The sequence below is a fragment of the Vibrio sp. 10N.261.51.F11 genome (genome assembly GCF_041471665.1).
Taxonomy (GTDB): Bacteria; Pseudomonadota; Gammaproteobacteria; order Enterobacterales; family Vibrionaceae; genus Vibrio; species Vibrio crassostreae_C.
Genome location: NZ_JBFROW010000019.1, coordinates 1 through 57671, shown reverse-complemented (window position 1 = coordinate 57671; position 57671 = coordinate 1). Strand labels below are relative to the sequence as shown.

54 protein-coding genes and 1 pseudogene (1 of these 55 running past the window's edge) are annotated in these 57671 nt (G+C 44.9%); 10 read left to right on the top strand and 45 right to left on the bottom strand.

Annotated features, from left to right (window positions below; all coding sequences use genetic code 11):
• From ureC to trmJ, 30 genes are all read right to left on the bottom strand, one after another.
• Nucleotides 1-1465, bottom strand: the 5' portion of a protein-coding gene (gene ureC, locus AB4351_RS07150) for an urease subunit alpha (RefSeq protein ID WP_017084416.1). It extends 239 nt beyond the left edge of the window; only the first 1465 of its 1704 coding nucleotides appear in the window; the start codon lies at nucleotides 1463-1465; the stop codon falls past the left edge of the window.
• A 39-nt stretch (nucleotides 1466-1504) separates the two neighbouring features.
• The gene (locus AB4351_RS07145; protein WP_372125475.1) at nucleotides 1505-1840 is read right to left on the bottom strand and encodes an urease subunit beta; all 336 of its coding nucleotides are present in this window, start codon (nucleotides 1838-1840) and stop codon (nucleotides 1505-1507) included.
• An 11-nt stretch (nucleotides 1841-1851) separates the two neighbouring features.
• The gene (gene ureA, locus AB4351_RS07140; RefSeq protein WP_004735119.1) at nucleotides 1852-2154 is read right to left on the bottom strand and encodes an urease subunit gamma; all 303 of its coding nucleotides are present in this window, start codon (nucleotides 2152-2154) and stop codon (nucleotides 1852-1854) included.
• A gap of 133 nt (nucleotides 2155-2287) precedes the next feature.
• Complete coding sequence (locus AB4351_RS07135; protein ID WP_372050940.1) at nucleotides 2288-3235, bottom strand: urease accessory protein UreD; 948 nt, start codon at nucleotides 3233-3235, stop codon at nucleotides 2288-2290.
• Entirely contained in the window at nucleotides 3232-3927 is a 696-nt protein-coding gene (gene urtE, locus AB4351_RS07130; RefSeq protein WP_008222775.1) for an urea ABC transporter ATP-binding subunit UrtE, read from the bottom strand. The genes AB4351_RS07135 and urtE overlap by 4 nt, the downstream gene beginning before the upstream one ends.
• A gap of 1 nt (nucleotide 3928) precedes the next feature.
• Nucleotides 3929-4771 carry an urea ABC transporter ATP-binding protein UrtD gene (gene urtD, locus AB4351_RS07125; protein WP_017062506.1) on the bottom strand — a complete coding sequence of 281 codons (843 nt, stop codon included), beginning with the start codon at nucleotides 4769-4771 and terminating at the stop codon, nucleotides 3929-3931.
• Nucleotides 4768-5940: an urea ABC transporter permease subunit UrtC gene (gene urtC / locus AB4351_RS07120; protein ID WP_017062507.1), complete on the bottom strand. Its 1173-nt coding sequence runs from the start codon at nucleotides 5938-5940 to the stop codon at nucleotides 4768-4770. The genes urtD and urtC overlap by 4 nt, the downstream gene beginning before the upstream one ends.
• 10 nt (nucleotides 5941-5950) lie before the next feature.
• Nucleotides 5951-7579, bottom strand: coding sequence for an urea ABC transporter permease subunit UrtB (urtB, locus tag AB4351_RS07115; protein ID WP_017065607.1), 1629 nt, complete (start codon nucleotides 7577-7579; stop codon nucleotides 5951-5953).
• A gap of 235 nt (nucleotides 7580-7814) precedes the next feature.
• Complete coding sequence (gene urtA, locus AB4351_RS07110; RefSeq protein WP_372125473.1) at nucleotides 7815-9101, bottom strand: urea ABC transporter substrate-binding protein; 1287 nt, start codon at nucleotides 9099-9101, stop codon at nucleotides 7815-7817.
• Between the two features lie 294 nt (nucleotides 9102-9395).
• On the bottom strand, nucleotides 9396-9623 hold the full coding sequence (locus AB4351_RS07105) for a zinc ribbon domain-containing protein (RefSeq protein WP_017056199.1): 228 nt from the start codon (nucleotides 9621-9623) through the stop codon (nucleotides 9396-9398).
• Nucleotides 9624-9659: 36 nt separating this feature from the next.
• Nucleotides 9660-10661, bottom strand: a complete 1002-nt coding sequence (locus AB4351_RS07100) for a sensor domain-containing diguanylate cyclase (RefSeq protein ID WP_372125471.1) — start codon at nucleotides 10659-10661, stop codon at nucleotides 9660-9662.
• Between the two features lie 289 nt (nucleotides 10662-10950).
• Nucleotides 10951-11853: a metal-dependent hydrolase gene (locus AB4351_RS07095; protein ID WP_017062510.1), complete on the bottom strand. Its 903-nt coding sequence runs from the start codon at nucleotides 11851-11853 to the stop codon at nucleotides 10951-10953.
• A gap of 131 nt (nucleotides 11854-11984) precedes the next feature.
• A complete protein-coding gene (der, locus tag AB4351_RS07090) occupies nucleotides 11985-13466 on the bottom strand; it encodes a ribosome biogenesis GTPase Der (protein ID WP_017062511.1) in 1482 nt (493 codons plus the stop codon).
• Nucleotides 13467-13624: 158 nt separating this feature from the next.
• Nucleotides 13625-14785: an outer membrane protein assembly factor BamB gene (gene bamB / locus AB4351_RS07085; RefSeq protein ID WP_017062512.1), complete on the bottom strand. Its 1161-nt coding sequence runs from the start codon at nucleotides 14783-14785 to the stop codon at nucleotides 13625-13627.
• A gap of 10 nt (nucleotides 14786-14795) precedes the next feature.
• Nucleotides 14796-15410 carry a YfgM family protein gene (locus AB4351_RS07080; RefSeq protein WP_017062513.1) on the bottom strand — a complete coding sequence of 205 codons (615 nt, stop codon included), beginning with the start codon at nucleotides 15408-15410 and terminating at the stop codon, nucleotides 14796-14798.
• A gap of 79 nt (nucleotides 15411-15489) precedes the next feature.
• A complete protein-coding gene (hisS, locus tag AB4351_RS07075; protein WP_017062514.1) occupies nucleotides 15490-16758 on the bottom strand; it encodes a histidine--tRNA ligase in 1269 nt (422 codons plus the stop codon).
• Nucleotides 16759-16828: 70 nt separating this feature from the next.
• Nucleotides 16829-17950, bottom strand: coding sequence for a flavodoxin-dependent (E)-4-hydroxy-3-methylbut-2-enyl-diphosphate synthase (gene ispG / locus AB4351_RS07070; RefSeq protein WP_009848294.1), 1122 nt, complete (start codon nucleotides 17948-17950; stop codon nucleotides 16829-16831).
• Between the two features lie 7 nt (nucleotides 17951-17957).
• Nucleotides 17958-18914, bottom strand: a complete 957-nt coding sequence (gene rodZ / locus AB4351_RS07065) for a cytoskeleton protein RodZ (protein WP_017062515.1) — start codon at nucleotides 18912-18914, stop codon at nucleotides 17958-17960.
• Between the two features lie 440 nt (nucleotides 18915-19354).
• On the bottom strand, nucleotides 19355-20497 hold the full coding sequence (locus AB4351_RS07060; RefSeq protein ID WP_017062516.1) for a bifunctional tRNA (adenosine(37)-C2)-methyltransferase TrmG/ribosomal RNA large subunit methyltransferase RlmN: 1143 nt from the start codon (nucleotides 20495-20497) through the stop codon (nucleotides 19355-19357).
• Nucleotides 20498-20938: 441 nt separating this feature from the next.
• Nucleotides 20939-21373, bottom strand: a complete 435-nt coding sequence (ndk, locus tag AB4351_RS07055; protein WP_016797173.1) for a nucleoside-diphosphate kinase — start codon at nucleotides 21371-21373, stop codon at nucleotides 20939-20941.
• Between the two features lie 106 nt (nucleotides 21374-21479).
• Nucleotides 21480-22775: an aminopeptidase PepB gene (pepB, locus tag AB4351_RS07050; protein ID WP_017062517.1), complete on the bottom strand. Its 1296-nt coding sequence runs from the start codon at nucleotides 22773-22775 to the stop codon at nucleotides 21480-21482.
• A gap of 206 nt (nucleotides 22776-22981) precedes the next feature.
• Complete coding sequence (gene iscX, locus AB4351_RS07045; protein WP_004740335.1) at nucleotides 22982-23182, bottom strand: Fe-S cluster assembly protein IscX; 201 nt, start codon at nucleotides 23180-23182, stop codon at nucleotides 22982-22984.
• 116 nt (nucleotides 23183-23298) lie between these two features.
• Nucleotides 23299-23637 carry an ISC system 2Fe-2S type ferredoxin gene (fdx, locus tag AB4351_RS07040; RefSeq protein WP_010440525.1) on the bottom strand — a complete coding sequence of 113 codons (339 nt, stop codon included), beginning with the start codon at nucleotides 23635-23637 and terminating at the stop codon, nucleotides 23299-23301.
• Between the two features lie 20 nt (nucleotides 23638-23657).
• Nucleotides 23658-25508, bottom strand: coding sequence for a Fe-S protein assembly chaperone HscA (gene hscA / locus AB4351_RS07035; RefSeq protein ID WP_017062518.1), 1851 nt, complete (start codon nucleotides 25506-25508; stop codon nucleotides 23658-23660).
• A gap of 22 nt (nucleotides 25509-25530) precedes the next feature.
• Entirely contained in the window at nucleotides 25531-26046 is a 516-nt protein-coding gene (gene hscB, locus AB4351_RS07030; RefSeq protein WP_010440522.1) for a co-chaperone HscB, read from the bottom strand.
• 84 nt (nucleotides 26047-26130) lie between these two features.
• Nucleotides 26131-26454: an iron-sulfur cluster assembly protein IscA gene (gene iscA, locus AB4351_RS07025; protein ID WP_010440519.1), complete on the bottom strand. Its 324-nt coding sequence runs from the start codon at nucleotides 26452-26454 to the stop codon at nucleotides 26131-26133.
• Nucleotides 26455-26552: 98 nt separating this feature from the next.
• Nucleotides 26553-26930 (bottom strand): Fe-S cluster assembly scaffold IscU, encoded by a 378-nt coding sequence (iscU, locus tag AB4351_RS07020; RefSeq protein ID WP_004735094.1) that lies wholly within the window; start codon nucleotides 26928-26930, stop codon nucleotides 26553-26555.
• Nucleotides 26931-26963: 33 nt separating this feature from the next.
• Entirely contained in the window at nucleotides 26964-28178 is a 1215-nt protein-coding gene (locus AB4351_RS07015; RefSeq protein WP_010440514.1) for an IscS subfamily cysteine desulfurase, read from the bottom strand.
• Nucleotides 28179-28205: 27 nt separating this feature from the next.
• A complete protein-coding gene (gene iscR / locus AB4351_RS07010) occupies nucleotides 28206-28727 on the bottom strand; it encodes a Fe-S cluster assembly transcriptional regulator IscR (RefSeq protein ID WP_010440512.1) in 522 nt (173 codons plus the stop codon).
• Between the two features lie 116 nt (nucleotides 28728-28843).
• The gene (trmJ, locus tag AB4351_RS07005) at nucleotides 28844-29572 is read right to left on the bottom strand and encodes a tRNA (cytosine(32)/uridine(32)-2'-O)-methyltransferase TrmJ (protein ID WP_017062835.1); all 729 of its coding nucleotides are present in this window, start codon (nucleotides 29570-29572) and stop codon (nucleotides 28844-28846) included.
• A 181-nt stretch (nucleotides 29573-29753) separates the two neighbouring features.
• Between trmJ and suhB the strand changes: the two genes are divergently transcribed.
• Nucleotides 29754-30557 (top strand): inositol-1-monophosphatase, encoded by an 804-nt coding sequence (gene suhB, locus AB4351_RS07000; protein WP_017062836.1) that lies wholly within the window; start codon nucleotides 29754-29756, stop codon nucleotides 30555-30557.
• A gap of 266 nt (nucleotides 30558-30823) precedes the next feature.
• Here the strand turns inward: suhB and secF are convergent, their stop codons facing one another.
• The 5 genes from secF to queA form a co-directional block, all read right to left on the bottom strand.
• Nucleotides 30824-31771, bottom strand: coding sequence for a protein translocase subunit SecF (gene secF / locus AB4351_RS06995; RefSeq protein ID WP_017062837.1), 948 nt, complete (start codon nucleotides 31769-31771; stop codon nucleotides 30824-30826).
• A 14-nt stretch (nucleotides 31772-31785) separates the two neighbouring features.
• Entirely contained in the window at nucleotides 31786-33642 is a 1857-nt protein-coding gene (gene secD / locus AB4351_RS06990) for a protein translocase subunit SecD (protein WP_102320714.1), read from the bottom strand.
• A 20-nt stretch (nucleotides 33643-33662) separates the two neighbouring features.
• Nucleotides 33663-33992 (bottom strand): preprotein translocase subunit YajC, encoded by a 330-nt coding sequence (gene yajC / locus AB4351_RS06985; RefSeq protein WP_010440492.1) that lies wholly within the window; start codon nucleotides 33990-33992, stop codon nucleotides 33663-33665.
• Between the two features lie 111 nt (nucleotides 33993-34103).
• Nucleotides 34104-35240: a tRNA guanosine(34) transglycosylase Tgt gene (gene tgt, locus AB4351_RS06980; RefSeq protein WP_017056177.1), complete on the bottom strand. Its 1137-nt coding sequence runs from the start codon at nucleotides 35238-35240 to the stop codon at nucleotides 34104-34106.
• A gap of 195 nt (nucleotides 35241-35435) precedes the next feature.
• Nucleotides 35436-36488 (bottom strand): tRNA preQ1(34) S-adenosylmethionine ribosyltransferase-isomerase QueA, encoded by a 1053-nt coding sequence (queA, locus tag AB4351_RS06975; protein ID WP_017062523.1) that lies wholly within the window; start codon nucleotides 36486-36488, stop codon nucleotides 35436-35438.
• Nucleotides 36489-36822: 334 nt separating this feature from the next.
• Between queA and AB4351_RS06970 the strand changes: the two genes are divergently transcribed.
• Nucleotides 36823-37269 carry a CBS domain-containing protein gene (locus AB4351_RS06970; protein WP_372125467.1) on the top strand — a complete coding sequence of 149 codons (447 nt, stop codon included), beginning with the start codon at nucleotides 36823-36825 and terminating at the stop codon, nucleotides 37267-37269.
• A 69-nt stretch (nucleotides 37270-37338) separates the two neighbouring features.
• On the opposite strand, the gene AB4351_RS06965 is transcribed toward AB4351_RS06970, so the two are convergent.
• Nucleotides 37339-38244 carry a hydrogen peroxide-inducible genes activator gene (locus AB4351_RS06965; protein ID WP_017062525.1) on the bottom strand — a complete coding sequence of 302 codons (906 nt, stop codon included), beginning with the start codon at nucleotides 38242-38244 and terminating at the stop codon, nucleotides 37339-37341.
• Between the two features lie 210 nt (nucleotides 38245-38454).
• Here AB4351_RS06965 and AB4351_RS06960 point away from each other — a divergent pair, with 210 nt between their 5' ends.
• From AB4351_RS06960 to AB4351_RS06950, 3 genes and pseudogenes are all read left to right on the top strand, one after another.
• Nucleotides 38455-39063: a peroxiredoxin C gene (locus AB4351_RS06960; RefSeq protein WP_017062526.1), complete on the top strand. Its 609-nt coding sequence runs from the start codon at nucleotides 38455-38457 to the stop codon at nucleotides 39061-39063.
• 311 nt (nucleotides 39064-39374) lie between these two features.
• Nucleotides 39375-40118: a copper homeostasis protein CutC gene (locus AB4351_RS06955; RefSeq protein WP_372125465.1), complete on the top strand. Its 744-nt coding sequence runs from the start codon at nucleotides 39375-39377 to the stop codon at nucleotides 40116-40118.
• 146 nt (nucleotides 40119-40264) lie between these two features.
• Nucleotides 40265-40528 (top strand): annotated as a pseudogene (locus AB4351_RS06950) (hypothetical protein); the annotation flags it as partial.
• Between the two features lie 9 nt (nucleotides 40529-40537).
• On the opposite strand, the gene phoU reads toward AB4351_RS06950, so the two are convergent.
• The 4 genes from phoU to AB4351_RS06930 form a co-directional block, all read right to left on the bottom strand.
• Entirely contained in the window at nucleotides 40538-41236 is a 699-nt protein-coding gene (gene phoU / locus AB4351_RS06945; protein WP_009848270.1) for a phosphate signaling complex protein PhoU, read from the bottom strand.
• A gap of 74 nt (nucleotides 41237-41310) precedes the next feature.
• A complete protein-coding gene (pstB, locus tag AB4351_RS06940) occupies nucleotides 41311-42129 on the bottom strand; it encodes a phosphate ABC transporter ATP-binding protein PstB (protein ID WP_009848269.1) in 819 nt (272 codons plus the stop codon).
• Nucleotides 42130-43839 carry a phosphate ABC transporter permease PstA gene (pstA, locus tag AB4351_RS06935; RefSeq protein WP_050619859.1) on the bottom strand — a complete coding sequence of 570 codons (1710 nt, stop codon included), beginning with the start codon at nucleotides 43837-43839 and terminating at the stop codon, nucleotides 42130-42132.
• 111 nt (nucleotides 43840-43950) lie between these two features.
• Nucleotides 43951-46167 (bottom strand): ABC transporter permease subunit, encoded by a 2217-nt coding sequence (locus AB4351_RS06930; protein ID WP_372125462.1) that lies wholly within the window; start codon nucleotides 46165-46167, stop codon nucleotides 43951-43953.
• Between the two features lie 200 nt (nucleotides 46168-46367).
• Between AB4351_RS06930 and ppk1 the strand changes: the two genes are divergently transcribed.
• Together ppk1 and ppx are read left to right on the top strand one after the other, a co-directional pair.
• Nucleotides 46368-48464: a polyphosphate kinase 1 gene (gene ppk1 / locus AB4351_RS06925; RefSeq protein ID WP_372125459.1), complete on the top strand. Its 2097-nt coding sequence runs from the start codon at nucleotides 46368-46370 to the stop codon at nucleotides 48462-48464.
• Nucleotides 48455-49966: an exopolyphosphatase gene (gene ppx / locus AB4351_RS06920; protein WP_372125456.1), complete on the top strand. Its 1512-nt coding sequence runs from the start codon at nucleotides 48455-48457 to the stop codon at nucleotides 49964-49966. The genes ppk1 and ppx overlap by 10 nt, the downstream gene beginning before the upstream one ends.
• A gap of 77 nt (nucleotides 49967-50043) precedes the next feature.
• Here ppx and AB4351_RS06915 read toward each other — a convergent pair whose 3' ends face one another.
• Genes AB4351_RS06915 through phoB form a run of 3 tightly spaced genes read right to left on the bottom strand, consistent with a single transcriptional unit; the run spans nucleotide 50044 to nucleotide 53039 of the window.
• Nucleotides 50044-51021 (bottom strand): PstS family phosphate ABC transporter substrate-binding protein, encoded by a 978-nt coding sequence (locus tag AB4351_RS06915; protein WP_102320722.1) that lies wholly within the window; start codon nucleotides 51019-51021, stop codon nucleotides 50044-50046.
• Complete coding sequence (phoR, locus tag AB4351_RS06910; protein ID WP_004740365.1) at nucleotides 51018-52316, bottom strand: phosphate regulon sensor histidine kinase PhoR; 1299 nt, start codon at nucleotides 52314-52316, stop codon at nucleotides 51018-51020. The genes AB4351_RS06915 and phoR overlap by 4 nt, the downstream gene beginning before the upstream one ends.
• 33 nt (nucleotides 52317-52349) lie before the next feature.
• Complete coding sequence (phoB, locus tag AB4351_RS06905) at nucleotides 52350-53039, bottom strand: phosphate regulon transcriptional regulator PhoB (RefSeq protein ID WP_004735064.1); 690 nt, start codon at nucleotides 53037-53039, stop codon at nucleotides 52350-52352.
• Between the two features lie 194 nt (nucleotides 53040-53233).
• On the opposite strand from phoB, the gene rdgC reads away from it, so the two are divergent.
• The 3 genes from rdgC to AB4351_RS06890 all read left to right on the top strand — a co-directional run bounded on the left by rdgC (nucleotide 53234) and on the right by AB4351_RS06890 (nucleotide 56062).
• Nucleotides 53234-54148: a recombination-associated protein RdgC gene (rdgC, locus tag AB4351_RS06900; RefSeq protein ID WP_017062534.1), complete on the top strand. Its 915-nt coding sequence runs from the start codon at nucleotides 53234-53236 to the stop codon at nucleotides 54146-54148.
• A 206-nt stretch (nucleotides 54149-54354) separates the two neighbouring features.
• Nucleotides 54355-55773 carry a tRNA 5-hydroxyuridine modification protein YegQ gene (gene yegQ / locus AB4351_RS06895; protein WP_017062848.1) on the top strand — a complete coding sequence of 473 codons (1419 nt, stop codon included), beginning with the start codon at nucleotides 54355-54357 and terminating at the stop codon, nucleotides 55771-55773.
• Nucleotides 55774-55807: 34 nt separating this feature from the next.
• On the top strand, nucleotides 55808-56062 hold the full coding sequence (locus tag AB4351_RS06890; protein WP_004735061.1) for a YfhL family 4Fe-4S dicluster ferredoxin: 255 nt from the start codon (nucleotides 55808-55810) through the stop codon (nucleotides 56060-56062).
• 42 nt (nucleotides 56063-56104) lie between these two features.
• Here AB4351_RS06890 and AB4351_RS06885 read toward each other — a convergent pair whose 3' ends face one another.
• On the bottom strand, nucleotides 56105-56413 hold the full coding sequence (locus AB4351_RS06885; protein WP_017062536.1) for a hypothetical protein: 309 nt from the start codon (nucleotides 56411-56413) through the stop codon (nucleotides 56105-56107).
• 273 nt (nucleotides 56414-56686) lie between these two features.
• The gene (gene mepA / locus AB4351_RS06880) at nucleotides 56687-57526 is read right to left on the bottom strand and encodes a penicillin-insensitive murein endopeptidase (protein WP_017062537.1); all 840 of its coding nucleotides are present in this window, start codon (nucleotides 57524-57526) and stop codon (nucleotides 56687-56689) included.
• Between the last annotated feature and the right edge of the window lie 145 nt (nucleotides 57527-57671).

Genomic DNA, 57671 nt, shown 5'->3' with positions numbered 1-57671 from the left:
TCGATGTGTTCTGACACGCCTTGCCATAGCTACCAAACATAGAGCGATAGTGAACAGGTTGAGGGGTTGGGATAGAAGCGTTTGGATCGCCCATTGGTGCCATGGCAATCATGCCACCTTTCAAAATCACGCTGGGCTTCACACCAAAAAAAGCGGGCTTCCACAACACTAGATCAGCTAACTTCCCTGCTTCGATAGAGCCGATTTCATGAGACATACCATGAGTGATCGCTGGGTTGATGGTGTACTTAGCGACATAGCGTCTTAATCGGAAGTTATCGCTGTAGTCTGAATCTTCTTTTAGGCTGCCGCGCTGAACTTTCATCTTGTGCGCAGTTTGCCAAGTTCGAGTGATCACCTCGCCTACACGTCCCATTGCTTGTGAGTCCGAAGCGATCATCGAAAAGGCACCTAAGTCATGAAGAATGTCTTCTGCGGCAATGGTTTCACGGCGGATACGTGACTCTGCGAACGCGACATCTTCAGCAATCGATGGTGACAAGTGATGACAGACCATCAACATGTCTAAGTGCTCATCGACGGTATTGATGGTGTAAGGGCGTGTTGGATTGGTTGAGGAAGGCAAAACGTTCGGCTCACCTGCAGCACGAATAATATCGGGAGCATGACCACCGCCCGCACCTTCGGTGTGATAGGTATGAATCACGCGGTCGCCGATTGCGCCAAGTGTCGATTCAACAAAACCAGATTCATTCAGAGTGTCGGTATGAATCGCAACTTGTACGTCCATCTCGTCAGCCACACTCAAACAGGTATCGATTGAAGCGGGAGTGGTTCCCCAGTCTTCGTGTAACTTCAAACCCACCGCGCCTGCCGCTACTTGCTCACGTAGTGCTTCTGGCTGACTGGCATTGCCTTTGCCTAACAAACCAAAGTTCATCGGGAATTGATCGAGTGACTCTAGCATGCGGTGCATGTTCCAAGGCCCCGGTGTGCATGTGGTCGCGTTAGTACCTGTGTTTGGTCCAGTGCCACCGCCGATCATGGTTGTCACACCTGACGCCAGTGCTTCTTCAATCTGTTGTGGGCAAATAAAATGAATGTGTGAATCAATACCACCAGCAGTCAAGATTGAACCTTCGCCTGCTAAAATTTCCGTGCCCGGGCCAATCACAATATCAACGCCCGGTTGAACATCTGGGTTGCCCGCTTTGCCCAATGCCTGAACTCGACCATCTTTGACTGCGACATCGGCTTTTACGATGCCCCAGTAATCCAACACAATCGCGTTAGTGATCACCAAATCTGGAGTTTCGGCACTTGGACGTTGGCTTTGCCCTTGTCCATCACGGATAACTTTGCCGCCGCCGAATTTCACTTCGTCGCCGTATACGGTGTAATCTTTTTCAACTTCTAGCCATAAATCAGTGTCAGCAAGACGCACTCGGTCACCGACTGTTGGCCCAAACATTTCGGCATAAGCCTGTCTGGATATCGTCGCCATGTTCAATCCTTTGTTATTTTCATTATTCCGTGGGAGCGCTTAGAGCTTGCCCATCACCTTTCCTTGGAAGCCATAGATCTCTAACTTACCGGCGTAACGCACTAACTCGACGCTGCGCGACTGACCCGGCTCAAAGCGGGTTGCAGTACCCGCAGGAATATTGAGTCGTAAGCCTTTAGTAGCTTCTCGGTCAAAGATCAGCGAAGGGTTTGCTTCATAGAAGTGGTAATGAGAGCCGATTTGCACGGGACGGTCGCCTATATTTTGAACCTTTACGGACGTCGTGTCTCGGCCTTCGTTTAGAGTGATATCACCGGGAGCGGTTTCGACTTTTCCGGGCACTAAGCCTGAATATTGTTTGGTGGATCCAGCCATATTTCTTCTCCCTACACGATAGGTTCATGAACGGTCACCAACTTGGTGCCATCGGGAAAAGTGGCTTCGACTTGTACATCTGGGATCATGGAAGGGATCCCCTCCATAACGTCATCGACGGTAAGCAGTGTGCGTCCAAAATCCATCAATTCCGAAACGGTTTTCCCCTCACGGGCACCTTCAAGAATGGCACTGCTGATCAGAGCAATAGATTCTGGGTAGTTGAGTTTTAAGCCTTTCTGTTTACGCTGCTGTGCCAGCATTCCTGCGCAGAAGATAAGTAGCTTATCTTTTTCTCTTGGTGTTAATTCCATTTAGCTGCCCGCTGTTAGTGTTGTTTTCTTAGTGCTCAGAAACGCATGAGCAGTAAGTGGGATTCAATCACAGCAAGCTTGAAAAAATGTACCGAGGGCCGGAAGTCGCCCTCGGTACAAATAGGGCTAATCGCTAAGTCGCCCAAATCCTTGGTAAATCAGGAGTCGTACCACATAAATGAGAGCGAGTTGCTTGCCATATCTGACCAAAGGCCTGGAGGATGTCTTCACTCCAATAACCCAAGGCTCGCACCACAATCAATCCTTCTATCTGTGTCGCACCCAATATTAATGTGGGTTCACTCGACGTTTTTGATGTAACTGATTGCTGTGAAGCTTGCTGTGTAATAGATAAGAGCAAGCTCTGTACCAACTCTAAATCTTGCTTCTCATTTGAGGTGAGATAAAAGGTACCCATCATTGAATAATCAAGTAACCCCATATTTATCATTAACTTATCGCCACCATGAAAATTAAAGCCTTCAGTCAGAAGCCTTTGATTATCAAGATAGATTTCTGTTTTCCCAACGAGATGACCATGCTCGAATCCCTCATTCTGTGCAGGGCGTCCAAAACAGTGCATCTCCCAACCCCAAAACTGTGCACCCTTTTCTAGGCGAATTTCAGTATCTAAACGAACGTGTGCATTGGGGAAAAAGATGTTCTCTTGCGGCATCCATTCCAAGCGTGCATCTTTCTTCACTCGTAGGGTCTGCTTCTGCTTGGCGTACTTGTTGTTTGAGCGATAAAACTTGGTCGCACCGGGTGTGGTAATCAACGCGTGAGCACCGTGCTCAAGATTCACGTTAATATTGAGAGTGTCACCACCTACCACTCCGCCGGGGGGATGGAGTAAGTAGGTGTGACACGTTTCCCCATCAGGATACAGGGGGCGTTGCACCGCAAGCGGACCAGACTGCTGACGATTCTTTAATACGGTTTTATCACCGCGGTCGACAAAAGTGAGATTTAGGCTTGCTTGCCAACCATCTCGAATATCTTGTTCGATGGTTTCATTCAGAGATAAAGCTTCTACTAAAGAAGCCTTGCTTACTTCATTCGGAGAAAAGAGAGAATTCATACGGTTAGATACTCCTTAATCAAGGACTCATCGAGCCCTGTCATTTCACCTTCAGCCACCTGACGCCCACGGTCGAGAATACAGAAGCGGTCACCGACCTTTCTCGCAAATGGCAACTTCTGCTCAACCAACAACACCGTGAGTCCCATTTTCTCGTTGAGCATGCGAATGATGTCGCCAATCTCTTGCACAATATTGGGTTGAATACCCTCCGTCGGCTCATCCAAGATCAATAGCTTTGGATTCACCACCAGCGCACGCCCAATCGCTAGCTGTTGCTGCTGGCCACCCGATAAATCACCACCGCGACGATGTAGCATCTCTTTTAACACTGGGAAAATATCGAAGATGAATTCAGGGATCTTGCGGTCACCCTTTTTACGAATCGGTAAACCGACCTCTAGATTTTCTTGAACAGTGAGCATTGGGAAGATCTGGCGACCTTGCGGTACATAGCCGATCCCTTGGCGTGGACGGTCCTCGGCATCGGTTTTCAAAAGTGACTCACCCGATAAGGAGATGTCACCGCTTTCAACCTTCACCAACCCCATAATGCATTGCAGTAAGGTGGTTTTACCGACACCATTTCGCCCCATTAGCACCGTGCATTTACCTTCTGGGATCTGCATATCCAAATCCCACAGCGTGTGGCTCTCACCGTAATATTGATTAACTGATTTAACCTCTAACATCCTATTCTCCGAGATAAACTTGTTTAACTTCAGGGTGAGCCTGCACTTGATCCATGGTGCCTTCTGCCAGCACGTGACCTTGATGAAGCACGGTGACGTGGCTAGCAATCGAACGAACGAAATCCATATCGTGTTCAACTACAACCACCGAGTGCTTACCTGCTAGCGAGTTAAGAAGTTCAGAGGTGCGGTCCATTTCTTGGTGAGTCATACCTGCCACGGGTTCATCCACCAGCAACAGCTTAGGGTTTTGCATCAATAGCATGCCGATCTCTAACCACTGCTTTTGTCCGTGAGACAGGTTACCTGCCAAATTCGCCGCTTCGTCTTTTAAATGAATCAGCTCAAGTACCGAGGTCAATTTGTCTTTCTGTTCACCAGACATCACAGCGGTGAACGTCGCCCACACTGAGCGGTCACCGGCCATGGCTAATTCAAGGTTCTGCCACACAGTTAAACACTCAATCACGGTCGGTTTTTGGAATTTACGCCCAACGCCTGCATTGGCGATTTCGGCTTCGTTCATCTTCAATAAGTTGATGTTCGAACCCAACCACACCTCGCCGGTGTCTGGCTTAGTTTTACCTGTGATAATGTCCATCATGGTGGTTTTACCTGCGCCATTAGGACCTATGATACAGCGTAGCTCTCCCTCTTTGATGTAGAGGTTGAGGTCGTTTATCGCTTGGAAACCATCGAAGCTTTTGTTGACGCCTTCGACATACAACAGCACGTTATGTCGAGTATCGATGGCAGGATGAATATCGGGTTTGAGGTAATCAAAGACTTCGTCTCGACGAGTGAACGCCTGAACCGATTCCTTTACGCTATTAAATGTGGTCATGCGATCACCTCCTTGGCCTTGTGCTGATCATCCTTATCTTTATCTTGGTTTTTCCCATTTGATGCCTTGCGCAGCTGCTGCCACTTTTCACTGACAAAGCCAATCACACCTTGTGGGAAGTACATGGTTGAGAGTACGAATAGTCCACCCAGAGCAAACAGCCACACCTCCGGGAACTCAACCGTAAACCAACTCTTGGCGTAGTTGATGATCAATGCACCGACAATGGCACCAAACAGAGTGGCACGACCGCCTAAGGCTACCCAAACCACAATCTCAATCGAGTTAAGAGGAGCAAATTCTCCCGGATTGATAATACCCACTTGAGGGACATATAAAGCCCCGGCAATACCGGCGATAACCGCAGAAAGAACGAAGACCCACAGCTTGATGCCATCGACGTCATAGCCCATAAAGCGAGTGCGTGATTCCGTATCACGAATCGCTAATGCCACACGACCTAATCGACTGGTCACCACCATGCGACAAGCTATGTAGCTGAGAATAAGCGCAATACCAGTCGCGACAAACAGACCTATCTTGACCGCATCACTCTGCAAACTCAGACCGATGATGTCTTTGAAATCCGTCAGTCCGTTGTTGCCACCAAAGCCCATTTCGTTGCGGAAAAATGCCAGCATCAATGCGTAAGTTAATGCCTGAGTCATGATAGAAAGATACACCCCGGACACACGAGAGCGGAAAGCTAAATAACCGAACAAGTAAGCCAATGCGCCCGGCACTAGCACCACCATCAGGCAAGCAAACCAGAACTGGTCAAAGCCCTGCCAGAACCACGGCAACGCAGACCAATCAAGGAACACCATGAAATCTGGTAAGACTGGATCACCATAAACCCCACGGTCACCAATCTGACGCATCAAGTACATGCCCATCGCATAACCACCAAGCGCAAAGAAAGCACCGTGGCCAAGGCTCAAGATTCCGAGATAGCCCCACACCAGATCGAGCGCCAACGCCAACATTGCGTAGCTCAGATATTTGCCCATCAGCGAGATAGTAAAAGTCTCTACATGGAGCGGGTGCCCACTTGGTAACATGGTGTTAGCCAGTGGGATAAGAATAACGGCCGCTAGAATGGCAAGGATGGTCAGTTGGCCACCTTTGTCACCACGCATTGCCGAAAGTACAAATGATTTTGACTGCATGATGTTGTCCTTAACCTTCAGCCGCACGACCACGTTGCGGGAAGAGTCCGCGTGGGCGTTTTTGAATAAATAGAATGATGAAAACCAGTACCAGAATCTTGGCGAGAACCGCACCAGCCCATGGTTCTAAAATTTTATTGAACAGACCAAGGCTTAAGCCTGCGACTAGCGTGCCCCATAGGTTGCCAACACCGCCGAATACCACCACCATGAATGAGTCGATGATGTACGCCTGTCCCATATTAGGGCCAACGTTGGTCAGTTGAGACAGTGCCACGCCTGCAACACCCGCAACGCCAGAGCCTAAACCGAAGGTCATCGCATCAACTCGCTCTGAACGAATACCCATCGCACGAGCCATGCCACGGTTTTGAGAAACGGCACGAACCTGAAGGCCTAACGGTGTCTTTTTCAGAACCATCAATAACCCCATAAACACCAAGCCACAGAACAAGATGATGTAAAGACGGTTATAAGTCAGCGATAGCATAGGATTCAATTGAAGCGCACCAGACATCCATTCAGGTGTACTCACTGATCGGTTCAGCGGAGAGAAAATAGAGCGAACGGCTTGCTGCAAGATTAAGCTGATACCAAAGGTGGCGAGCAAGGTCTCTAATGGACGCCCATAAAGGTGACGAATCACGCTTCGCTCAATCGCAATACCCACTAAGCCCGAAACGATGAATGCTGCAGGAATAGAAAGTATTAGCGCTAAACCAATATGATTCGGCATCAGAAGTTGCAATACATAGGTGGTGTAAGCGCCAATCATGATCAGCTCACCATGAGCCATGTTGATAACGCCCATCACACCAAAGGTGATCGCTAAGCCAATGCCCGCTAGTACCAATACCGAACCTAAACTCAAGCCAAAGAATACGGTTTCAACACCTGAGTACAGAGCTTGGCTTTGTTGATAATCGTCCATCGCACGCTCTGTTGCAGCCAAAATGCTTGGTTCTTGCTCACCGTTAAGTAGTTGGTTCAGTGTTTTTAGAACGACTGAATGCTTAAAGTCGCCCACTCGTTCAATCGATGTTACTCGAGCTTCAGTTGTTGCACTGTTATCAAGCGAGGTAAAAATAGCTAATGACAAATCCATTAGTTCAGCGACTTTACCATCGGTCTCATTTTCTCTAAGTTCGGATAAACGATCGATGATAGTGGCATCCTTAGTTCCCAGTAGATCGAGAACCGCTTGATAACGCACATCTGGGTTACTGCTATTTAATCCAATAGAGGCAATTTCACCCCGTAAGATCCCGCGAAGTTTGTTGTTTACGCGCACCTTTTTAAACAGCTTAGCATTGTCGATATTGAGAGTTGATTCATCCCATACAGACTGAGCTGAAGTGGCTGTTTTGGTGTTTTGAATGAGATAGAGCTGTTTATAATGTTCGTTTTTTTTATCATTGAAGTAATAGAGATTGCCGTTTAACCATCCATATAAAATAGCCTTCGACACGTCTTCCGTTTGTGTCTCAATGATCCAATCGATGGCTAGCTCTTTATCCGATGTTTTTTTACCAACTAGCGCCTTGGTAAAGCTAGCTTCATCCGTTATTCCAGCAAAAGCCAACTGAGCACTGATAGCCATGAGCAACAGCGCCTTAAATACGTTTAATACGTTCTTCATCCCTGCTTCCTTAACCAACAAGTTAGATATTGTTATTTTTTACTTGGTGGATGTTTGGATAGTTGTTGTGACTTGAAACTAATTTGAGCCTTCTCTTTCGTTGCGCCTCCATGCAGAAGCACTCTTCCCTAAAGAGAAGGCTCAATATTCATAGCTAGTAGTTACCGGTAATAGCTAACACCCAGTAACGAAAGCTGACAACCAGTAACTAGTTATCAGCTAAGAGCGAATAACTCTAGTTACCACCAGAACACTTTTTAGTTTCAACGTTGAACGCACCACATGAGAATGGCTTAGACCAACTAGAGAATAGTTTTGCTGATTCAGGTAAGTAGTTAGACCAAGCATCACCTGCAACAAGGCCTGTGGTTTCCCAAACGATGTCAAACTGGCCATCATCTTGAATCTCACCAATCAATACAGGTTTAGTTATGTGGTGGTTTGGTAGCATGGTTGAGTAGCCACCAGATAGGTTTGGAACAGACACACCAATCAATGCATCTTGCACCGCTTCAGCATCGGTTGTGCCCGCATTAGTCACAGCTTGAGCCCACATATTGAAACCAATATAGTGTGCTTCCATTGGGTCATTGGTGACACGCTTTTCACTCTTGATGAACGACTGCCACGTTTCAACGAACTCTTCATTAGCTTCAGTATCAACACTCATGAAGTAGTTCCATGCCGCTAGATGACCAACCAATGGTTCTGTGTCCATGCCTGACAGTTCTTCTTCACCAACAGAGAATGCAATAACTGGGATGTCTTCAGATGAAATGCCTTGAGCGCCTAGCTCTTTATAGAAAGGTACGTTCGCATCGCCGTTTACAGTAGAAACCACAGCGGTTTTCTTGCCAGCTTCACCGAACTTTTTGATGTCTGAAACGATAGATTGCCAATCAGAGTGACCAAATGGCGTGTAGTTGATCATGATGTCTTCTTCTGCGACACCTTTATCTTTTAGGTAGGCTTCTAAGATCTTATTGGTTGTACGTGGATAAACGTAATCGGTACCTGCAAGTACCCAGCGCTCGACTTCAAGCTCTTCCATCAAGTAATCCACTGCTGGGATCGCTTGTTGGTTTGGCGCGGCACCGGTGTAGAAAACGTTTTTAGAAGACTCTTCACCTTCATACTGTACTGGGTAGAAAAGGATGCTGTTTAGCTCTTCAAAAACTGGCAGCATGGATTTACGTGATACCGATGTCCAACCACCGAACACCACATCCACTTTCTCTTTTTCGATAAGCTCACGCGCTTTCTCAGCAAATAGCGGCCAGTTTGACGCAGGGTCAACCACGACAGGCTCTAGCTTCTTACCAAGCAAACCGCCCTTTTTGTTCTGCTCTTCGATGAGCATTAGCACGGTATCTTTTAGCGTTGTCTCACTGATCGCCATGGTGCCAGAGAGTGAGTGTAGAACACCGACCTTGATGGTCTCATCAGCAGCAAACACTGTTGAAGAAGAAAATGAAAGTGTTGTACACAGTGCAGCTAGCGATAAATTGAACACCTTGTTCATGATATTACTCCATAATTGTATTTTTGTTATTCAATTACAGAGTTACAAGAAGAGTGCCAAACTTATAAACCAACGAAATTATTTATAAGTAATTGTATTAATAGAATTTAAAAGAAACTCACACCAATAGAGTGCATAGCAATCATGTAACTATGTTTCATACTGGTGCAGTGACGGTGGGAATGAACCAAGATGACACATTCCTGTTCTTCAGATACAAAAAAGACCCAACACTTTAGTATTGAGTCTCTGGTATAACATCACCGATGGTCGTTCAAACCATGTAGTTTAAGGCTATTCCGCAGGTTGAAATTCGAATTTTACTCTCGACTTTGATTTCAACTCGTTGCAATCACCGTTGCAAAAATAGCTCGCCGCACCACAGGCTTGAAGCTTCTCAAGTTGGCTGCTGCACTCAGGGCAAAACCCAACTTTAGTAAAGTGAGCCTGACAACTTTCACAATGATACTTGCCATCCCAAGCTAGCTCAGACTGGCACTTAGGGCAGATATTTTCACTCATTAGCATTTCCTAATTCACTACTATTTTTACAATCTACTACCGCTGAGACTTCGCTTGCTTGATTTGGTACATGTTCTTATCAGCTTGTGCGATCAACTGGTCTAATCCTTGAGGATCTTTGTCACAAGACAACCCAACACTCACTGAGAACTGCACATCATTGATATAAAGCGCTTGTTGCAGTGCTTTCTCTAAGCTGTGGTAGAAGCTAACAACGCTTTCTTGATCATCAAAGCAAGAGAACACCACAAACTCATCGCCACCATAACGGCCTATCTTGGCACATGCTGTGGTTGCCTCATCAAGAACTTCGGCAACCGCCAACAGCACATCGTCACCGAAACTGTGGCCATAGGTATCATTTATCGATTTGAACTTATCGACATCAACAAACAAACACGCCATCACCTTTTCAGAAAAGCATCGCTTGGCCAACACTTTCTCCGCTTCATTAAACAATGCGCGACGATTCAAGCAATGGGTTAAAGAATCTCGATTAGCGAAAAAGTTTAGCTGGTTCTCCAGCTCAAACTTCTCTAGTGCTACCGAATACAGGGAAGCCAGTAGCTCTAAGATCTCGAGCTCAAATTCATGTGGTTCAGAGATGTACTGACTATAAATAGCGAAGGTACCCAACACATTACCGCGTGACGAGATAATGGGGACCGACCAACAGGCATGCAAATTCGCTTGATTAGTGAGGGCTAAAAAAGGTGCCCAGTTTGGGTGTGCATTTATGTTGGAGACCATCACTGCTTTCTTAAGCGCAGCTGCCTCGCCACAAGAACCTATCCCCGCACCAATTTCTACCCCTTCAATCTGTTGATTGTAAAAATCAGGCAGGTTTGGAGCATATTCAAGGTGTAAAGTTTTAGACTCTGAGTTGAGCAGTAGAATTGAAGCCATGCGCTGCCCAAAAAGCTGCTCGGTAAGCTGAATAATCTTGTGATTTAAATCTTTGCGATCCATCCCAAGCGCAAGCTTCCGTAGCAAGCTATTGACGGCTCGATGACCTTCTAATAAAAATTGTTGTTCCATTCACTAAGGCTTTCAATTGTGTAATCGGGTACAACTTGTTCTTATGCAAGCTTGTTATTAGTTAATAATAACACACTAAATTAGTACGACACACAATCGAAGATCATAGGTTGATCTTTCGCTTTATCTATTTTGATCAGCGATCTACCCCAAAAAGAATATTTATATCACCACACACCGAAAGCATAAGTTACATGTGCTGCATTTCAATTTTAAACAGTCATTTATATTAAAAGTTACATTCAAAAACAAAACAAACAGCACAAGCCATTTCGATCTGTAGTCTAGATCATCGAATTACATGCGTCAGCATTTCAATATGCTGGTCATCTAACTGGGTTAACTTAACGGACAATGCCTTAAGCTCTGAGGTGTTCTCAATGTGAGTACCACCACACGGAATAGACACTAAAGTGTCGGCATCCAACTGCCATTCCCAATAACGAGAGTCTGTTAATGCTTCGCCTTCCAGTCGCATTGCGACTGGCGTCGGCTCTGCAAGCCAGCCCGCAATCATCTGGTTGATATCAGCTTCGATGTCATCAAGATTTGCTAGCATGTCTGCAACGTTCAAACCGCGCTTCTTGAGGGTTTTGCCTAAACGATACTTATCGGAACACAGCTCTGGAGTCACAAAGCTCGTCACTTGTGCGTAGCTATTGAAGTCGTAACTGCCAAGCGGATCTTTTCTATCCGCATCTTTACGCCAGTAGCGCTCAGCCAATACTTTATTCAAAGCTAGGAAAGCGATGTGGCCAGCACTGTGACCACGGCTCAAACTGGCTTGGTACTCTTTATCAACCGACAACACGACTTCGTCGTTAACCTTAATCATAGAAGCAGATGTAGGTAGCTGGTGGACAACAACAAACGCCCACCCTTCCGTATCACGCTTAACAGGGATATCTGCTGCGATATGAAGCTTGCCAGTAGATTGTTCTATAGCACCAACAAGGCAGTCTTCAACTGGATATAGCACGTCACCAACACTCACAAAGCCTTGGTCTGCAGGGTGATCTGGCCAAATGTGACTCACTGGGTGGAAAGGTGTCACGTCGGTGATCAGGTAAGTTTTGCTGTCATCGCTTTCAACGTACTGCGCTTTAGCATTGAGCTGCCAAGCCTGATGACAAAATTGAGTGATGGTTGGTGTGATTGCTGACACAGGTGTAATCAAATCGCTAGTAGTCATATCGTTCTTCTTCTGGAATCTAGTCTGATTCGTTGAGCCATGATGATAAAAACGTATTGTTATGGCTTAACGTGAATTTTGCTTAAAAAAATACCCGAGACAGGCTCGGGTATCAAATCTATTGGAAAGGTTTACTTACGACCTTTAACCATGCTCATCATACGTTTACGTTTACGTTCTTGAGAAATTGTCAGCTTGTTAGTCTTAGCTTCAAATGGGTTCTCGCTGTTCTGGAATTGAATGCGAATAGGTGTACCCATGATTTCTAGTGAACGACGGTAGTAGTTCATCAAGAATCGTTTGTATGAATCTGGCAAGTTACGAACTTGGTTGCCGTGGATAACGATAATCGGTGGGTTGTAGCCACCAGCGTGCGCGTATTTCAGTTTCACACGACGGCCACGAACCATAGGCGGTTGGTGATCATCAGTCGCCATCTTCATGATACGAGTTAGCACAGAAGTACCAACACGAGTAGTCGCTGACTTGTAAGCTTCTTGTACAGACTCAAACAAGTGACCAACACCTGTACCGTGAAGTGCAGAGATAAAGTGAATACGTGCGAAATCAACGAAGCCTAAGCGACGGTCTAGCTCTTTCTTAACGCGTTCTTTAACGTCGTTATCTAGGCCATCCCACTTGTTTACGGCAATAACAATTGAACGACCAGCGTTCAACGCAAAGCCTAGCAAGCTTAGATCTTGATCAGAGATGTTTTCGCGAGCATCGATAAGCAGCAATACAACGTTAGCATCTTCAATCGCTTTCAGTGTTTTAACCACTGAGAACTTCTCTACCGTTTCGTTGATGTTTTTACGACGACGAACACCCGCAGTATCGATTAGAACGTATTCACGCTCGTCACGCTGCATTGGGATGTAGATAGAGTCACGAGTCGTACCTGGCATATCGTAAACAACCACACGCTCTTCACCAAGAATACGGTTCGTTAGCGTTGATTTACCTACGTTAGGACGGCCAATGATCGCTAGTTTGATCGGTTGATCTTGAAGACGCTTGAATTCTGCTTCAGCTTCTTCTTCTGTAAATTCAACCTGCTCTTCTTCTTCGTCTTCAAACTCAGTTAAGTCGCTTACTTCGCCATTCTCAGCTTTTAGCGCTTCTGCGAATGGGTTAAGAGCAAGGTCAATAAGTGCAGTAACACCACGACCATGCGCCGCAGCGATTTGGTACATGTCTTCTACACCTAGTTGCCAGAAGTCAGCACTTGCAGCATCAGGGTCGATACCATCAACCTTGTTTACTACTAGCATTGAAGGCTTTTCTAGTTGACGTAGGTGCTTAGCAATCGCCACGTCTGAAGGTGTTAGACCCGCACGGCCATCTACCATAAATAGAACGACATCAGCTTCATCAATCGCCGCTAGCGACTGTTCAGCCATTTTAGTTTCAACACCTTCTTCAGTACCGTCGATACCGCCAGTGTCAATAACAATAAAGTCATGCTCGCTAAAATGAGCATGACCGTATTTACGGTCACGCGTTAAGCCAGGGAAATCCGCAACCAATGCATCACGAGTTCGAGTCAATCGGTTAAATAACGTAGATTTACCTACGTTCGGACGCCCTACTAGAGCAACAACAGGTACCATAACAACCTCTACAATTTCTTCTCTAAATGTAGTTATAGGTAAGCACTTGTTCGCAAGTTTAAACTCTTACCTATAACCACACGGTTTATTAATTTTTAACAACAAAACGGCTCCTGGCTGTTACCAACCAGGAGCCGACTGTGAATTATATCACGCTTTTATTGGCTAATCGTTAGTTTCTTTACATCGCCATTGCGAGTCGTCACTAAGTAGCCTTCAGGCAGTTCAATTGGTGCAACCGCAAAGCCGCTATCATCGACAAGCTGTTGAGCAACAAACTCACCCGATGAACGATCCAACCAGTGCAGATAACCTTCAGTATCACCCACGACTACATAACCATTAATAATAGCAGGTGCTGTCAGTAAGCGGTTTTCTAACAATGGAGTGCTCCACAGTTCAGTACCACTACGCGCATCAACCGCAACCACATGGTCTTTGTCGGTAACAACGAACAAACGGCTACCATCACTTGCTAAATCAATCGCTGATGAGTAGTTACGTTTCCAAATTGGCTTACCAGAACGAAGGTCGATAGCAATCAGCTGACCATTGATACCTACGGTATACAGGGTGCCACCAAGAACAATTGGAGATGCATCAACATCAACCAAACGATCAATTTCCGTTGCACCTTTTGGTGTGCCTACTGGCTGTTGCCAAATAAGCTGACCACGATCAACGATAGCCGCAGCTAGACGACCATTTGCTGTACCCCAGAATACACCACCAGAAACTGCAACAGGCGAGCTATCGCCACGCAGTGTTAGGCTTGGTACTTCCGTACTGATGGTCCATTTTTGTTCACCGCTTGCTTGATCTAACGCGATCAACATACCGCGACTGGTATGAACAATGACCATGTTGCTATCAGTTGCTGGGGATGCAAGCACCTCGCCATTGACTGATACACGCCACAGCTCTTCACCGGTCGATTCTTCCAGTGCGATCACTTCGCCATTTTCAGAACCAACAAAAACTTTACCGTAAGCCGCCGTTAAGCCACCCGATAAACGAGCCAATACGTCTTTCTCAAGATCGACTTTCCACAGCGCTTTACCTGTATCAGGATCAAGCGCTTTAACCATACCTTCACGGCTTGCAACAAACACTTTGTCGTAAGCCAATTCTGGCGTTAGTTTTGAAAAGTAGTGACCAACACCATCACCAACCGACGTAGACCATTCCTGACTAGGAGTGAACTCGCTGTTTACCGTTGGGACTGGAGCCATGATTACGGTGTCTTCTTCACCCGCACAGCCAGCTAGTAGGCCAAGAGCAATCGCACACAACGCCGCTTTTGGAAACATCTTCTTCATTCAAAGCGCCTTATTTAGCTAGGTCGTCAAGTTTGATTTGAAGCGTTTGGCTAGCGTCAACAGCTTGCTGTGCTTCTGTGTAAGCACTGTATGCTGCGTCTGTGTCGCCTTTACGAAGTGAGATATCACCACGCAGTTCAGCAACACGGCCTTTCCAAGATTCATCTGTCATAGCAGCAAGATCAGTCAGTGCTGCGTCAAATTCACCTTGCTCAGCTTTAATACGTGCAACACGGTAAGTAAGTAGTGGCGCAAGTGCCGCGTCCTTAGTTGCCGATTTTGCCCACTCGAGCTGTTCAAGTGCCGCCGCTAGATCGCCTGCTTGTACTTGTACTTTTGCTAGTTGCATAGCAGCAAGTACTGAGTACTCAGCATCTTTGTTTGCGTCGATGAAAGCTTGAATATCAGATTGAGCATCAACACCCTTAACATCAAGAGCTGAAATTACAGAGGTGTAGCTTTCTGAAGCTGCTTCACGCGCTTCAACTACTGAATCTTGGTAATAGCGCCAACCAAATAGACCACCTAAACCAATAACCGCACCAAAGATTACGGCTTTACCGTTCTCTTTCCACCAATCTTTAATGGCTTCAACTTGTTGCTCTTCGCTATCGTAAAGTTCCACTTCCTGTCCTCTTTAATTCTTTAAACGCCAGCATAGTGCTGACGTTAGTATTCATTATGAGCGTTTGCTCAATGGCTAATTAGATTAGCGCAGCAACTTTCTCTGCAACTTCCGTTTGAGACACGGTTTCTTGCTCGCCGCCAACCAGATCTTTTAGCACAACTGTATTGTCAGCAACTTCGTTCTCACCAAGTACCAGCGCCACAACAGCACCTACTTTGTCAGCACGTTTGAATTGCTTCTTGAAGTTACCACCACCGAAGTGGTTCATTACACGCACGCCTTCAACGGTGTCGCGTAATTGATTCGCTAACTGCATGCCCGCGATCATAGTACCTTCGCCAGCAGCAACTACGTATACATCAACGCTACGACGAACTTCTGTTAGCTCTAGCGTTTCCATCATCAGAACCAGACGCTCTAGACCCATTGCGAAGCCAACTGCATTGGTTGCTTTGCCGCCTAGTTGCTCAACAAGACCATCGTAACGACCGCCGCCACATACTGTACCTTGAGCACCAAGGCTATCTGTGATCCACTCAAATACGGTGCGGTTGTAGTAATCTAGGCCACGTACTAGACGCTCATTAACTTGGTATTCGATACCAACAGCGTCAAGAAGTTCACACAAACCAGCAAAATGTTGCTTCGATTCTTCACCTAGATATTCAGATAGTCGAGGTGCGTCACCTAAGATAGCTTGAACATCAGGGTTCTTAGTATCAAGTACACGTAGAGGGTTAGTGTGCATGCGACGTTTGCAGTCTTCGTCAAGCACATCAATATGTTGCTCAAGGAAAGCCACTAACGCAGTGCGGTAGCTTACGCGATCTTCTTGAGAACCGATTGAGTTCAGCTCTAGGCGAACGTGCTTATCGATACCTAGCTCACGCCATAGACGTGCTGTCATCATGATAAGTTCTGCGTCAACGTCTGGACCGTCTAGACCAAACACTTCAACACCACATTGGTGGAATTGACGGTAACGACCTTTTTGAGGACGCTCGTGACGGAACATAGGGCCCATGTACCATAGGCGCTGTTCATCACGGTTGATAAGGCTATTTTGAATACATGAACGAACACAACCTGCTGTGCCTTCTGGACGCAGCGTTAGGCTATCGCCATTGCGGTCGTCAAAGGTGTACATCTCTTTAGAAACAACGTCTGTCTCTTCACCAACTGCACGGCTAAATAGGTTTGTTTCTTCAACGATAGGCATACGTACTTCGTTGTAACCGTATGCACTCACCACGTTTTTAACTGCGCTTTCTACTTTCTGCCACAGTGGTGATTGAGTTGGAAGGCAGTCGTTCATGCCTCGAATTGCTTGGATATTTTTAGCCACAGTATTTATTCCGTAATTTCTCACGACCAGGTGTTAGTGCGAATAGACAATCACACCCCATCGCGTTGTATTAATCTTCTAAGTTTTCTACATCAATGCGATTTGCTTTATCAAGCACTGACGCTTTTGCACGAATCTTAGCTTCAAGTTTGTCGACAAGGTCATCGTTGTCGAAGCGCTCTTTCTGACGCTTACCGTCTTCGTAGAAGGCACTCTTACGAGCACTACCGGCTAAACCTAAGTGAGACACTTCTGCTTCACCAGGGCCGTTAACCACACAACCGATGATTGACACATCCATTGGAGTAATCACGTCTTCTAAGCGTTCTTCAAGGGCATTAACGGTGTTAATAACATCGAACTCTTGACGAGAACAGCTCGGGCACGCAATGAAGTTGATGCCACGCGAACGAATGCGCAAAGATTTAAGAATATCAAAGCCAACTTTGATCTCTTCAACCGGATCAGCCGCTAGCGAGATACGCAGCGTATCGCCGATACCTTCAGAAAGAAGCATACCTAAACCTACCGCTGACTTCACAGAGCCAGCACGCGCACCACCCGCTTCGGTAATGCCCAGGTGAAGAGGTTGATCAATCTGCTTAGCCAGCAAACGGTAAGAACCGACAGCAAGGAATACATCAGAAGCCTTCACGCTGACTTTGAATTGATCAAAGTTCAGACGGTCTAGGATATCTACATGACGCATTGCTGATTCAACAAGCGCTTCTGCTGTAGGTTCTGTGTATTTCTCTTGGATCTCTTTCTCAAGAGAACCGCCGTTAACACCAATACGAATCGGAATATTCATATCACGTGCACAATCAACAACTGAGCGGATACGGCTTTCGTTACCGATGTTACCTGGGTTGATACGCAGACAGTCAACGCCGTATTCCGCCACTTTAAGTGCGATACGGTAGTCGAAGTGAATATCAGCAACCAAAGGAACAGAGACCTGCTGTTTGATTAGCTTAAAGGCTTCAGCGGCATCCATAGTCGGTACAGATACGCGAACGATATCAGCGCCAACTTTTTCCAGAGCTCTAATTTGAGCAACGGTCGCGGCTACATCTGTTGTTCTTGTGTTGGTCATGGATTGCACAGCAATTGGTGCACCATCACCGATCGGCACATCACCCACATAAATACGGGTTGATTTGCGACGAATAATAGGAGATTCGTGTTGCATATTAACTCTAAGGTAAGGTTATTCTAGCTACTTTGCCTGAAGTATACCCAGAAAGGTCGACAGGTTCACTTGCAAATGTCATTGATACGCCTTCTGGCGCACCTAGAATCACTTTATATGGCGCAGTTCCTGATAGATTTAACGACTGACCTGCTTTTTTGATGCCAGTCGACAAGGTTTTACCCGTTGCATCTTTTACTTGGATCCAGCAATCAGCGGTGAACTGCATCACTAGTTCGTTAGCCACAGCTTCAGGAGCCGTGCTAGCTTCAACCGTTTCTGCATTCGCAGCAGCTTCAGCAGTTGGTTCAGTCTCTGTTGTTTGTTGTGCAGAAGTTTCGTCAGCTGGAGTAACAGCATCTGAACTTTCTTCCGCATCGCTTATCGCAGCAAGGCCTTCAGCACCTTCAACAACAGAAGCACCCGCTTCGTTTTGTTCAGCTTCAATCACTTCTAAAGAGGTGAATTCAGGGGCAAGTGATTCTTCTACCGCGAGCTCTTCTGAGCTTTCAGTATTCGCTAAAGATTGAGATAGGGTGTCTTGTTGTTGGTTCTGCCACCACCAAAGTGAGGAGATACCCGCAATGACCGCAAAAATGCTCCAAGTCAGGATCATAATACGGCTGTTGTGCTTCTCGGTTTTGGTCTTACGAGAAAAACTCAGCATTTCTTGCTCTTGATGCTGAGCATCACCGGCATGATGCAGCGCACTCAATACGACTTTTTCGTCAAGATTGACGTATTTCGCGTATGAACGAATATAGCCACGCATAAACGTCGCCACTTGATCTGACTCGAATTGGTTTTCTTCAATTTGTTGGATCAGAGTAACGCGAAGTTTCAAGCGATCAGAAATCTGCTTTTGCGTTAAACCAAGAGATTCTCGTTTGTTCTTAAGCAGCGTTCCCGCTTCCAAAGCTGGAGCTACGTTTTCTTGCGCTTGTGTATCTTGTTCTGTGTTCATAGAGAGTGAACTTCTAAAGTATTATCGCAGGTTGAGGAGAGCGTTTTCTTATTGTCGTTTAAGCTCAATCTAACAACCCACGTTATGTGGAATTTTTCCTGCTATCTAAATCATCAACCCTTAAAGGCGAACATCATTCATTTATTATGGATGACCTTCTCAGGAAGCTAGTTTATCAAGTAGCCAACCTAAATAGACATATTGATGATCAGTAGCAAGCGAGCACTTAAATTAATTTAAGATTAGTTAATCATAAGCTAATGCCATTACAAGGCAAAAACACTTTAAACAAAATTTACCGTCAGCTCATGGTTTTGTCCAAAATTTGACGAAAAATGTAAGAAAGCGTGGGCAAGAAGTCCAAAAAATCAAAAACTGCACCCCAGAAAAGCAACAAGCCAGAAGTAAGACTTCTGGCTTGTTTAGGTTCTAATCGCGTTTTATACCGCTTTTACTTCAATCACACCACCGGCAATCAAGTTCGCTTCAGAGGCTGCTTTAAGCATTTTAGTACGCTTGGTTCTATCAATCACATCACCGACTAACTGACCACACGCGGCATCAATATCATCACCACGAGTCTTACGAACGGTTACTGTGTAGTTGTATTCCATCAGCGTTTTTTGGAAGCGATCAATACGAGAGTTGCTTGGCTTCTTATAAGGCGACCCCGGGTAAGGGTTGAATGGAATCAAGTTGATCTTACAAGGCGTCTCTTTCATTAGCTCAGCAAGTTCACGTGCGTGGTCCATATCATCATTCACATGATCCAATAACACGTACTCAACCGTTACTTTACCGCGGTTAGCATTTGAAGACGCAATGTAACGACGAACAGATGCTAGGAAGTCTTGGATATCCCAACGGTCGTTGATCGGCATGATTTGGCTACGTAGTGCATCGTTTGGCGCATGTAGAGAAATAGCCAATGCGACATCGATGTTGTCTGTCATTTGGTCAAGGCCAGAAACAACACCAGAAGTTGATACGGTTACACGACGCTTAGACAGTGCGAAACCTAGATCATCAAGCATGATTTCTAATGATGGCATTAGGTTCTTCATGTTCAATAGAGGCTCGCCCATACCCATCATTACAACGTTAGTAATTGGACGACGACCAGTTTCTTTTTCTAGGCCGATTTCGCGAGATGCACGCCAGATTTGGCCAACAATCTCTGAAACTTTTAGGTTACGGTTGAAGCCTTGTTGAGCTGTAGAACAGAACTTACATTCAAGTGCACAACCAACCTGTGAAGATACACATAGCGTCGCACGGTCACCATCTGGGATGTATACCGTTTCAACGTCTTGGTCGCCAACGCTCATCGCCCATTTAATTGTGCCATCTGAAGAGTGTTGAGCTTCAGAAACAACAGGTGCAACAATCTCACAGCGACGTTGAAGTTTCTCACGTAACTTTTTGTTGATGTTATTCATTTGTTCGAAGTCATCGACACCGAAGTGATAAATCCACTTCATCACTTGCTCTGCTCGAAACGCTTTCTCATTCAGTTCTTCTGTGAAAAATTTACGAAGACCTTTACGATCAAAATCGAGTAGATTGACTTTAGCTGTGGTCATGATGCCTCTCAATGACGGAACAATAATTAAGGGCGCGAATTGTACAGGCTTTACGCAACTTCAACAAGCATTGTAAAACCCTGTGTTTATTAAGACATTCAAACTTAAGCGATTAAAATTTGAACAATTGTATTTATCGGCCTGAGATTACCCAATTTAAACAAAGATTCCCGATTACACTCCTTCGTCGCTTTCGGGAATGACGTAAATAATCACCAATTGCTCGATAATATTTACCACGAGATGGTTGCTCCAAAGTTCCCCGTCATTCCAGAACTGAGGAACGAAGTATCTGGAATCTCCAATAACAAAAACAGATTCCCGATTACGCTCCTTCGTCGCTTTCGAGAATGACGACTAAATTGATTATCGAGAGCGTAAAATCCACTTACAAAAAAGGCCTCACCGAGGTGAAGCCTTTAGAATAATTTGCAGTGCCGATTATTGAGCTGGGCGTGGGCAAATTTCAGATTCTGGGAAGAAGAATTCGATTTCGCGAGCTGCAGACTCAGGGCTGTCGCTGCCGTGAACTGAGTTGTAACGCATGCTGATTGCGTAGTCAGCACGGATAGTACCGCATGCCGCTTCTTCTGGGTTTGTTTTACCCATAAGTTCACGGTAACGAGCGATAGCGTTTTCGCCTTCAAGCACTTGAACCATGATAGGACCAGAAGTCATAAACTCTTTAAGAGCTGGGAAGAACTCTTTGCCTTCATGTTCAGCGTAGAAGCCACTCGCTTGCTCTTCAGTAAGACGAACCATTTTAGCAGCAATAATTTCTAGGCCTGCTTTTTCGATACGGTGGTAGATTTCACCAACAAGGTTACGCTTAACTGCATCCGGCTTAACAATTGAGAACGTTCTTTCTAGAGCCATAGGGATTCCTTCACTTCATTTTTTTGTTATTAAATACTGAAATTACTGAGATCTTTCGATCTGAGCTTTATGAATGAGCGGCACAAAATACCGCTCACCCTTATTATTATTTTGCTTGGTCGATAAGAAGACGAGCCAGTGTGCGAACGCCCATACCCGTTGCGCCTGCCGCCCACTTGTCACTTGCTGACTTACGGTAAGTACCCGCGCAATCCATATGAATCCAACCTTTTTTGTAATCATCTACAAAGTAAGAAAGGAATGCCGCTGCTGTACTTGCACCCGGTGTGTAATCGCCTGTGCTGATGTTTGAAAGATCAGCAAAGTTTGAAGGCAACATACCACGGTGGAAATCAGCAAGAGGCAGTGGCCATAAGCCTTCTTTCTCTTGGTTTGCCGCTGTTAGCGCTTGGTGAGACAACTCATCATCGAAGCTTAATAGTGCGTGGTAGTCGTTACCTAATGCGTTTTTAGCCGCGCCTGTTAGCGTTGCACAGTCGATGATCAGCTCAGGGCTTTGTGCACTTGCGTACATCAGGCCATCAGCTAGCACTAAGCGACCTTCCGCATCAGTGTTCATGATCTCAACTGTTTTACCGTTTTTGTAGGTAATGATATCGCCAAGCTTCAATGCGCGACCAGAGATCATGTTCTCTGCGCAACATAGAATAAGCTTGATGCGCTTGTTAAGACCGCGTTCAATCGCAAGACCTAAACCACCAGTAATCGTTGCTGCGCCACCCATGTCAGCTTTCATCGCTGTCATGAATTGGCCTGGCTTGATACTGTAACCGCCCGAATCGAACGTAATACCTTTACCGACTAAACAGGCAAATACAGGTGCGTTTTCATCGCCTGTTGGGTTGAAGTCCAGTTGCAGCATTGCTGATGTACGCTCAGAGCCACGACCTACCGCGTAGATGCCTTCCCAACCTTCAGTTAGGAGATCTTTGTCTTTAACGATTTTTGCTTTTACTGTGCCCGCTGGCGCCACTGATTTGATGTATTCAGCAGCCATTGTCGCAAGTTGACGAGGTGCCACTTCTTCAGCGGTTTTATTGATAATGTCACGCGTCCAGTCAGTTGCGCGAATACGAGCTTCAAGCTCAGTTTGATCGGCTTCTGAAAGTGCATCCCATTCCAATGCATTCTTTTTCTTTGGTCCACGGTAGCCTTGGTAGAAAGCCCAAACGCTTTCTAGATCCCAACCTTCACCACGAAGTGAAACGAATGCGATACCTTGTCCGTCAAGCGTACGACCCGCACGTTGAACTGCGCCTAGATCGTGGCCTTCACCAATGTGAATTGTCGCTCCCGCTTCTGAGAACGATAAAATAGCTCTTGCTCCCCACTGAGGCTGGGCAGCTTCTTGACTTAAAAATACTGACATCTGTGTAGACATGATTTCTCCTTGTCATGAACCACTTCGAGAGTGTGATTCTGATTATTTTTTATTAGCTCACTGATGTTAGCATTATGTAGGAGGAAAATGTCATTTTGATAAAAAAACGGACCATAAGGTCCGCTTTTTTTAGTAAGAATTGTTAACTTGGCTGCGTTTTATATTGGACTGATACCAACCCGCGACCAAATCATTAGACAAGAGGATTAATCCATCTCATCCATCCAGCACAAAATAATAGCCTCTAAGATTTTTTCATTCGAGTGGTTAGGCTCGTCATCAAACTCTTCAAGGTCTAGCACCCATTGATGCAGATCGGTAAAACGTACCGTTTTAGGATCAGTATCAGGGTACAAATCACATAGCTCAATTGCGATGTCTCGCGAATCAATCCACTTCAAGCTCATAACACTTCCTTATATTTATTAGCGACGCTCTGTCACCTTTATGATCTATATTCTAGGCCAGTTTTTTAAACCGTTATTTCAGTCATGGCGAAACCACCATGACTGTAGAGAAGTTCTTAGTGATCTTCAGACGCTAGGTTCAATGTGTACTTTGGAATCTCTACAACAAGATCCGTATCAGCCACTTTTGCTTGGCAGCCAAGGCGAGATTCCATCTCTAAGCCCCATGCCTTATCTAGCATGTCGTCTTCTAGATCATCACTCTCTTCTAAAGAATCAAAACCTTCACGAATCACGACGTGACATGTTGTACATGCACACGATTTTTCACATGCGTGTTCAATACCAATACCGGCCTTCAATGCAACATCAAGAACCGTCTCACCAGTTTTTGCTTCTAAAACAGCGCCTTCTGGACATAGATCTTCGTGAGGTAAAACAATAATCTTTGGCATGTTTATCTATTCTCTAACTATTAAATATTATCGACTGACTGACCTGACAGTGCAGCACGAATTGATTTATCCATACGACGAGAAGCAAAGTCTTGGCTCGCTTTGTCGGTATTCTTAATTTCTAGTTCAATAGCATCAGCGTTGTCGCCATTACGCACTTCAATCAGTGCTTCAATCGCTTGAACAAGTTGTTGTTTGCCTTGCTCATCAAGTAGCTCGTCACCGTCGGCTTGCATTGCAGCGATAAGGCCTTCGATAACGCGATCCGCTTCTACGCGTTGCTCAGCAAGAGCACGCGCTTGCATGTCTTCTTTTGCAAACGTCATCGAATCTTTCAGCATGCTAGCCACTTCGTTGTCGCTTAGACCGTAAGAAGGCTTAACTTGGATTTCAGCTTGAACGCCAGTGCTCTTCTCCATTGCGGTAACCGATAGCAGGCCATCAGCATCCACTTGGTAAGTAACACGAATATGAGCAGCACCTGCAGTCATCGGCGGGATGCCTTTCAGAGCAAATCGAGCCAGTGAACGACAGTCATCAACCATCTCACGCTCGCCTTGCACGGTGTGTACTGTCATTGCAGTTTGACCGTCTTTGAACGTGGTAAACTCTTGTGCACGAGCAACTGGGATCGTGGTATTACGAGGGATGATCTTTTCGACTAAGCCACCCATGGTTTCGATACCCAGTGACAGAGGGATAACATCCAATAGCAGCATCTCAGAGTCAGGCTTGTTGCCAACTAAGATATCCGCTTGAATCGATGCGCCAATCGCAACCACTTCATCAGGGTTAATACTGGTTAATGGAGTACGACCAAAGAAGCCACCGACCATTTCACGAACAAGTAAGGTACGAGTTGAACCACCTACCATCACGACTTCTAGTACTTCATCCGCGTCAACTTCCGCATCTTTCAGTGCTCGGCGGCACGAAAGCAGCGTTTTCTTAACGAGCGGTTTGATGATCTCTTCGAACTCTTCACGAGTTAAAGAGCCAGACCAACCTAGTGCTTCAACATTAACGCTTTCAGCTTCAGATAAGCCAATCTTTGCTTCTGTTGCTGCGTCTAGAAGAATACGGTTCTGTTCTGCTGTCAGCTCTAACAAGCCCATTTGCTCTTGGAAATGATCCGCAATTAAATGGTCAAAGTCATCGCCGCCTAATGCAGAGTCACCACCGGTTGCTAAAACTTCGAAGACACCTTTAGACAGGCGTAGGATAGAGATATCAAACGTACCACCGCCTAAGTCATAAACAGCGATTACCCCTTCTTTACCTGAATCCAAGCCATAAGCAATCGCGGCTGCAGTGGGTTCATTAAGAAGACGTAACACATGAAGACCAGCAAGTTGCGCTGCGTCTTTGGTACCTGCACGTTGTGCATCATCAAAGTACGCAGGGACGGTAATCACGGCACCAGCCAATTCACCACCTAACGTCGACTCAGCACGTTGACCGAGTGCACGAAGAATATCTGCAGATACTTGAATTGGGTTCTTATTTCCTTGCGCTGTGTTAATCACAGGCAGGCCATTATCACTTTCTTCAAACTGATATGGCAGAGATGGGTATCGCTGTTGAATATCTGACAGTGAACGACCGATTAATCGCTTAACTGAGATAATGGTATTTTTAGGATCAGTTTGTGCATTTACACGCGCTTCATCACCAGTGGTGTACGACTCTGACTGATAGTGAACAACGGAAGGGAGAATACTGCGACCTTGTTGATCAACAAGCGTGCTTGCCTCACCACTGCGCACTGACGCAACCAATGAGTTTGTTGTACCTAAATCAATACCCACTGCAAGCTTGTGCTGGTGAGGAGCGGCGCTTTGCCCTGGTTCTGCAATCTGAAGTAGTGCCATGGATGTGTCCTTGTTATACGAACTAGCCGATCAAACGATCTTCAACTAACTCGATTTCATTCTTTAATTTTGCAATAAACTTAAGCTTTCTTACTCGGTCTGCAGCTTCTAACCAAGCTTCGCTGTCGAGTTCTTGTTGGATAGCGCTTAATTGTTGTTTATACATTTTGCTAACCTTTCCTTCAAATGCAAACAAAGCATCTTCAGGATCAGAACTGTCGGCGATATCTTCCAGCTCTTCACGCAATTCCATTTGCTCCATCAGGAACATAGGATCTTGCATAGTCTGCTGCTCACCACGAATATCCTCACCATGTTGAACTAACAGGTATTCAGCGCGGCTGACTGGATTTTTCAACACCTGGTACGCATCATTGATTTGCGCAGCTTTTTGCACAGCCAGCAAGCGATCTCGCTCAGAAGCCGTGGCAAATTTATCAGGGTGGAATTGGCGTTGCAGATCTCTAAACTGAGAAGAAAGAAGGCTACCATCCAGTTGAAACTGAAGTGGTAGCCCAAATAATTCGAAATGATTCATGTAACGGTGGTCCTAAGTTTAGGCTCTTTACTTAGAGCCTAATTTTATTCTTCGCTCATTATAAACGCTCAACGATTGAGGCGTTTATACATTGAAGCTCTCACCACAACCACATTCGCCTTTCGCGTTAGGGTTGTTGAATTCAAAACCTTCGTTTAGGCCTTCTTTTACGTAATCAAGCTCAGTACCGTCTAGGTAAACTAGGCTCTTTGGATCAATGATGACCTTAACACCTGAATGCTCGAACACTTCGTCTTCTTCGTTGAGCTCGTCAACGAATTCCAGTACATACGCCATACCCGAACAGCCAGTAGTTTTTACCGCTAAGCGCAACCCGATACCTTTACCTCGGTTATCTAGGAAAGCTTGAACTCGGCTTGCTGCCGTATCTGTCATGGTGATGGCCATACTACAACCTTGTGTTTTATATAAATTGAGAACTCAGGGGGAGCACAAAGGGTGCTCCCAAATATTACTTTTTTGAAGTGATTACGTTGTAGAAACGATTAGTGCTTCTTTTTGTAATCCGCAACCGCTGCTTTGATTGCATCTTCAGCAAGAATTGAACAGTGAACTTTCACTGGTGGCAACTCTAGCTCTTCTGCGATTTCAGAGTTTTTAATAGCAGCTGCTTCATCAATACTTTTACCTTTAACCCACTCAGTGACTAGTGAGCTAGAAGCGATTGCGCTACCGCAACCGTAAGTCTTGAATTTTGCGTCTTCAATAATACCTTCTGCAGATACTTTGATTTGCAGTTTCATTACGTCACCACAAGCTGGTGCGCCAACCATGCCGCTACCTACACTTGGATCTTCTTTATCAAACGAACCTACGTTACGTGGGTTTTCGTAGTGATCAATTACTTTTTCGCTATATGCCATGATAGTTACCTCGAATCCTCTATTTCCGTGAGATTAGTGATGAGCCCACTCAACAGTGTTCAAATCAATCCCTTCTTTATACATATCCCATAGAGGAGACATGTCGCGTAATTTATTTACTGCTACACGGATTTGTGCAATCGCGTAGTCGATTTCTTCTTCCGTAGTGAAACGGCCGAATGAAAAACGTACTGAGCTGTGTGCCAGTTCATCGTTTAAGCCAAGAGCGCGTAAAACGTATGAAGGCTCAAGACTCGCTGATGTACATGCAGAACCTGATGATACCGCTAAGTCTTTTAAAGACATAAGCAGAGATTCACCTTCAACGAAAGCAAAGCTCACGTTTAGGTTATGTGGTACACGTTGATCTAAGTCGCCATTTACCGTTACTGCTTCTAGATCTTGAACCCCTTTCAATAGACGCTCGCGAAGTGCTAGTGCGTGGTCATAATCTTTCTGCATGTCTTGTTTAGCGACAGCAAAAGCTTCACCCATACCCACGATTTGGTGAGTAGCAAGCGTACCAGAACGGAAACCACGTTCGTGACCTCCACCGTGCATCTGTGCTTCAAGACGAATACGTGGCTTACGACGAACGTACAAAGCACCAATGCCTTTAGGGCCGTATGCTTTGTGTGCAGAAAGAGAGATAAGGTCAACTTTCATCTCTTTTACATCTAGTGGGATTTTACCCGCAGACTGAGCCGCATCAACGTGGAAGATGATCTTGCGTGAACGACATAATTCGCCGATTGCAGAGATATCTTGGATTACACCAATCTCGTTGTTTACGTGCATGATAGAAACAAGAACCGTATCTTCACGCATTGCTGCTTGTAGCTTGTCTAAATCAATGATGCCGTTTGCTTCAGGCTCAAGGTAAGTCACCTCAAAACCTTCACGCTCTAGTTGGCGACATGGATCAAGAACCGCTTTATGTTCTGTTTTACACGTGATTACGTGCTTACCTTTCTTCTCGTAAAAGTGCGCTGCACCTTTGATAGCAAGGTTGTCTGACTCTGTAGCACCTGACGTGAAAACAATCTCACGTGGGTCTGCATTTAGTAGATCGGCAATTTGCTCACGAGCATTATCTACTGATTCTTCTGCCTGCCAGCCGTAACGGTGTGAACGAGATGCAGGGTTACCGAAGTTACCGTCCATCGTCATGCACTGAACCATTTTTTCAGCAACACGTGGATCGACTGGGCATGTAGCTGAATAGTCAAAGTAAATAGGCAGTTTCATTTTCTACTCCAATGTAAAAACTGACCGCTAAGAGCGGGCATTAACACCGTGAGGTGCTGCACTAATCGTTGTAGTGCTCGTATTTTTATGTGCAAAACCATTATTAACCGCAAGATCGATATCTTGACGATCAGAAATCTCTAAAACTTCGTTATCTTTCATTAGCTCACCGAGCGTAATGTCATTTAAGAAGCTGCTGATTCGGGAGCTTAAATCACGCCAAAGAGTGTGAGTTAAACAACGACTACCACCTTGGCAATCTGCTCGACCGTGACACTTAGTTGCATCAACTGATTCGTCTACTGCAGCAATTACAGTTCCGACAGCGATGTCGCTCGCTTCAGCACCTAAACGGTAACCACCGCCAGGACCACGAACACTAGCAACTAAGCCAGCTTTACGTAACTTAGAAAATAGCTGTTCTAAGTAAGATAATGAGATGCCCTGTCGCTCTGAAATATCAGCCAGAGGAACTGGGCTTTTTTGCGAATGCAGTGCTACATCTAGCATAGCTGTTACCGCATATCTTCCTTTAGATGTAAGTTTCATATCACACCGAATCCACATTGTTTATGTGGTTGGAATCTTCCCATACCTGACTAAATTGGTCAAGTATTTAGTTGACTATTTTAGTCAAGTATTCACCCTTAGGGTTTGTGTGGTTTTTATTTGTCGTTTTTGCTCTTCTCAATTGAAGTCAAAATGCCGCGTAGAGTGTTGATCTCTTGCAACTCTGGACGAGCTCGACTGAACAGACGACGTAGTTTATTCATCACCTGACCTGGCTTATCCTTAGAGATAAATTGGGTATCAATGATCACTTTTTCAAGGTGCTCATAGAACATTTCTAGTTCTTCGTGACGAGGGTACTCATCTTGTTGCTGTGGCTGATATTGGCTAGCGACCATATCAAGGTGAGCTACACGCACTTCGTAGCTCAGAGTCTGCACTGCCATTGCTAGGTTTAGCGAGCTGTATTCAGGGTTAGCTGGGATACATACATGGAAGTGGCACTTCTGAAGCTCATCGTTAGTCAAGCCAGTACGTTCACGGCCGAACACTAATGCGACTGGGTGCTTTTGACCTTCAATCGCAAACTTTTGTCCACACTCACGAGGCTCAAGCATTGGCCATTCAAGCGTACGTGAACGTGCACTCGAACCAACCACCAAACCACAGTCTTTTACGGCTTCGTCTAATGTAGAAACGATGGTCGCGTTTTCTGCGATGTCACCTGCACCCGCAGCCAGTGCTAAGGTCTGCTCGTCAACTTCACATTGAGGGTCTACAAGAACTAATTGACTCAAACCCATCACTTTCATTGCGCGAGCTGCTGATCCGATATTTCCCGAATGAGACGTACCAACCAGAACGACTTTTACATTGTCTAACATGCTATATGACACCACTTTAAAAATAATCGCGAGATATTAACACATAGCAAAGTAAAATGGTCAGACCCTTCGCGTAATGTGAAACCAAGAGTTCAAAAAATAACCACTTCCCTTTTGGTAAAACTTTGGTATACTCGCCGCCGCTTTAAATTGTTCTTTAACATCTTGTGGGAAAAACCATATGCATCCAATGCTAAACATTGCGATACGCGCTGCGCGTAAAGCTGGCAACCATATTGCTAAATCTCTAGAAACAACTGATAAGATCGAATCGTCTCTAAAAGGTAACAACGATTACGTTACTAACATTGCTCAAGAAGCTGAGTACATGATCATTGAGACAATCAAAGCATCTTACCCAGAGCACAGCATTATTTCTGAAGAGAAAGGCCTGACTGAAGGTAAAGACTCTGATGTACAATGGATCGTTGACCCACTGGATGGCACCAACAACTTTGTAAAAGGTTTCCCTCACTTCTCTGTATCTATCGCTGTTCGCATGAACGGTCGTACAGAAGTTGCTTGTGTTTATGACCCAATGCTAAACGAGCTATTCACAGCTCAACGTGGCGCTGGCGCTCAACTTAACAACGCTCGTATGCGTGTTACTCAACTAAAAGACCTTCAAGGTACTGTTCTAGCGACTGGTTTCCCATTCAAGCAAAAACAACACTCTGAATCTTTCATGAAGATCATCTCTGGTCTATTCATCGACTGTGCTGATTTCCGTCGTACAGGTTCTCCTGCTCTTGACCTATGTTACCTAGCAGCTGGCCGTGTTGATGGTTACCTAGAACTTGGCCTTAAGCCATGGGATCTAGCAGCTGGCGATCTAATCGCTCGTGAAGCTGGTGCTATCATGACTGACTTTGCTGGCGGTACTGATTACATGACTTCTGGTAATGTTGTTGCTTCAAGCGCACGTGGTGTTAAGTCTATTCTTAAGCACGTTCGTGAGAACGCTAACGAAGGTATGCTGAAGTAATTCAGAACTTACGTTAACGCTCCCTGTTTTAAGGGCGCATAGAAATTCCAAAGCCTCGCTATATAGCGAGGCTTTTTTGTATCTGCGATACGAGATACGAGATACGAGATACGAGATACGAGATACGATCAGGATGTCTCTTAGTGAAATGAAGTTCAACATACTTCAACGCTAAATTGTATTGAGCTTCCCTAGAATACAGACGTAAAAAAACCGCTAGTTGCCTAGCGGTTTTTTTGGTTTAGCGAAACTTATTAAGCCAAGGCCTAAGGCATCTCGTCAAACTCTTCACCTTCTTTGTCCACTTGTGGTGGCATTAGGTGTTCACGCGTAATACCTAACTTCATAGCCAGTGCAGATGCAACGTAGATAGAAGAGTAAGTACCAACCGTAATACCCAATAAAAGTGCAGTCGCGAAGCCGTGGATCATAGCGCCGCCCTGAACGAACAGTGCGATAACTACGAATAACGTGGTACCAGAAGTGATCAATGTACGGCTCAATGTTTGTGTGATTGAGCTGTTCAGTACTTCAGGCGCTTCACCCTTACGCATCTTACGGAAGTTCTCACGAATACGGTCGAATACAACAATGGTATCGTTGAGGGAGTAACCGACGACCGTTAGCAAGGCTGCTACGATGGTAAGGTCGACCTCAATTTGCATTAGAGAGAACACACCCAGAGTGATGATGACGTCGTGCGCCAGTGCTAATACTGCACCTGCAGCCAAACGCCATTCAAATCGCACTGATACGTAGATCAATATACAGATAAGAGAAACTAGGATAGCAAGGCCACCCGCTTCTGTTAATTCGTCACCCACGTTAGGACCAACGAACTCGATACGACGCATTTCAACTTGCTCACCAGTACCATTCTCAATAGCAGAAAGGATTTGGTTACCAAGCGTTTCGCCCGCTACGCCATCACGTGGACGTAAACGAACCATCACATCACGAGCTGAACCGAAGTTCTGTACCGTTGCATCACCAAAGCCTTCGGCTTCTAGTGCACTACGAATATCAGGAAGGTGTGCCGGTTGTTCAAAACCAACTTCAATCAGAGTACCGCCAGTAAAATCTAGACCCCAGTTCAACGATTTCGTTGTTAGGGTGAAGATAGCAGTACCAATCATCAAGATAGAAAAAACAAAGGCAACCTTTGACCAACGCATAAAGTCGATCATTTTGTCTGCTTTTAGAATCTGAAACATATTAATTCCTAGCCTTAGATCGACAGTTTTTTAACGCGTTTGCCGCCATACATCAGGTTCACGATACAACGTGTTCCGATAATAGCTGTAAACATTGAAGTCAAGATACCGATAGACAGCGTTACCGCGAAGCCTTTGATAGCACCCGTACCCACAGCAAATAGAATGATTGCTGTTAGTAGTGTGGTGATGTTGGCATCGGCGATTGTGCTGAATGCGTTCGCGTAACCTTGGTGAATCGCTTGTTGTGGACTGCGTCCATCTCGAAGCTCTTCACGTATACGCTCAAAGATCAGAACGTTCGCATCAACCGCCATACCAACCGTTAATACGATACCGGCAATACCTGGTAGGGTCATGGTAGCCCCCGGAATCATCGACATAACACCGATAATCAACACCAAGTTAGCCATTAGCGCAACGTTCGCAATCAGACCAAAGCTACGGTAGTAAAGCAGCGTAAACAGCATTACAGCAGCCATACCCCAAACCATCGCCATGATACCCATATCGATGTTTTGCTGCCCCATAGATGGACCAATGGTACGTTCTTCTACAATCGAGATAGGCGCAATCAATGCACCAGCACGCAGTAGAAGTGCCAAGTTATGAGCTTCAGCCGTTGAATCGATACCAGTAATACGGAAGTTACGGCCTAGCGCAGATTGAATCGTCGCTTGGTTAATCACTTCTTCGTGCTTACTCAAGATAACTCGACCTTCCGGTGTTTTACGACCGCTGTCTTTGTACTCTGCAAATACCGTTGCCATTAGCTTACCGATATTCTGACGAGAGAATGCAGACATCTTGCTACCACCTTCGCTGTCTAGCGAGATGTTAACTTGAGGACGACCATATTCATCAACACTTGAGCTTGCATCAGTAATACTTGAGCCGCCTAGAATAACGCGCTTCTTAAGTACCACAGGACGACCATCACGATCTTGCTTGATTTCGCTACCCGCAGGGGCACGACCAGAAGCGGCAGCGGCTAAGTCAGCACTGCTATCCACTTCACGGAACTCAAGCGTCGCGGTAGCACCAAGAATTTCTTTAGCGCGAGCCGTGTCTTGAACACCAGGCAATTCCACTACGATACGGCTAGAGCCTTGACGTTGAACCAAAGGTTCAGCAACACCAAGTTCGTTAACACGGTTACGTAGAATGGTAATGTTTTGCTCTACCGCATAGTTGCGGATTTCTTGAAGACGAGCCTCTGTGAAGCTAGCAACCAAAGAAAAACGACCATTAGATTCAGAATCTACAAACGTCATGTCTTGGTGCTTAGATTGCAGTAGCGATTTCGCTTCAGCAAGCTGCTCGGCGTTACGTAGAATCACTTCAACCGCATCTTTACCAGATGGGCGAATTGCACGGTAACGGATTTTTTCTTCACGAAGTTCGCTACGGAACGCTTCTTCTTGTTGGCCAACCAGCTTTTGCATCGCAGCGTCCATATCCACTTCCATCAAGAAGTGAACACCACCACGTAGGTCAAGACCAAGCTTCATTGGTGCAGCACCAATAGATTCAAGCCAATCAGGAGTTGAAGCAGCTAAGTTTAAAGCAACGATTACGTCTTCATCTAATGCTTCAGTGATGACATCACGAGCACTAATTTGAGAGTCTGTATCGTTAAAGCGAACAAGAATGGAACCGTTTTCTAGAGCAACGGATTTAGTAGAAAGGTTTTCAGCTTCAAGAGCATTGGTGACAGCATCCAGCGTAGACATATCTACAGAGGCGCCGCGCGCCCCTGTAACTTGAACTGCCGGATCTTCACCGTATATATTCGGAAGTGCGTACAACGCAGCGATGGCGATAGTAAACACCACCATCAGGTACTTCCATAACGGGTAACGGTTTAGCACAGCGAGGATCCTCTAGCTGTTTATAGAGATTTCAGAGTACCTTTTGGTAGCACTGCTGTAACGAAGTCTTTCTTGATAACTACTTCGTTGTTTGCATTCAGTTCGATAGCAACGTAGTCGCTGTCTTCTGCAATCTTAGTGATCTTGCCAATTAGGCCGCCGCTTGTAAGAACTTCATCACCTTTGCCCATAGAAGACATAAGGTTTTTGTGCTCTTTAACACGCTTAGCTTGTGGACGGTAGATCATGAAGTAGAAGATCACAGCGAACATACCTAGCATGATAAGCATTTCGAAACCGCCGCCTGCTGGTGCACCTTCTGCTGCTGCGTGAGCTTGAGAAATAAACATTTAAAACATCCTCTATTTATATTTTCGTAATTGTTTGTCTAATTGGGTCGCATCCCTTTATTTTCAAGCCCCATCACTCGGAAGAGAGATAGGGCTCGCAAAAAAGAAATACTAAGATTCTTTACCTAGTGGTGGCACTTCACGCCCCATTCTTGCGTAGAACTCTGCAACGAACTCTTCAAAGCGGTCTTCATCGATAGACTGACGAATGTCTGACATTACTCGTTGGTAGAAACGCAGGTTATGAATCGTGTTCAGTCGAGCACCTAGGATTTCGTTACAACGATCCAAATGGTGTAAGTACGACTTGCTGTAGTTCTTACAAGTGTAACAGTCACACTCTGAATCTAGTGGTGTTGTATCGGTTTTATGCTTCGCATTACGGATCTTGATCACACCTTCAGTCACAAACAGGTGGCCGTTACGTGCATTTCGCGTTGGCATTACACAGTCAAACATGTCGATACCACGGCGAACACCTTCAACCAAGTCTTCCGGTTTGCCTACGCCCATTAGGTAACGTGGCTTATCTTCTGGCAGTTGAGGACATGTGTGCTCAAGAATGCGGTGCATATCTTCTTTTGGTTCGCCTACTGCTAGGCCACCTACTGCGTAACCGTCAAAACCAATTTCTGTTAGGCCTTTAACGGATACATCACGAAGGTCTTCGTACACGCCACCTTGAACGATACCGAACAGTGAGTTCGGGTTTTCAAGTTTGTCGAAGTGGTTACGTGAACGCTCAGCCCAACGAAGAGACATCTCCATTGAGTCTTTTGCTTCTTTGTGTGTCGCAGGGTAAGGCGTACACTCATCGAAGATCATTACGATGTCTGAACCTAAATCTTTTTGGATTTCCATAGACTTCTCAGCGTCCATGAAGATCTTGTCACCGTTTACAGGGTTACGGAAATGAACACCCTCTTCAGTGATTTTACGCATTGCACCTAGGCTGAATACTTGAAAGCCGCCTGAATCAGTCAGGATAGGACCGTGCCAGTTCATGAAATCGTGCAGGTCACCGTGCATTTTCATGATTTCTTGACCAGGACGTAGCCATAGGTGGAATGTGTTACCTAATAGGATTTCAGCACCTGTGTCTTTTACTTCTTCAGGTGTCATACCTTTAACAGTACCGTAAGTACCTACAGGCATGAATGCTGGGGTTTCAACGGTACCGCGTTCAAACTGAAGTTGACCACGACGTGCGCCGCTATTAGTTTTTTTAAGTTCGTATTTTAATTTCACGAAGCCTCCAATATGCCAGAGAAACAATCTGACTGTTAATTCAGAACCTTAGGCCAAACAAAAGTTCAGTCTAGTGGGTTCTATGAGGAGCGGTCGCGTATTCCTTGCGAGAGATTAGACAGACACCCTGCCCGACTCCTAGCTTACTGCTAGCACCCGTAAATTCTAATGTATATCGTTTATAACTAGCTTAAATTAGCTTGTTTTCTTATTGATGAACATGGCATCACCGTAGCTGAAGAAACGATATTCGCTCTTCACTGCGTGATCGTATGCGCCCATCACGTTGTCGTAACCTGCAAATGCACTCACCAACATAATCAGTGTTGATTCTGGCAAGTGGAAGTTGGTAATCAAGCAATCCACCAACTGGTATTCATAGCCAGGGAAGATGAAGATTTCTGTATCACCAAAGAAAGGAACGAGCTCAGTGCCTTTCTTCAATGCATCTTGAGCTGCACTTTCTAGTGAGCGTACTGATGTTGTACCAACAGCAATAATACGGCCGCCACGGGCTTTTGCTGCAGCTACGGCGTCAACCACTTCTTGCGGCACTTCAACGTACTCAGCATGCATGTGGTGATCGTTAATATTATCAACTTTTACTGGCTGGAACGTACCAGCACCAACATGAAGCGTCACGTAAGCAAACTCAACACCTTTTTCTTTCATGTCAGCCATTAGCTTGTCATCAAAGTGAAGGCCTGCTGTTGGCGCTGCAACCGCACCCGGCTTTTCATTATAGACAGTCTGGTAGCGCTCTTTATCTGCATCTTCATCAGGACGATCGATGTAAGGAGGCAGTGGCATGTGACCAACACTGTTAAGAATCTCTAAAACGCTTTGATCAGATGTGAAATGGATTTCGAATAACGCATCGTGACGCGCCACCATTTCAGCTTCATATTCATCGTTCTCACCAAGGAACAACTTGGTACCCGGCTTCGGTGATTTAGAACAACGAACATGCGCAAGAATGCTTTTCTCATCAAGCATACGTTCAACCAGCACTTCAAGCTTACCGCCTGATGCCTTGCGACCAAATACACGAGCTGGAATCACTCGAGTGTTATTGAAAACAACAAGATCGCCTGGCTCAACCAAGTCTAAAACGTCTTTAAACGAACCATCAGCTAGGTTACCGCTGTTGCCATCTAATTTAAGCAGGCGGCTTGCTGTACGCTCCTCTTGAGGGTAGCGAGCAATGAGTTCATCTGGTAGGTCAAAGTGAAAATCTGAAACTTGCATGTGTCTAGTCTTGTCTTAGTTGATGAGATTTGTGCCGTTGACGAATCATAAATCGTAGTTGCTGGATAATCGTTACGGTAAGTCAATCGTTACCAGAAACACATCGCAAACACGACTAAAAATTTCGCAGTGGGCTAGTATAGGCACACGAGCCGCAATAGCAAGGTTTACAGCACTGGATTATTGTAAAGAGGCGTAAAATAATGCGACTGATTCACCTCCTCAAGCTAAAGAATTAGTTGCATAAAACTCACCCAAGAATGCGTCAGATCTCAGTTATTTTTTGGATAAAAAACTATAGTAATAGCAACAAATAAAAAAGAAGGAGGTTCGTATGATCAAGGTTGAAGATATGATGACTCGCAACCCTCATACCCTATTGCGCTCACACTCACTGGCCGATGCTAAGCACATGATGGAAGCACTTGATATCCGCCATATTCCGGTCGTCGATTCCGACAGGCAACTACTAGGTGTCGTCACACAACGAGACGTTCTCGCCGCTCAAGAATCCAGCCTACAAAACATCCCACAAGCTCAATCTTTTACTCTTGCTACTCCCCTCAACGACATCATGCACAAAAGTGTTATGTCGGTAGAGCCGCGTGCAGGATTAAAAGAATCGGCTATCTACATGCAGAAACATAAAGTGGGCTGTTTACCTGTCGTAGAAAACCACGAACTAGTAGGCATTATTACAGACAGCGATTTTGTCACGATAGCGATCAATTTACTGGAGCTGCAAGAAGAAGTAGAGCCAGAAGAAGCAGAAGAAGAGTAACGCTCGGAATTGATATAAAGAAGAGCGGCCAATTCAGCCGCTCAGAGGGATTGTTGTCGCAGCGGATTATTATAGAAGCTCAGATACCACATCCGCTAATTGATGGAATGTCTCACGACGCGAAGAGCTTGGTCGCCAGACAAGGCCAATATCTCGGTAGGCCTGCTGACCAGGAGGATCGATCACAACGAGATTCTGGTTTTCCAATAAACCGTGGTCGATCGCCATTTGCGGAATAAAGGTGGTTCCTAAACCATTGGCCACCATTTGCACCAATGTGTGAAGGCTCGTCGCAGTGAACGGGTTGATCTTCTCTTTATCCGTTAACTTACAAGCCGACACAGCATGCTCGGTTAAGCAATGCTCGTTCTCCAACAAAAATACAGATTCGTCTGGCAGGTCATCGTATTTAATCGGAACGCGAATACCATCAGCTTGATTGCGACTGATCACCATCCGGAAAGGGTCTTGCCCAACAACTTGGCTTTCCATATTGTCGATATCGACAGGCAAAGCCAGAATCAGCACATCTAAGTCTCCATGACGCAGCGCAGCCAATAGGTTGGTCGTTGTGTCTTCACGTAACAGCAAATTTAATTGTGGAAAGCGCTGGTTGGCTTCCTGTACCAAATCGCACAAAAGGAACGGCGCTATAGTAGGAATACACCCGACTCGCAGCTGCCCTTGCATCGCATCCCCGTTACATAGATTTCCAAGTTCTACGAGATCTTGTCCTTTCGCTAGTAGCTCTCGACCGTGCTTGACCACCAGCTCACCTGCTTGCGTGAAAACTAGCGGGCTCTTTTTATCTTTCTTCTCATAAAGCGGGCAACCAATCAGCTCTTCTAGGTTTTGAATGCCTTTACTTAGCGTAGATTGACTGACGAAACAGCGATCTGCGGCATCACTGAAATGACGAGTTTCGTGAAGAGTAACAAGATAGTGAAGTTGCTTAAGACTTGGCCATTTATTCATGAAATTACTTTGTAATATGAGTAGGATAAGTTAGGTAAAGGTCATTCGACCTAAGGACAGGACAAAGAATAAGCTTATCGCTTTTTTCGATTAACTTAATCTATTTAATTCGCTTTTTTCTATAGTACCGATTGTACTATAGTTTGTCCCGTAGAAACGGAGCCCAAACAAAGATGTGTTGGGCCAACTAATTTTTTAGGAGATTCCAAAATGGTACTAGTAGGTCGTCAAGCCCCTGACTTTACTGCAGCAGCTGTTCTAGGTAACGGTGAGATCGTTGATAACTTCAACTTCGCAGAATTCACTAAAGGTAAGAAAGCTGTAGTTTTCTTCTACCCACTAGACTTCACTTTCGTTTGTCCTTCAGAGCTAATCGCTTTCGACAACCGTCTTGAAGATTTCCAAGCTAAAGGCGTTGAAGTAATCGGTGTTTCTATCGATTCTCAATTCTCTCACAACGCATGGCGTAACACTGCTATCGCTGATGGCGGTATCGGTCAAGTTAAATACCCTCTAATTGCTGACGTTAAGCACGAGATCTGCAAAGCATACGATGTTGAGCACCCAGAAGCAGGCGTTGCTTTCCGTGGTTCTTTCCTAATCGACGCTGACGGTCTTGTACGTCACCAAGTAGTTAACGATCTTCCACTAGGTCGTAACATCGACGAAATGCTACGCATGGTAGACGCACTAAACTTCCACGAGAAGAACGGTGAAGTTTGTCCTGCACAATGGGAAGAAGGCAAATCAGGTATGGACGCATCTCCAAAAGGTGTTGCAGCATTCCTATCTGAGCACGCTGACGACCTAAGCAAGTAATTACCTCTTAAGCCCGAACTCAACGCGGGTTAATGGTTGGAAGATTCTCTTTAAAGAGACATAAAGCATAAGCTAATAGCGCAAAGCGCACCGCCAATCAGTTAAGAAGTAAAGTCCTATTAAAAGCCCGAAGTTAACGCTTCGGGCTTTTTGTTTTCCCCCTCCTCGCTCCCCTAGACTGACTCTTGTAATAGATAATTGAGGTAGCGATAAACCTAAACTTTACCTCTATTTTCCCTTATCCCCATCTATTCAGAATCACACCTAGATTGCTATTATTTCATCAGTATCTTTTTGAACGGATAAACACGATGAACACCGAAATTGAAGTCTGTATCGATAACTTAGAATCTCTTCATACCGCACTATCTGGTGGCGCGAATCGAATTGAGCTTTGCTCTTCATTAGCACTTGGCGGATTAACTCCAAGCTTCGGAATGATGAAACAAGCGGCAATAGTTTCGTCGGTTCCGGTCTACGCTATGATACGCCCAAGACAAGGCGACTTCATTTTCGATAACGACGATATGCTCTGTATGCTTGAAGATATTGAAGCTTGCGCAAATGCAGGATTGGATGGGGTCGTACTTGGTGTGTTAGCGCCGAACGGAAGTATTGATATGCCAAAGATGCAACAACTGGCTGACAAAGCGCACTCGTTAAAGCTTGGGATTACCTTCCACAGAGCCATCGATCAAAGCTCTGATTTCCAAGCAGCATTAGAACAAATCATTACACTTGGATGCGAAAGAGTCCTGACATCAGGGCTTGCTGCTAATGCTGAGCAAGGTATCGATGTATTGGCTGCAATGGTCAAACAAGCCGATGGACGAATTGATATCATGGCGGGGGCTGGCGTTAACGCTGCGAATGCCAAAATGATTCAAAGCGCTACCCAAGTACCTGCTCTTCACCTTTCAGGTAAATCGACAAGGCCGAGTCTAATGGAAAACAACTCAAGTGCTCAAATGGGCAGTGATAATATTGATGAGTATCAGATCCCAGTGACAGATGCGAGTAAGATATCTGATGTGAGAGCCGCCCTCACCGCTTAGGGCAATAGTCGCCAGCATAAATCCAGAGAACCTCGCTGACTAATCTAACTGACTGACGTATATTAGATTTAATAGCGCAGAAAATTTTCATGGATAGATATGGCTAAAGACTTATTCAGCTCTCTTGATTTAAACCTGTTACGAAGCAAAACATGTTTGGAAGAAACCAAATCCACGGCTTTCAGGCTGAAATTGGCGTGGCAAGTTATGACGGTACGAAAACGCGCTCAGGCGAAGTAGAAGAGAAAACAACACATGGTATAAGCCTAGGCGGGGCCTACGTTTACCAAGCGACACCAATGCTTGGATTACGTGCTGGTGTTGATATGAATATTTTTGATCACAACAAAACCTTTGTGCCTTACGACACAACGGTCAATTTCAATCTTGGTGCAATAATTAGCTTCTAAAGATAAGCTCTATTTTAGTGCGTCATCAAGGCTTTGATCGCCTAGGTGACGTACATCTTTACCCTTCACAAAGTAAATAATGTATTCGCAGATATTTTGGCAGCGGTCTCCCACTCGCTCAATCGCACGCGCTGACCACATCACCTGCAAAATATTAGGGATGTTCTTAGGGTCTTCCATCATATAGGTCATTAACTGACGAATAACGGCCTCGTACTCCGCATCCAACTTATCATCAAGCTTGTGAACTTCAGCTGCCGCATCAACATCCATACGAGCAAAAGCATCTAATACTTGGTGAAGCATGGTGATAGCCTGACGGCAAAGAGGCTCTAAAGATACGTGGAATTTCTGCTCTTTGGTTGAAGGGATCTCAATAGCACCTTGCGCAATTTTAGAAGCAACATCGCCAATACGTTCCAGATCGGTAATCGTTTTGATGATCGCCATAATCAAACGCAGATCCTTCGCTGTCGGCTGACGCTTTGCAATGATTCGAGTACAAGCCTCATCAATCGACACTTCCATCGCATTCACTTTGTGGTCATCACGAATCACTTTTTTGGCCAATTCAACATCGTCTTTATGAAGCGCCTGCATTGCAAACGAGAGTTGCTGCTCCACTAACCCGCCCATGGTCAATACATGAGTACGGATCGATTCTAACTCGACATTGAATTGCCCTGAAATGTGGCGACCGAAATGCATACTTGCTCCTTGAAAGAAATGAAGAAAGCCATTTTTGTAGAGTGACTTAGCTCTAGATGACACCTTTGGAGAGGTTAGCCATATCTACCAGTAATGTAGTCTTCCGTCTGGTTTTTCAATGGCGACGTAAAAATTGAGTCCGTATCTGAGTACTCGATCAATTTTCCCATATGAATAAAGGCAGTATGGTCACTTACACGCGCGGCTTGTTGCATGTTGTGGGTAACAATCACCACTGTGTATTGCGTTTTGAGATCGTTGATCAACTCTTCAATCGTCAAAGTAGAAATCGGATCGAGTGCCGATGTCGGCTCATCTAACAACAGCACTTCAGGCTCAATCGCAACCGCACGAGCGATAACCAAACGCTGCTGTTGACCGCCAGATAAACCAAAAGCATTCTCATGCAACCGATCTTTCACTTCATCCCATAACGCAGCAGCGCGCAGAGAGCGTTCAACCGCATCGTCAAGGTCTCGGCTGTTGCTAACGCCTTGTAGCCTCAAGCCATAAACCACATTCTCATAGATAGATTTAGGAAAAGGGTTTGGACGCTGGAATACCATACCCACACGGCGTCGTAAGGTCGCAACATCCACCTTAGGGTGATAGACGTTCTTGCCATGAAGCTTCACTTTCCCGGAAACCTTACAGCCTTCAACAAGATCGTTCATGCGATTAATGCAGCGCAGCAGAGTCGACTTACCACACCCAGAAGGGCCGATAAACGCCGTCACCTGCCCCTTCGGGATCTGCATCGAGATATCATCAAGTGCTTGGCTCTCTTTATAGTAAAGATTTAGCCCTTCGATCGAGATAGCAATTTGCTCATCCTTCAGATTGTGAACATCAAGTGGTGCTTGGTAACCCAAGGTTTCATTAATCGAGAACATCTAATCTTGTCCTAAGGTTCGGTATTTTTCACGCAAGTTATTACGGATATTGATGGCTGTTAAGTTCAACCCAACAATCACCGTAACCAATAAAAATGAAGTCGCATACACTAAAGGTCGTGCCGCTTCGATATTAGAGGTTTGAAAACCAACATCATAGATATGAAAGCCTAAATGCATGAACTTTCTATCTAAGTGTAAATACGGAAACTGACCATCGACTGGCAAGCTAGATGCCAATTTAACAACACCCACCAGCATAAGTGGTGCAACTTCCCCCGCGGCTCTCGCGATTGCCAAAATTAAACCAGTGATAATCGCTGGGCTTGCCATCGGTAAAACAATGCGCCAAAGCGTCTCAAATTGAGTCGCACCAAGCGCTAATGAACCGTGCCTCACTGCACTAGGAATACGCGTTAAGCCCTCTTCCGTGGTTACGATAACGACTGGAAGCGTCAAGACCGCTAAGGTTAGTGCTGACCAAAGTAGACCCGGCGTACCAAATGTCGGTGCTGGCAATCGCTCTGCATAGAACAACGTATCAATCGAGCCACCAATGGTATAAACAAAAAAGCCTAAACCAAAAACGCCATACACAATCGACGGTACACCCGCCAAGTTAATCACGGCGATACGAATTAAACGTGTTAGTGCGTTGTTTTTTGCGTATTCATGAAGATATATCGCAGCGACTACCCCAAGAGGCATCACGACGATCGACATGAGAATAACCAACAGTACTGTGCCAAAAATAGCAGGAAACACACCGCCTTCAGAGTTTGAGTCTCGTGGGTTCTCTGATAAGAACTTCCAAACTTGTTTGCCCCAGTGCCCAACCTTTTCTAGGTAAGACATATTATTTGGGTACCAATAATCCAGAATGTGGCTGAGCGAGATCTCGACCAGCTCGCCTGTCATATCCTCAACCAGCAAGCTTTCGACATTAAGTTGCGTTCTAAGGTGCTCAAGCTTAACTTCGGCTTCACCTAACTGGCGGTTTAATTCCAGTTTAGTTTGAGTATAGGTTGTAAGGTATTCATCACTCACTGACTCATTGAGTTCAAGCTTACGCTTTTCTAAGCGCAGGTTTTCCAATTGCCAGCTGATATTGCGAATTTCTTGGTTCACGACACGCGACGTTTCTTTACGTAACGTATCAGCGAACGCCAAGCCTTGTTCGAGCTTTTGGTCTATGTTCGAATCAAAGGTGCCAGAAGCGGTTTTAAAACCCACCGGCTTACCAAAGAAATAACCACCTCGACTTCGTTCAATCACAACCCAATCAAGCGGGGTGGTGGGTTCACGTAAGTTAACATCCAGTATGGAAACAAAGTCCGCAGGGTAAAGTTCTCTATTCGCAACTTTAATGCTTAAGCGTTGTATTAGCCCAGTCGACAAATTTTGAGGTGACAAGAGATCATGGACTTGTGGAACTTGCTCTATCGGGATGTATTTTCGTTCATATAACTGACCAACTAATACATCTTGTTTTGATACGGTTTCGTCAAGATCGACCACTAGCGATAAGTCTTTGGAATCAACTTGCCATTGGTACAAAGGTGCGGGCCAAAAATAGGTTAAGCCCTTCCAACCAATCAGCAGCATTAGACCAAGAACAGAAAGCATACTGATGCTCACCGCCCCACCCGTTAGCCAGATCCACGGAGAGCCCGATTTAACCCAAGATAGTAATGACTTCAGTTTATTCATCATGATCGACCTTGCTCTTGGCGTGCTGAAATCAAGGAGCTGCAAAGATCAAGAGACACGCTAGTCAAGCCACTAAAAGCCATTGATACACATTGAGGCAAACCTTTAAAACTACAGCGCACGATATTTATCTCTCAGTCTTTGTCTAACCCACTCAGCAACTGAGTTCACCGCGAATGTAAAGATAAACAGCAAGAGTGCAGCCAAGAACAGCAAGCGGAAATGAGAACCACCCACTTCTGATTCTGGCAGCTCAACAGCAATCGTTGCCGATAAAGTTCTCATCCCTTCCAAAACATTCCAGTCAAGAATTGGGGTGTTACCTGTCGCCATCAAGACGATCATGGTTTCACCAACTGCTCGCCCTAGGCCCATCATAACCGCAGAAAAGATACCTGGACTCGCCGTCAATAGCACCACATAAATAAGCGTCTGCCACGCCGTCGCCCCCAACGCTAATGACCCATCAGACAAATGTTTAGGTACAGAGAAAATAGCATCTTCAGCAATAGTGAAAATCGTTGGGATGACCGCAAAGCCCATAGCAAAACCAACCACTAGCGCATTGCGTTGGTCAAAGTCGATACCATAGCTAGCCAAGAAGGTACGAATATCACCACCAAATAACAAGGCTTCAATGTTGTTTCCACCAGCAAACACCGCAACCACTGTAATCACCAATACCGGAATCAATATCAGAGCATGCCAACCGTTAGAGAAGCGACCCGTTACCCTCTTCGGTAAACAGAACCAAACAAGTCCAGTCAACAGTGTGCTCAGTGGTAATAGCATCATTAATGAGAAGACAGCCGTTAAATGTGTTTCAACGATTGGAGCAAACCAAAGCCCAGCCAAAAATCCGATGATCACGGTTGGAAGAGCTTCCATCAGCTCTATCGAAGGCTTCACCACTCTTCGCATGCGTGGAGACATAAAATAAGCGGTGTAAATAGCTCCGAGCACAGCAACCGGCACGGCAAACATCATCGCAAACAGAGCGGCTTTGATAGTTCCGAATGTGATAGGTACTAAACTGAATTTCTCTTCAAAGTCATCATTCGCCGATGTTGATTGCCAAACGTATTGCGGCTCAGGGTAACTTTCATACCAGACCTTTTGCCAAAGCGAGGAGAATGAGATTTGTGGGTATTCATTGTCGACTTTAGCCACACTGATGATGCCATCAATCAACGTTGCCAGATGCAGTTCATTGGCAGACATAGCGGCTAGTTGTGGTGATTTATCAAATGCGCGTTCAAACAACGACAGCTTTTCACTGGTCGTATAGTGGCTTTGTAATGTGCCGTTCTTATAGAAGCTATAAAAACCCTTTCTATAAGTATCAGGAAGAATAAATTGCACTTGTTCAGCAAGTTGGAAGTCTCGAATATGGGTCAGGCTACGCTTTTCATCTTTGAGTACATCGAACCATTGAGAAACCTGTCCGTCCTCATGCGTAACCAACAACGAGTATGCGCCAGACAATAAATCGATGCTTTTCACGGAATGCTTCGCATCATTTAAGCTAAGATCAATCACTTCACGAACATCAAAACCGTTATCTGATAGTTTCAAAACAACCAAATCCGATTGTGCTCGTAGGTATAAGGTTTGCCCATCAGGTGTGACAAGCAGTTGCTGCTGCAAGCCCAACTTATCCGATAGCCATTGGCTCTTCTGAAAAACATACTGACCAGTAAGGTCACTCTGATACCACTTAACCAAGACTCGTTGGTCACTTAACTGCGCGGCAACCGTAATCCCACGTCCATTTTTAGAGAATGCGAATTTGTCGATCGTCGCCCCATTTGAGGGTACATCATTTAAAAACGGTTCAGGGAGAGTGATTTGCTCAATTTTAGGTTCGGCTTCGCTGCCCTTTTTCAGCACAGGCGCACTATACTCAGGATAGAAAAAAGTAAGATTGCTTGCGCTGTCGGCAAAGGCAAACCAGTTTTCAGATGGGGTGTTTCGAGAAAAGGCGATGGGGTTGGCTACAACATCACGCTCAAAGTAAGAGTGTGTATTTTGAGACTCTAAATCCCAAAACTGTACCAAACCAGATTTTTCGATAGTAAATGCATGCTGACCGTATTCATCAACCGATAAGACGATAGGTTTTTCTACGGCAACGGTCTTTACAGCTTGGTCTGTCTCTAAACCAGTATCAGAAAATACCGGTAAAATGACCATCGCCAAGTAAACAAAGATCAATACTAGGGCAGCTAGAACACTGACCGCGCCACATGTCACCGAAAAACGGACGAGACGATCTTTCAACCATCTTTTTTTGTCGCGCTCTTTCAATGAAAATTGGGCTGATGCCATCTGTTTATCTACCTTTTTTTAGCTACTGACATAATATGTACGTTAGATGACAATTATATTACAAGTTACGTTAAACAACTGAAACTAATAACAAGTTTGTTAGCCATATTTCTTAAAGTAAGATCATAGATTTTGTGAATTTTGCCATTCTAATTTAAAGTAATCAGCTCTATAGCCAGTACTCAAGGATTCTCATCTCGATGGAAAAAGACTATGTCACAAAAGAACTTAGCTGGTTATCCTTCAATGAAAGAGTGCTCCAAGAAGCAGCCGACAAGTCAGTGCCCTTAATCGAAAGAGTTCGTTTTTTAGGTATTTACTCAAAAAACCTCGATGAGTTTTACAAAGTCCGATTTGCTGACGTGAAACGAAAGATCTTACTTCAAGATCCACAGCTAACCTCCAACTCGCCGAAAAGCCTACTGACTAAAATGCAGAGCAAAGCAAGCAAGCTCGATGCTCAATTCCATGAACTGTATAACGACTTGCTATTGGAATTGGTACGCAATCGTATTTTTCTGGTCAACGAACAACAAATCAGCGAAGAACAAAGTGGCTGGATAAAAAAGTACTTTAAGAAAAAAGTGCTGCCACATTTAACTCCGTTTCTCTTGAACGAAGATCGCCAGTTGCTCAATATTATGAAAGACGAGCAAAGTTACTTAGCCATCGACATCAAGCGTGAGGCATCTTCTCAATACGTATTACTCGAAATCCCATCAGAAGCACTCCCTCGATTTGTTAAGTTACCAGACACCTCGGGTTCTCAGCGTACTACTTTGATCTTATTAGATAATATAGTTCGATTTTGTTTAGATGACTTACTTAAAGGGTTCTTTGAGTATGACTCAGTGCGTTGCTTTGCTATAAAAATGACTCGTGACGCCGATTATGACCTTCAAGAGAACAATGAAAGCAGCCTATTAGAATCGATGTCTTTAGGTTTAGAACAGCGCTTAACGGCACTACCGATACGTCTTATCTATGAGTCAGAAATGCCAGCTGAAATGCTCAGTTTCTTACAAGTCAGACTAAAACTGTCTGATTACGACAGTGTTATCGCCGGAGGCCGCTACCACAACTTCAAACATTTCTCTGAGTTCCCAAGCCTCAACCGACGTGATTTAGTTAATCGCCCGTTACCCGCGATTAAGTGCGCGCATTTTAGCCACCACCCAAACTATTTTGAAGCGATCAAAGCTCGTGACATCTTGTTGCATTACCCTTATCACACCTTTAATCACATTACTGAACTTGTGAGGCAGGCTTCCTTTGACCCGAAGGTAACCTCCATAAAAATAAACGTTTACCGTGTTGCAGAAGGCTCAAAACTCCTTAGCTCAATCATCGATGCGGCACACAATGGAAAAAAGGTCACAGTGGTTGTCGAGCTGCAAGCTCGCTTTGATGAACAAGCCAATATTCAGTGGACAAAGAAACTTCAAGAAGCCGGTATAAAAGTCATCCATGGCATCCCAAGTTTGAAAGTCCACTCCAAACTGCTGCTCATTAAACGGAAAGAAGGCAAGCATACGGTGCATTACGCCCATATTGGCACCGGTAACTTTCATGAAGTAACAGCGCGCGTGTATACCGATTTTTCTCTGCTCACTGCGAATGAAGATTTGACCCAAGAGGTGAGACAAGTCTTTAAATATATTGAAAACCCTTATCAAAAATCACAGTTCAAACAACTGATTGTGTCACCGAAGAATACAAGAAAACGTCTGTATCAGTTGATAGATAATGAAATACAAAACGCGATGGAGAGCAAGCCTGCAAGCATCACTCTAAAACTCAACAATTTGGTCGACCGAGAGATCATTGAGAAGCTCTATCAGGCCAGCCAAGTCAATGTAAAAGTGAGAATGGTGATTCGTGGCATGTGCTCTCTTGTCCCTGGCATACCCAACATCAGTGACCATATTGAGATTGTCAGTGTGGTCGATCGTTTTCTCGAACACCCAAGAGTGATGATCTTTGGTAACGCTGGAAAGCCGAAAGTCTATATATCTTCAGCTGACTGGATGACGCGAAACTTCGATCATCGGATCGAAGTCGCCACTCCAATTTTAGATCCAAATATCAAGCAAACCATTATCGATATCACCGAATTTCATTTCGATGACAGCAACAAAGCTCGAGTGCTAGACCAAGCGATGAGCAACCCTTACATAGAAGCACCAGCAAACCAACTCGAATACCCGACGTCACAACTCTCCACTTACCACTATATTAAACGTATGGAGAAACTTGCTCGCAAGAAGTACAAACAAGAGAAGAAATCATGCCGCTAATTGATAACAAACATTCTCGATGTATTGCCGCTATCGATTTAGGTTCGAACAGCTTTCATATGGTGGTTGCACGAGTATTCGATCAACACCTGCAATTAGTCAGCAGACATAAACAGAAAGTGAGATTAGGCGATGGGTTGGATGAGCATAACTTCTTATCCGAAAGCGCTATCGAGCGAGGTTTAGAGTGCCTCAAGGTATTCGCAGAACGACTAGCGGATTTTGAACTTGATGATGTCAGAGTCGTCGCGACTCATACCCTAAGAAAGGCTAAAAATACCAAAGACTTCTTAGAGCAAGCTAAACCATGGTTTCCTTTTCCAATAGAGATCATCTCAGGTCAAGAAGAAGCTCGAATTATCTATAACGGCGTAGAGCACACTCAAGCCGCTTCCGAATCCAAATTAGTTATTGATATAGGTGGAGGGAGTACTGAATTAGTCGCAGGGCAAGGCTTTACACCCCAAATAATGCGTAGCTTACCGATGGGATGCGTCAGTTTTACTCAGCGCTTCTTTGCCGATGGAGGGCTGACATCACAGCACTTCTCCGATGCTTATGTCTCAGCTACTCGCCTGTTGATGCCATTAATTGAAGAATACAAACAAATCTCTTGGGAAGTTGCCTTTGGCTCATCAGGTACCGCCAAATCAATAAAAGAGGTACTCATTGGCTTAGGGTTCACCGATGGTCTCATTACGCCGCAACGCCTATCCTATTTGAAGAACCACTTATGTGAATTTCCATCATCTAAGGGATTAGACCTTTCAGGTTTAAGCGATGAAAGAAAGCCGGTGTTTGCCGCTGGCGTCACGATTCTTTCAGCAGCTATGGATATGCTAAACATCAATGAATTGCATTTCTCCGATAGTGCCTTAAGAGAAGGGGTGCTTTATGACATGGAAGATCGGTTTAAAGATATTGATGTTCGAACAAGAACCGCCGAAACGCTTGTCTCTCGATACCATGTTGACGTAGTTCATGGCCAGAAAGTCAAAGCACTCGCCCTTTCATTACTGAAACAAGCGCAACCTCAGGTGAGTACTGCGGTAAATAATGAACTTTATGATCTGATTGGATGGGCTGCATTGCTTCATGAAGTGGGACAAAGCATCGCATTCCAAGGCTATCACCGCCATTCAGCTTATCTGCTTAAACATACGACTATGCCCGGTTTCAATACTGAGCAGCAGCGTCTGATCTCAGCATTAGTTCGCTATCAAAGAAAAGCGATTAAGCTTAGTGACTTACCGGATCTCACGCTATTCAATACAGGGCAGGTAGCGTTGTTAATTCGAATACTGAGGATAGCAATCCTGCTCAATCGACAGCGAAGCCAATCGCCAATACCGAATGTAAAATTAACCATTGAGCAAGATGAGAATTGGTGTTTAGAAGGAGATACCATCGACTGGTTAGCTGAAAATCAACTGCTTGATTATGAACTCAAAGAAGAACAACGACGCTGGCAAGATGCTGGGTGGTCGTTAAAGCTAAAATAACGAACAGTCAAAATTAAAACAGCCTGCGACGCGCAAGCTGTTCATACGTTTCTTATCTAAGTTTATCGCAGCCTGAATTAGAGCCCGACTTTTGCCAATTCTTGCTCTGCGAACTCAGACGGTATCGCTAAATAGCCATCTTTCTCTACAAGTTCTTGTCCTTGCTTTGAGAACACAAAAGTGAGGAACTCTCTTTCAACGGGAGAAAGCGGTTTATCCGGATGCTTATTCACATACACATAGAGAAAACGAGATAGAGGGTAATCACCACTCAAGATATTCTCACGCGTAGGCTCAACATAATTAGAGCCGTGCTCTGCAATAGGAATCAGCTTAACACCTGCTACGCGGTAGCCAATGCCCGAGTAGCCAATCCCACTGATGGATGAAGCGACCGACTGAACGACTGAAGCCGAACCAGGTTGCTCATTCACACGATTTTTAAAGTCACCGCCGCACAGTGCATTCTGTTTGAAGTATCCATAAGTCCCCGATACAGAATTGCGACCGAACAATTGGAATCGATGTTTCGCCCATGGCTGATCGATTCCGAGATCTTGCCAGTTATTGAGGGGCCTTGTTGCTCCGCAGCGTAATGTCTCAGAAAAAATGCCATCAATCTGACGAAAGTTAAGCCCCTCAATAGGGTTATCACGATGCACAAAAAGCCCAATCGCATCGATAGCAACTCGCAGTGCTGTTGGCTTATATCCATGCTCCCTTTCAAATGCTTCAATTTCTCGCAGGCGCATCGGACGACTCATTGGCCCTAGATGTGCAGTCCCTTCGGTTAAGGCTGGAGGAGCAGTAGAAGAACCCGATGCTTGGACTTGAGCGTTAACATTTGGGTAGTAGGACTTGAACTCTTCCACCCATAACGTCGTCATACCCGCTAAGGTATCCGAACCGACCGATAATAAGCTCCCAGAAATTCCCGGAACCTTAGAATAATCAGGAAGAGAATCGACACCCTGTTCGGCATGCACAGGGTTAACTAAAGCAAACGCTAATAATGAGCTGACTGGAAAATGCATCCTGCGTATCGAACAACTCATGATACGGTCAGTCGATTTGGTAAAGTAAAATGGAAACGACTGCCGACGCCCACTTCACTTTGAATTTCGAGATGTGAATCGTGGTGGCTAAGCGCATGCTTTACAATCGCTAATCCAAGACCACTACCACCGGTATCACGAGAGCGGGCTTTATCTACACGATAGAAGCGCTCTGTGAGTCGATGTAAGTGTTGAGGCTCAATACCATCACCAGTATCTGACACATCTAAGCACGCGCCTTGGCTGGTTTGATACCAACGCACTTTGACCGTTGCACCTGCGGGTGTGTATTTAACCGCGTTATAAACCAAATTCGATATCGCACTTCTCAATTGGTCTTCATCGGCAAGAACTCGTAGGCTCTTATCGATATCAAACTCAAGCTTATGTTCGCGCTCACCGCTAAGGCTCGCCGCTTCTTTCTCAAGAACCTCAAGCATCGCCGGAACGTTGACCACTTCATCCAACTCATGCATTGGCGCCGCTTCAATTTTCGAAAGCGTGAGTAGTTGATTAACCAAACTGTTCATTCGATTGAGCTGCTCAGTCATTACGCCATGCGCCTTGGTCCACATTGGGCCAACGATCATGTCTGGATCTTCGGTCATTTCAAGGTAACCTTGAAGGACGGTCATCGGCGTACGCAATTCATGAGAAACGTTAGCGAAGAAGTTACGGCGCATGCCTTCTAACTGCTTAAGCTGGGTCACATCACGTACCACCATCAGGTGTTCACCCTCGGTATACGGCACAATACGCAGCTCGAGCATACGCTCCACATTCAATGGAGAAGGCATCTCTAATGGCTCAGAGAAATCTTGCTTATTAAGGTACTTAATAAAATCTGGAGTACGAATCAAATTCGAGATCGGTTGACCTGAATCATCTGGCCAACGAAAGCCCAGCAAATACTGAGCTAGCTTGTTACACCAAACGATATTGCCTTCACCGCGAAATACCACAACGGCATCGGGAAGCGATTCTGCACCGTTACGGAAACGGCGGATAAGGTTAGTCAGTTCTTTGCGTTTGCGACGCTGTCTCTGCTGCATACGATAAATACCGTTAAACAGAGATTCCCAGTTCCCAGAGCCTGAAGGTGGAGTTAGACGCTTCTCATCCCACAGCCATGCGGACAAACGCATTTGGTTGTGTAGATGCCAGCCGAGCTGCAATACCGTAGCAGCCAGCAGCAACCAAGGTAGGTAACCGAATATCCATCCGACTAAAACCCATGGTGCGTAAAAAAAAGCCAGCTCCCAAGCCAGCTTTTTCCAGGTTAACTTTTCAACCATTCAGGACTCCGTAAACTGGGCAGCGAAGCCACATTAAGCCTTTGTAGAAAAACGGTAGCCAGCGCCACGAACCGTTTGGATTAGCTTATCGTGACCTGCAGACTCAAGCGCTTTACGCAGGCGTCGAATATGTACATCAACCGTTCGGTCTTCAACGTAAACATTGGTACCCCAAACGTTGTTAAGCAGCTGCTCTCGGCTGTATACACGCTCTTGGTGCGTCATAAAGAAGTGCAGCATTTTGAATTCTGTTGGTCCCATATCAACTGGACCTTCACTTGCGGTCACGCGGTGTGATACTGGGTCTAATTTAAGGCCCTGTACATCAATCACATCTTCCAATGCCGTTGGTGTTACACGACGAATCACCGCTTTAAGGCGAGCAACAAGCTCTTTTGGCGAAAACGGTTTGGTAATGTAGTCGTCAGCGCCAACTTCTAAACCGCGAACCTTATCTTCTTCTTCGCCACGAGCCGTTAGCATCACCACTGGGATGTTGCGAGTTAACTCTTCACGCTTCATGTGCTTGATAAAGTTTATCCCGCTACCACCAGGTAGCATCCAATCTAGTAATACTAGATCTGGGAAAGGTTCACATAGCTTGTTTACCGCTGTATCGTAATCTTCAGCCTCTACTGCTTGGTAGCCTTTTTGTTCAAGTACAAAACACAGCATCTCACGAATAGGTGCTTCATCTTCAACGACCAGAATCCTTCTCGACATAATTGAATAGCCTTTGTATTTAATCAACGCATTGCATTATCTGAGTTAATTATGACACTTTTGTGACCTTTGAAAACAAATTTTCATATAACTGTCTCAAACGTTTCACTTTATAACTTTTGATACAGAGCTAAGGACAAATCGAATTAGATCTCATATCATGAGGCACTTCTAAAAAGGTATGAGAAAAATATATGTGGTTTAAAAATTGTCTAGTCTATCGCTTCAACCGTGATATTGATTTCAACGCAGATCAGCTAGAGAAACAACTTGAAGAATTCCGCTTTACTCCTTGTGGTAGCCAAGACAAACAGAAGTTTGGTTGGGTACACGCAATGGGTAGACATGGCGATATGATGACGCACGTATCAGAAAACCGCATTCTTATCTGTGCAAAGAAAGAAGAGAAAATGCTACCCGCTTCTGTGATCAAAGAATCATTGAACGCAAAAGTAGAAACGCTTGAGGCAGAGTCTGGTACCCCTCTGAAAAAGAAAGAGAAAGACAGCCTAAAAGAAGACATCATCATTGATCTACTTCCTCGAGCATTCAGCCGCAGCAACTTCACTTACGCGCTGATCATGCCAAAAGAAGGTTTCATTGTGGTTGATGCGAGCAGCTACAAAAAAGCAGAAGATGTATTAGCATTGCTACGTAAGACAATGGGTAGCCTGCCAGTAGTGCCAGCTATCCCAGAGCAAGCGATCGAAACGACTCTTACAGAATGGGTGAAATCAGGTGATACGCCACAAGGCATCACTATGCTTGATGAAGCAGAACTAAAATCTATTCAAGAAGACGGCGGTATTGTTCGAGTTAAGAAACAAGAACTAGAAGCTGATGAGATTAAAAACCACATCGAAGCCAATAAGATGGTGACGAAACTTCTTATCAACTGGCAAGACCGTATTGAATTCATTCTTGCAGAAGATGGCAGCATCAAACGCCTAAAATTCAGTGATGAGCTCAAAGACGAAAACGACGATATTCCTCGTGAAGATCAAGCTGCGCGTTTTGATGCGGACTTCTCTCTACTTTGTGGTGAGTTCAGTGTTTTCCTTCCAAACCTATTTGAATCATTAGGCGGGTTAACTCAACCTAACGCTTAATCAGTCAAACTATAGGCTCAGGTGCTAACGGTATCTGAGCTTATTTCTCACTAAGTTCTCACTTATATCTGCCTCTAGACCGTCTTGTTAATGTCATTGCTATCTTTAGGGCTATCAACCAAACTCATTTTAGCGTAAAATTTGCGCCCCTTTGATATCACTTGGTGGTATCAACCTGACTTGAGATCAGATTAGAGAACGAAGCAATGACTACACAAAAACCATTTGTACCTGAACTATTATCACCGGCAGGAAGCCTCAAAAACATGCGTTACGCATTCGCCTACGGCGCAGATGCAGTATACGCAGGCCAGCCACGTTACAGCCTTCGTGTTCGTAACAACGAATTCAATCACGAAAACCTACAAATCGGTATCGATGAAGCTCATGCTCAAGGCAAAAAGTTATATGTTGTATGTAACATTCAGCCGCACAACTCTAAATTAAAAACATTCATTCGCGACCTCAAACCAGTTGTAGACATGGGCCCTGACGCGCTTATCATGTCAGATCCTGGTCTTATCATGATGGTTCGTGAAGCATTCCCTGAAATGCCAATCCATCTTTCTGTTCAAGCAAACGCAGTAAACTGGGCGACCGTTAAGTTCTGGTCAACTCAAGGCGTTGAGCGTGTGATCTTATCTCGTGAGCTATCGCTTGAAGAGATCGAAGAGATTCGCGAACACTGCCCAGAAACAGAGCTAGAGATCTTTGTTCACGGAGCTCTTTGCATGGCTTACTCAGGCCGTTGTCTGCTTTCTGGTTACATGAACAAGCGCGATCCAAACCAAGGTACTTGCACCAACGCTTGCCGCTGGGAATACAAAACAGAAGCAGCGAAAGAAGACGAAAACGGTCAGATCGTTGAAGCAAACCCTACTGGTGTTGCTATTCAAGAAGTAGAAACGCAAGACATTGAAGTTCAAGATGAGCGTCCAGACAACACACTAGGCCTTGGTAAACCAACAGACGAAGTGGTTCTGCTTTCTGAATCACACAAGCCAGAAGAGAAAATGGCAGCGTTTGAAGATGAGCATGGTACTTACATCATGAACTCAAAAGACCTTCGTGCAATCCAACACGTTGAGCGCCTAACGAAGATGGGTGTTCACTCTCTGAAGATTGAAGGTCGTACTAAGTCTTTCTACTACTGTGCACGTACTGCTCAGGTTTACCGTAAAGCTATTGACGATGCAGTGGCAGGCAAACCATTCGATGAAAGCCTAATGGGTACACTAGAGAGCCTAGCTCACCGTGGTTACACTGAAGGCTTCTTACGTCGCCATACACACGATACATACCAAAACTACGAGTACGGTTACTCTATCTCTGACACTCAACAGTTTGTTGGTGAGTTCACAGGTAAGCGCCGTGGTGACCTAGCGGAAGTAGAAGTGAAGAACAAGTTCCTAGTAGGCGACAGCTTAGAAATGATGACACCGAAAGGTAACGTTGTTTTCAAACTAGAAGTTATGGAAAACCGCAAATCTGAAGCGGTCGACGATGCGAAAGGTAACGGTCACTTTGTATTTATTCCTGTACCAGCAGATCTAGATCTAGAGTACGGCTTGCTGATGCGTAACTTGAGCGAAGGCCAAGATACACGTAACGCATCAGGCAAATAATTTTTACTTAAGCGACTTACTTGAGAAGAAAATAATGGCTCTGTTAATTACTGACAAGTGCATAAACTGCGATATGTGTGATCCTGAATGCCCAAATGGTGCAATCACTATGGGCGACAGCATCTTCGAGATCGATCCTGATTTATGTACAGAGTGTAAAGGTCACTATGAAAAGCCAACATGCCAGTCAGTGTGTCCGATTACAAAATGCATCATCACTGACCCAAACCATATTGAAACTGATGACGAGCTACTTGAGAAGTTTGTTATCATTCAAGGCTTGACCTAAAAGAAGAAAGGTTCAACTTAACCATAAGTTGAACCTTTTTTTTCATCCTGATTTTCCGATTGGATAAATATTGCAGAAGAGCTCTTTTTCAAATTGATATTCGAGTCGTTCTCGCCAGTTTATTGATTGAGCTATAGGAACAAGATAAAAGTTTTCCCTGCTGGTATCGGTCACAAATGCCATTCCATACTGCATCAATTCATAGTGAACATCATTTACGAAACTAGGGTCTAAACGTTGTCTGCCTGTTAGCTGATTGATGTCATCTCTTGAAATTGAAATACCCGAGCTTTCAGCGTTGAACCTATGTCTTAACCATTCTGAAAATTCCTTCGCACAAATCATAGTCATAGTCTTATCCTTGAATTATCTATCGACGGGTATCAGACTCTGATTTCGCATACTGCATATAAGCCGCATCTTTCACCCCAAAACACTCAATCCCTGACCAAACCTTGTCAAATTCGCCATCGCCCTTGCTGATACCGTTATTGCTTTTATTAATATCAAACGATGTTCTTAATCTCGTGTTTATAAACTCTAGACAAAAGTGTGATATTTCTCCAGTTTTAGAGTCGAAAAAACCAGTGGCAGTACCACTGTAAAAAGCCTCGATGAACAGGATTACTTATTCGATATCAAGGCCAAACACTGACTTGGCATCACTTTAACTTTTTTCTTTTTCTTAGTTTTCGCTACTTTTTTAGGAGGTGGAACTGGAACAGTCTTTGGAGCCCAACTTGCAAGTTCATCTCCACAACCGTCACCTTTAGGAGGGCTCGCTTGAGCTATGCAGTTTGAACTGCCTTCAGGACACTTTAAACGAACGTGGAAGTGGGAGTGGTGTCCCCACCAAGGTCTTATTTTGCCTAACCAAGCTCTATCATTAGCGTCAGAGTTTTCTTGTTCACAAAGGGTTTGCTTGATCACTGGATGAACAAAAATACGCACCACTTTTTCATCTTTCGCCGCATAACGAATAACTTGAAAATGATCATCGGTCCAATTCGATTCACGCAATTTGTAGTTGGTAAGATCCACAACGCTCACAGGTTTAGGCACAGCTAATTCGTTCTCTGACAACCTCTTACTGGTTAACCTTAGCCATATATCAATATCTAACCCTGTTTGATGACTTGAATGACCTGAAGAAAAGCGCCCTCCTCTGGGAAGAGAAATATCACCGATCAATAAATTAGTATTGAGCTTCTCGCTGGTCGTGACTCCTAACCTCTCAATAAACTTTATAGCTTCTGTATGGCCATAGTAGCGCTCTCTTTGAGGGCGAATGATCTGATACCCCAAACCATTAATAGGCAAAGCCTGCGCGCCGTCTAGACAGCCATTGGCATAGCTTCCAATTGATGAGGGTGAATTTCTAGTAGGGTGACTCTCTTTTTCCCACGAAGTTGCTGATAGAGAAAATGAACAAAAGAATACAACCAGTGCAAAAAAGAACCTCATAATAATCCCAAATTACTGACGCTTACTCATTATATTAGTCGCCATTTAGGATTAGGTGCATATCGTACTTAAGTTTTTGGTGGTAGCTAGTGAATTATACCAATTAAAGTAAAAATGTGATCTGGTTAAGATTGATGAATTATTG

Bases quoted from the DNA above. Each gene is read 5' to 3' on its own strand.
- AB4351_RS06955 (WP_372125465.1), top strand. From the start codon at position 39,375: ATGAACACCGAAATTGAAGTCTGTATCGATAACTTAGAATCTCTTCAT.
- iscA (WP_010440519.1), bottom strand. From the start codon at position 26,454: ATGGCCATCACCATGACAGATACGGCAGCAAGCCGAGTTCAAGCTTTC.
- mepA (WP_017062537.1), bottom strand. From the start codon at position 57,526: ATGAGGTTCTTTTTTGCACTGGTTGTATTCTTTTGTTCATTTTCTCTA.
- fdx (WP_010440525.1), bottom strand. From the start codon at position 23,637: ATGCCAAAGATTATTGTTTTACCTCACGAAGATCTATGTCCAGAAGGC.
- bamB (WP_017062512.1), bottom strand. From the start codon at position 14,785: ATGAAGAAGATGTTTCCAAAAGCGGCGTTGTGTGCGATTGCTCTTGGC.
- ndk (WP_016797173.1), bottom strand. From the start codon at position 21,373: ATGGCTCTAGAAAGAACGTTCTCAATTGTTAAGCCGGATGCAGTTAAG.
- phoR (WP_004740365.1), bottom strand. From the start codon at position 52,316: ATGGTTGAAAAGTTAACCTGGAAAAAGCTGGCTTGGGAGCTGGCTTTT.
- AB4351_RS06890 (WP_004735061.1), top strand. From the start codon at position 55,808: ATGGCTCTGTTAATTACTGACAAGTGCATAAACTGCGATATGTGTGAT.
- secF (WP_017062837.1), bottom strand. From the start codon at position 31,771: ATGTTTCAGATTCTAAAAGCAGACAAAATGATCGACTTTATGCGTTGG.
- urtD (WP_017062506.1), bottom strand. From the start codon at position 4,771: ATGACCACATTTAATAGCGTAAAGGAATCGGTTCAGGCGTTCACTCGT.
- AB4351_RS06965 (WP_017062525.1), bottom strand. From the start codon at position 38,244: ATGAATAAATGGCCAAGTCTTAAGCAACTTCACTATCTTGTTACTCTT.
- phoU (WP_009848270.1), bottom strand. From the start codon at position 41,236: ATGCATTTCGGTCGCCACATTTCAGGGCAATTCAATGTCGAGTTAGAA.
- urtA (WP_372125473.1), bottom strand. From the start codon at position 9,101: ATGAACAAGGTGTTCAATTTATCGCTAGCTGCACTGTGTACAACACTT.
- AB4351_RS06930 (WP_372125462.1), bottom strand. From the start codon at position 46,167: ATGGCATCAGCCCAATTTTCATTGAAAGAGCGCGACAAAAAAAGATGG.
- AB4351_RS06915 (WP_102320722.1), bottom strand. From the start codon at position 51,021: ATGAGTTGTTCGATACGCAGGATGCATTTTCCAGTCAGCTCATTATTA.
- AB4351_RS07145 (WP_372125475.1), bottom strand. From the start codon at position 1,840: ATGGCTGGATCCACCAAACAATATTCAGGCTTAGTGCCCGGAAAAGTC.
- AB4351_RS06970 (WP_372125467.1), top strand. From the start codon at position 36,823: ATGATCAAGGTTGAAGATATGATGACTCGCAACCCTCATACCCTATTG.
- pstA (WP_050619859.1), bottom strand. From the start codon at position 43,839: ATGAATAAACTGAAGTCATTACTATCTTGGGTTAAATCGGGCTCTCCG.
- AB4351_RS07100 (WP_372125471.1), bottom strand. From the start codon at position 10,661: ATGGAACAACAATTTTTATTAGAAGGTCATCGAGCCGTCAATAGCTTG.
- AB4351_RS06885 (WP_017062536.1), bottom strand. From the start codon at position 56,413: ATGACTATGATTTGTGCGAAGGAATTTTCAGAATGGTTAAGACATAGG.
- ispG (WP_009848294.1), bottom strand. From the start codon at position 17,950: ATGCAACACGAATCTCCTATTATTCGTCGCAAATCAACCCGTATTTAT.
- trmJ (WP_017062835.1), bottom strand. From the start codon at position 29,572: ATGTTAGACAATGTAAAAGTCGTTCTGGTTGGTACGTCTCATTCGGGA.
- der (WP_017062511.1), bottom strand. From the start codon at position 13,466: ATGGTACCTGTTGTTGCTCTAGTAGGGCGTCCGAACGTAGGTAAATCT.
- pstB (WP_009848269.1), bottom strand. From the start codon at position 42,129: ATGTTCTCGATTAATGAAACCTTGGGTTACCAAGCACCACTTGATGTT.
- suhB (WP_017062836.1), top strand. From the start codon at position 29,754: ATGCATCCAATGCTAAACATTGCGATACGCGCTGCGCGTAAAGCTGGC.
- iscU (WP_004735094.1), bottom strand. From the start codon at position 26,930: ATGGCATATAGCGAAAAAGTAATTGATCACTACGAAAACCCACGTAAC.
- urtC (WP_017062507.1), bottom strand. From the start codon at position 5,940: ATGCAGTCAAAATCATTTGTACTTTCGGCAATGCGTGGTGACAAAGGT.
- ureA (WP_004735119.1), bottom strand. From the start codon at position 2,154: ATGGAATTAACACCAAGAGAAAAAGATAAGCTACTTATCTTCTGCGCA.
- rdgC (WP_017062534.1), top strand. From the start codon at position 53,234: ATGTGGTTTAAAAATTGTCTAGTCTATCGCTTCAACCGTGATATTGAT.
- phoB (WP_004735064.1), bottom strand. From the start codon at position 53,039: ATGTCGAGAAGGATTCTGGTCGTTGAAGATGAAGCACCTATTCGTGAG.
- AB4351_RS07015 (WP_010440514.1), bottom strand. From the start codon at position 28,178: ATGAAACTGCCTATTTACTTTGACTATTCAGCTACATGCCCAGTCGAT.
- ppx (WP_372125456.1), top strand. From the start codon at position 48,455: ATGCCGCTAATTGATAACAAACATTCTCGATGTATTGCCGCTATCGAT.
- hscA (WP_017062518.1), bottom strand. From the start codon at position 25,508: ATGGCACTACTTCAGATTGCAGAACCAGGGCAAAGCGCCGCTCCTCAC.
- queA (WP_017062523.1), bottom strand. From the start codon at position 36,488: ATGCAAGTTTCAGATTTTCACTTTGACCTACCAGATGAACTCATTGCT.
- hscB (WP_010440522.1), bottom strand. From the start codon at position 26,046: ATGAATCATTTCGAATTATTTGGGCTACCACTTCAGTTTCAACTGGAT.
- AB4351_RS06960 (WP_017062526.1), top strand. From the start codon at position 38,455: ATGGTACTAGTAGGTCGTCAAGCCCCTGACTTTACTGCAGCAGCTGTT.
- urtB (WP_017065607.1), bottom strand. From the start codon at position 7,579: ATGAAGAACGTATTAAACGTATTTAAGGCGCTGTTGCTCATGGCTATC.
- iscX (WP_004740335.1), bottom strand. From the start codon at position 23,182: ATGAGCTTGAAGTGGATTGATTCGCGAGACATCGCAATTGAGCTATGT.
- yajC (WP_010440492.1), bottom strand. From the start codon at position 33,992: ATGTTTATTTCTCAAGCTCACGCAGCAGCAGAAGGTGCACCAGCAGGC.
- AB4351_RS07060 (WP_017062516.1), bottom strand. From the start codon at position 20,497: ATGACCACAGCTAAAGTCAATCTACTCGATTTTGATCGTAAAGGTCTT.
- rodZ (WP_017062515.1), bottom strand. From the start codon at position 18,914: ATGAACACAGAACAAGATACACAAGCGCAAGAAAACGTAGCTCCAGCT.
- ppk1 (WP_372125459.1), top strand. From the start codon at position 46,368: ATGGAAAAAGACTATGTCACAAAAGAACTTAGCTGGTTATCCTTCAAT.
- yegQ (WP_017062848.1), top strand. From the start codon at position 54,355: ATGACTACACAAAAACCATTTGTACCTGAACTATTATCACCGGCAGGA.
- pepB (WP_017062517.1), bottom strand. From the start codon at position 22,775: ATGTCTACACAGATGTCAGTATTTTTAAGTCAAGAAGCTGCCCAGCCT.
- AB4351_RS07105 (WP_017056199.1), bottom strand. From the start codon at position 9,623: ATGAGTGAAAATATCTGCCCTAAGTGCCAGTCTGAGCTAGCTTGGGAT.
- AB4351_RS07095 (WP_017062510.1), bottom strand. From the start codon at position 11,853: ATGACTACTAGCGATTTGATTACACCTGTGTCAGCAATCACACCAACC.
- AB4351_RS07135 (WP_372050940.1), bottom strand. From the start codon at position 3,235: ATGAATTCTCTCTTTTCTCCGAATGAAGTAAGCAAGGCTTCTTTAGTA.
- iscR (WP_010440512.1), bottom strand. From the start codon at position 28,727: ATGAAACTTACATCTAAAGGAAGATATGCGGTAACAGCTATGCTAGAT.
- urtE (WP_008222775.1), bottom strand. From the start codon at position 3,927: ATGTTAGAGGTTAAATCAGTTAATCAATATTACGGTGAGAGCCACACG.